Below are 57671 nucleotides of genomic sequence, written 5' to 3' on the forward strand. Positions count from 1 at the left end.
CTCGCCACGCTCGCTCTGACGCCCTGCACCTCTTTCGCTATTTGACAACTATACTATCTTACTGCGTCTTGTTTAACTTGTCAACACTTTTGTTAGCGCTTCTTTCGCACTTCCCTGCCGCTGACTTGCCCTTAAGACATCTTCTAATATACCAACTTTCTCCCCCTCCGTCAATCTCTTTCTCTCACTCTTTTTCTTTCCCTTACTCTTTCTCTCTATCCCCCTCTTCCGTTCGCTTTTTCTCTCGGTTTCCCTCATTACCGCTTACTCTCGTTCATGTATTTTGTCAATCTATTCATAGCATCTTGAAGTTTAGACATTGAAGCAGCATAACTCAAACGTACATATCCTTCACCACCTGGGCCAAATGAGGACCCTGGTACGACAGCTAATTGATTTTTTTGCGCTAAATCTCGTGCAAATTTAGTATCATCTTGTTCAAATTTTTCAGGGATTTTTGCAAAAATATAAAATGCTCCAGCCGGTTTTGGTATAGCGAATCCAAGTGATGTCATCGTATCAAAAACAAAATCGCGACGTTCTTTATATTGTTTCTTCATTATAAGGGTATCTTCACGTCCGGCTTCTGTATTTAATGCCTCTGTTGCAGCAGCCATGGATGAATTAGTTACAGTTGTTACTGTGAATTGGTGAATAAGCCCTAGTTTTTTAACAACTTCTGCTGGACCAGCTAAGAAACCAATACGATAACCTGTCATAGCATGTGATTTCGATACACCATTCAATAAAATAGTCTGTTCAGGCAAATATTTTGCCATTGATACATGTGTTGTTTCATAAGTTAGTTCTGAATATATCTCATCTGAAATGACAACAATACTAGTATCACGTAATATGTCAGCTAATGCCTTCACTTCTGTTTCACTGTATGTCACACCTGTAGGATTCGATGGAAAATTTAAAACAATCGCCTTAATACTGTCACCATGTTCACGGATAGCTTGTTTCAACATTTCCGGACTTAATACAAAATTGTTTGATGATGTATCAACAAAAACAGGTTCCCCACCACCTACTAGTGTTACTGGAATATACAGCGGGAAAATAGGTGATGGCAGCAAAACCTTATCACCCGAATTCAACAATGATGTCAAAACCGAGTAAATAGCTTCAGTTGCACCAACCGTCACGATAACTTCACTCTCAGCATCATACTGCAACCCATAGCGGTTATTTAAAAAGTTCGTCACGGCTTGTCGTAATGCCAATGTCCCATTCGACGCTGCATAGTGCGAGTCATTTCCCTGAATCGATTGAATTGCTGCTGCCTTAATATGGTCAGGCACATCAAAATCAGGTTCACCTAACGTCAATTTTAAAATATTAGGAATCTCACTCACTTCATTATCAAAAGCACGGATAGCACTTGGTTTAACAAGGTCTAACCTTTTATTAAATGAAGATAGCAGTGTTGTTTTAGCCTTTGGCATATTTTTTCTCCTATTATTTATGAGTGTAGCTACGAGGAACAATGTAATGAAAAACGAGAATCAATGTTACATTTTGTTGCTTTTTAACCAAAAAACACACACGACTGAATCGAATGTGCAGAATATCCAGACAACCACTCTTAATATTTAAATGATCTATGTTTAGCTACCAAAATTACAATTATATTATACGCTGATTATTGTTAAAATATTTAATCGTTTTATAATATTAATATTATGCTTTTATGTATTATATGTCAACGTTTTACCAATGTTTATAATAAAAAAATCATAAATTAGGTCGATTTTTTGCCTTTTATTTACCAAGAATAGCTAGGTCACTTTTTCTTTGGTAAACTACGGCCATTCATAATATCATTAACTAATAAATCAAGCTTGATTTTCGTTTTCGACCAATCGTCATTAACTAACTCATAAGCAACGCCATCCAACGGTTTTGGTAAAGTAATGTCTCTTAAAAATTCTGGTGAAGATACGCGCCGTTCAACAGCAGCTGAATCATCCCCACGAACTGTCACACGGTCAATTAAAGTATCAGAATGTGTCACGGTCACAAAAATAATTACCGCTTGATCACCCAGTTCACGTGCATATGTAATCGCACCTGCTGTATCTAAGACAATAGTAATATATGGATTCTTCCCCCATGCCCGTTCTAGTCCTTCATAGGATGAGCCATATTGTGCACCAGCATATTGTACACGTTCTAAATAGTGGTTTTGTTCAAATGAAACATCATCTTCAAAATAATATGCTATGCCATCCTTTTCACGGTCGCGTGGTGAACGAGTCGTATGTGTAATAACGCGCGGCATTTGATAATTTTCTTGTAAATAGCGAGCAATTGTCGTCTTCCCAACACCAGTGGCACCGGTAATAACAAACACTTTGTTATCTTTCATAATGTTTAGTTTCCTTATTATATCTATTGTAACGTATCTTTATATCTGAAGTTAGACATTTAGGGTATATATTGTTAAAATAATAGTTATGTTTAAATTAAAATAACATTGGAGAATATTCATGTCTGTATTTTCAAGAGCATTCAAAAAAGAAACTGTTAATAATTATTTGGCGGCAGATTCTCATATGAAACGGATACTCACGACACGTGATCTTATTGGTCTTGGTGTTGGTACCGTTATTGGTACTGGTATTTTTATTTTACCAGGACACGAGGCAGCTCAAAACGCTGGTCCCGCCGTTTCCGTCGCATTTTTATTAGCAGCTATATTTTCAGGACTGTCAGGCATGGCTTTTGCAGAATTTTCTTCAGCAATGCCAGTAGCTGGTTCTGCTTATTCCTACGGTAGTGTTGTTTATGGTGAAATTATTGGCTGGTTACTAGGATGGTCTCTAATTCTAGAATATTTCTTAGCCGTATCAGCTATTTCAACAGGATCTTCTGCTTATTTTGGTAATTTACTCACGGTATTTAACATCCATCTCCCACCTGCAATCATGTCTGGACCGATGGAAGGCGGTGTGATTAACCTCTTTGCAGTCTTAATCATCTTAATTGTAACAATGATCTTATCTCGTGGCCTTAACACGTCTCGAAATATTGAAAATGGTGCGGTTATACTAAAAGTGGCTATTCTCGGATTATTCATTATTGGTGGCTCATTTTTTATCAAGCACACGAATTATGTACCCTTTTATCCCAAAGAATTCCGAACAGGATTATTCGGATTACACGGAATCACAGCTGCTACTGCAAGTATCATCTTCGCTTTTCTTGGCTTTGACACAATTGCCGCTCACGCTGCTGAAGTTAAAAACCCTCAGAAAACCATGGTACGCGGTATTATAGGCACAGTACTTATTTCTGCCCTACTGTATGTTTTATTTTCTATCGTACTAACAGGGATGGTTCATTACACAAAACTAGGTGTTGATGACCCAGCAGCTTTTGCTTTACAAGCTATTGGTCAAACACAGTTCTCTGTCATCATTACAGTAGGTGCATTGATTGGTATGTTTACCGCTATATTGGCATTAGTTTACGCTTCATCTCGCCTAACATATTCTTTTGGTCGTGATGGCTTGTTACCACACAGCTTAGGCAAAATTTCTGCTGGATCGCATTTACCAGTCAACGCATTAATTTTAGCAGTTATTATAGAATGTGTTTTTGCCGGGCTCATTCCTCTAAACACGCTTGCTAGCCTAATTAATGCTGGTACGCTATTAGCTTTCATGTTCATTAATTTCGGTATCTTATTCCTGCGCAAACGAACAGATTTGTCGCATGACGGCTTCAAAGTGCCGGGCTACCCAGTTGTTCCTTTTATAGCTGGTATGCTAAGCCTTTTGTTAATTACCCAGCTACCTAAAGAAACATTGGAAATGTTTCTCATCTGGCTACTTCTCGGTATTATATGGTACTTTGCTTATGGTATTCGCCATTCGAAGTTATCATAAGTTAGGATTTTATTTTTCAAAGATAATTTTATATTAACCATGTCTGTTAATTGTGACCTTAGACAATCGTCGTGTTTGGATTGATCAACGCGCTTTTAACTAATTTACCCTTAATAATTATAATAAACAAAAAACGAATGAACATGATGTTCATTCGTTTTTTTGTTTATTATAATTGTCCTTTGACATCATCCAAACCACGTGACCTTGCTTATCTTGCCCAGAATTCACAAAATTTAACCGCTCTGGTATACGTCGACTAGGTGTATTTTTAAGATCATGACTAATCCAAATGCTATCCAAGTTTATTATATCAAAACCTATATGCAGCAATTCAGTGACCGCCTCTGCCATATAGCCATATCCTCTCATAGCTGGCGTTAAAACATAACCAATTTCAGTATCATTGTTATCCAAGTTTTGTCGGAAATCAACACCACCTATTAATTGGTTGGTATCGCGCAATGCGATACCATATTTCTTAGTATGTGCAATATCGTGCCAAAAATAACCACGAATAGCCTGTTCTTCAACATCAGCAATACTCGCCAATATTTCACCAGACAACCACTTAACAGTTTCCTTATCACCTAACCATTGATACATCGCTGGTGCATCTGCTAATTCAACGCTTCGTAATATTAAGCGTTTTGTCATAACAGTATGATAGTCATCAATTGTTCTCATTTTTTCTCCAATAATACTAAAAAAATCAGCCTAAGCTGATTTTAAAATAGTCTGTTTAATGCTGATCATTTAACACTATTGGTGCTTTGTGACGCATATATGAATCAACTAATTTTTGTTGAACACCCGATTCAACACTATCTAAAGCTGGCCCCAAAACATCTATGGCCTTAGCGAAATTGTAATCGCGCTCATAGAACATTCTTGCCTGCTCACTAGCTGCTGCAACACGTTCATTGGAAGCCCGGTAGCGATTTGCATATTGCAATAACTGTTCGGTAATTGATGCTTGATCAACAATATTTTCTGTTTTTTCTTTAAGTGTATCAATATCAGCTGACACGATATTAAGTTGGCGCTGTACTTCATCCATATCAACCAATGTAGCTTGCAATGATTTCGCTAAACGTTCCAGTTCATTAGAAACGGCAAAGAAATATTCGAGATATGTTGCTGGTAATCCTGGCAAATTCAAACGTTCAACAGCGTGCTTAATATTTTCAATCTCTTGTTGGTATTGACTGCCAAACTTTCGTGCTGACCGTTGTGCTTTCTCTAGACCAGAAATTTTCTCCCAAATGTCGACTTGCTGTACTTTAATTTCTGTAAAGTGTTGCAAAATAGTCTCTTGTTGCGCAAGTAATTCACTATATGACATTTCTGATGACTCTAATAAATCATCATTATGATTAACTTGTTCTTCAGCTGTATTAATTTGTTCAAGCAACGTACGTCGCGTCTCTAATTCTTTGTGATTAAATTGAAAACTTTGCCCTAATCGGTCTAATTCTATTGCTAAGGCATTATTTTGTTCACGTAATAATAATAATTCCGAAGACAATATCTCTGCGTTTTTCTTGACTTCTTTGCGCGCCGTAATCTCTGTTTCCATCGTATCGTATAATGTCTCAATACGGCGTTGTATGTAACCATTTTGTTCAGCAACTTCTTTTAACTTCAATTCGCTCAATAGACGCAAAACTGCCTGACGCTGAGTATCAATAGAATTGAGTTCATGCTCCACCGTATCATTGGGGAAGACATATCCTTGAGCAACCAAATCGGCATGCCCTTGGATTAATTCATTGAGTTGTTCGATATAAACAGTGTCCAGCTTTTCAAATAACTCAGGAATATCTCCCATCATGTTTTCCATTTGAGTTGTTTCCATGGCCAACTGTTCATAAATATCCGAGGCAGTAGCATGATCACCAGTTTCAGTTAAACGAGTGAATTCATCATAATCTGTTTCAAGTTGTTCTAAAAACTTATTTAAAGCTGGATTAGCTGGTCCAAACTTGAAGTTTTCCGCCAGAAGGCGTTTGCGCAAGCCATCATACTTCTTTTGTAATTCGTTAATGGCATCACGATGAGTTTCATTGATCTTTTTCAATTCACTCAAACCGCTACGCACTTCATTGATAGTAGACTCAATACCAGTCACCATTTCTTCCAAGCGTACCATTTCATTACGTGTTTTAACAAAATTAATACCACGAGCTTCAAATAATACAAGATTAGCTTGCTGATCGATTTTTAAAAACTTATTATTTTTTACATCATTATAATCGTTTTCCAAGCTTTGATAATTTTTCAAAGACTGGCCCGTCAATGATAGCTTACGGCCTTCAACGAGTTCATCATGTACTTTCAACGACTCAAGTTGTTCTTTTTTTGCTTTGATGTCATTCACTCTTTTAACAGTTGTACGTTGCATGAAAAAAATAGCCAAGTACGCAATAATGACGATCACTAAAATAATTGCTAATATAGTAAAATTCATGTGTTTTTATCCCAGTTTCATTGATACAACTATTCTATCACTCATAATCAAAAATTATTACTTTTTGATTTAGCTTTTGACAAATCTCAAAGCGTTTACACCTTTCTTAATAACTTGCTATCCATTGATATTTCTGGTATAGTGTAAAGAGTTGTAATTGAGTAGCAGTAAGTAAAGAAGCGCGTCAACAACGTCCCAAATCGTTAGTAAGACCATAGCTACTGGTTCTGAGAAACGTCAAGATAGACGCTGCACGCATCTGGTGCTTACCCTCAAATGTACGACAAACTACATTTTGGAGGACATATATATGTCACGTTATACAGGTCCAAAGTGGCGCATTTCACGTCGCTTGGGTGTTTCATTGTCTGGTACTGGTAAAGAATTGTCACGTCGTGCATACGCACCTGGTGACCACGGTGCCGGTCGCCGCGCTAAAATTTCTGAATATGGTATGCAATTGCGTGAAAAGCAAAAGTTGCGTTTCACATACGGTTTGACAGAACGTCAATTCCACTCTTTGTTCAACAAGGCTGGTAATATCCGTAAGGGTACTCATGGTACTAACTTCATGATCTTGTTGGAACAACGTTTGGATTCATTAGTTTACCGTCTTGGATTGGCTACAACACGTCAACAAGCGCGTCAATTAGTTAACCATGGTCATATTGTAGTTGATGGTCGTCGTGTTGACATCCCATCATACAGTGTTCAACCTGGTCAAGTGGTTTCAGTTCGCGAGAAGTCAAAGAACATTATCCCTATCCAATCAGCTATCGAATCAGTTGTGGCACGTCCACAATTCGTTTCATTTGATAATGATAAGTTGGAAGGTTCATTAGTTCGTTTGCCAGAACGTGAAGAATTAGATGCTGACATTAACGAAGCATTAATCGTCGAATACTACAACCGTTTGGGTTAATATCTTAATTCAAATTTGGTTGAAACGTCACCTTTTGGTGGCGTTTTTTGTATAAATTATCAATTCAACAATAATTACAGTATAATAGAGCTACTAACAACGTATCGGAGAAAATTATGAACCTCAATGAACGCTTGCAACAAGAACAACTTGGTAACGGTACCCCAAAAATCAATCCTGACGAACAGAGCCGCTATCTAGGCACATTTCGTGAGCGCGTAATTGTTGCTGTAAAAGTTTCACAGTTAGGAAATTCAGATATTCAATCAGCCTTTGCAGCATCACTCAAATCACATAGTATTGGCAAGGTACTAATTGATCAAAATTTGGCAGCAAATTACTTCACAACTTACGTTGGTTTAGCCACCCAAAGCAAACACCCTTTTACACTTTTATCTGATACCACGAAACATCACCATCAAGATGACCCCATTGCTGTTTTATTGGCCGCCAATACTGCTGTCAATGTGGATAATATTTATTTAGGATAAACTCTTATGCAACAACCATTGGCCTATCGTATGCGGCCCACTAAAATTGAAGAGATTGTTGGTCAACAACATCTTGTTGGTAACGGCAAGATTATTTGGCGTATGGTGGCAGCCAAGAGATTAAGCTCAATGATCTTATACGGCCCACCTGGCACTGGAAAAACTAGTATTGCTTCTGCCATTGCCGGCTCATCAAAATATGCTTTTCGTATGTTAAATGCTGCAACCGATACCCAAAAAGATTTACAAATTGTGTCTGAAGAAGCTAAAATGTCTGGCACAGTTATTTTGTTGTTGGATGAAATTCATCGTCTCAACAAAGTAAAACAAGATTTTTTACTACCACATTTGGAATCTGGGGCTATTATTTTAATCGGAGCAACTACTGAAAATCCCTATATTAATGTTACACCAGCTATTCGTTCACGTACGCAAATTTTCCAAGTTGAGCCGCTCACAGAAGCAGATATTAAGTCAGCAATAGAACGATCGCTGACTGATAAAAAAAACGGTCTCGGAAATTATTCAGTAATAATTGATGATAATGCGATGACACATCTATCGCGCGCAACTAATGGTGATTTACGTAGTGCGCTCAATGGTCTCGAAATTGCTGTCTTATCAACTCCAGTTTCTGATGACGGTATCATCCACCTGACATTACCAATTATTGAAGAAACAATTCAGCATAAAGCACTATCAGCTGATAAAGACGGTGATGCTCACTATGATGTGATTTCAGCCTTACAAAAATCAATACGTGGATCAGATGTTGACGCAGCGTTACATTATGCAGCCCGAATCATTGAATCTGGTGATTTAGCCATTTTAACTCGTCGCTTAAGTGTTATTGCTTATGAAGATATCGGATTAGCAAACCCAACAGCTGCTGAGCATGCCATAACAGCAATCCAAGTAGCACACACACTTGGTTTCCCAGAAGCTCGTATTCCGTTAGCCAATGCAATTATTGAACTCGCGCTCTCACCAAAATCAAATGCAGCATATACTGCCATTGATATGGCAATTAGCGATGTCCAGCATGGTAAAGTATCAGATATCCCTGATCATTTAAAGGATTCCCATTATAAAGGTGCAACTGAATTAGGTCATGGTGTATCATATATTTATCCGCACGACTTTGACAATGATTGGGTACCACAACAATACTTACCAGAGTCAATAAAAGACAGCCATTATTTCTTACCCAAGGGCAACTCACAAATTGAACAATCATTTAAAGAAATTTATCAGTCTTTAAAAAAACAACAGAAAAAAGGATTACAATAAACGTCCTTTTATCTATTATTACAACAAGGCGTTCATCTATGTCATTAGTCAAAAAGTCAAGACTGGTTATCAAATTTTTTTCACGTTATAATATATATGAATTCCTTAGATATACGCATTGCTACATCATCAGTTTTTTCCTTACAACCTTTAATTTCGGTTAGGAATTCTTGACTTAGAAGATTTGCCCTTTCATTCGGTAATCTGACAATCTTGATGAATTAACCACCTCGATAAATTCGAGGAAAATCTGCGTAGCGGTTAACGGTATCATGAGTGTTCCAGGCTTTGTCCTGTGCGTTCACACTAGTGAACGCTTTTTTTATTAAAACAATTTGTGAATAATATTAAATAGTGCTTTTAATTTGTGGATGTAAGCGTTATACTTAGAGTATAGATAAGCTTAAGGAGAATTCTTATGATAGCAAATTATAGTAAAATTTTAGTACCAATGGATGGTTCAAAAGAAGCCGAATCTGCGCTTGCTCGTGCTATTGAATTAGCTTCAGAAGCAGGTGAGAGCGGTGTTCTATCAATTTTGAACGTCATCGACACACGTGCTTTCCAAAATGTAGCTAGCTTTGATGATACCATGGTGGAAGCTGTCTCACAAGAAACACGTAGGAGTCTCGAGAAGTATAAGCAACAGGCTATCGACGCCGGTATTAAAAATGTCGATTACTTGATTGAATATGGCTCACCGAAAACTCTGATTGCCAAAGATGTCCCAAATGAAGTTGACGCCGACCTAATTGTTATTGGTGCAACAGGTTTGAATGCCGTTGAACGTTTAGTTATTGGTTCAGTTACTGAATTCGTGACTCGTACAGCAAAAGTTGATGTATTAGTAGTTCGTGAAGAAGCATAATTTTATAAAAGACTAAAAGAAATACATAATAAATATGTATTTCTTTTTTATTTGATCAAAAAAGCAACATATCAGTTATAAAACTTGGTATGTTGCTTTTTACTACTGCATTATTTTTAAAAATTTACTATATCTTTTTCTGACAGACGTGTTGCCATATCATCATGATTTGTAAGATACGCCGCTACATGAGCAATATGTATTTGACGATTAGTTTCTTGAATATTACCACGTTGCTTTTCAACATCAGATAGCAGCTCACTCAAATCCGATACCCAGAACAAATCAGCACGTTGACGTAATGCTTGAAGTGCTTCTGTTAAAATATCAGCGGCTTTATCAAGTTCATTTTGTGCGATCAAAAATTCAGCGTATGCTTTACGTCCCTGCAAAGCACCATGAAATTCCAATTCACTTGCTGTGAATAAATCCGGTTCTAAATCATAAGCTAGTTTAAATTTTTCTTTAGCTGTTTCAATATCACCATTTTCATAACAACAAACACCCATGCGATTATAAGCATAAAAAAGGTAAAAATCACCTAGTGATGGGGTATTTCTATCAACAGCCTTTTCCGCATAATATACACCATTAGCAAAATCATGTTGATTATGTGCATCAGATGCTTTTAAAATATAATATGCTTGCAACGTTGGTGAATTTTGACTTAAAGCTTTTTCGAATTCATGAAATTCTTCTATGGCATTGTGATCCCTCTGTAAAACAACTCTTGCCAGTAATTCTTTGGCTTTTTGTGTTAGAAAATCACCTGACACAAATTGAGATATATCGAGGTTCAGCCGATCTAAAATAGCTAATAAGACATCGGCATTTGGCACACGGTCCTGGTTCTCAACTAAAGAAATAGTTGCTTGCGTCGTAATACCTTCTGCTAACTCAACTTGTGATAAATGCATCTTCTTACGCGCATCACGGATAACTTGACCATCGAAGCTATCACTTTTATTCTTTTTTAACATTAATTAAATTTCCCTACTTTTTCTGTACCCAATGCAACAAATTGATAACTAAGTTGTGTATTTTTTTCAAATTCTTCAAATCCATATGTAATTAACAGATCAACTAACTGGGCATTACTGATATTTGAATAATCCCATAACCGCTTAAATAATGACATATTTGTAAATCCTGGCAATGTATTGGGCTCCCCCAAGTAAGGTACATTATTTTCATCTAACAGAAAATCCATTCGAGCCTCACCACGCAAATTCAACACCTTATAAGCATTAAGTGCCATTTCTTTGACTTCCTGCGTCACTTTAGCAGATAGCTTAGCAGGTATTTCGAATTGTACTTCTGAGTTATCTACAAATTTATTTTTATAATCATACCAACCCTCACCATCACCTTGATTAGGTACAGTATGCGCACCAATTTCTGATACTAGCGGTTCATCGTTACCAATGACACCGACTTCTAATTCCTGTGGTCCTTTAACTGCTTGTTCAATTAAAACCTTATAGTCATATTGGAATGAATCCAGCAATGCAGCCGAAAATTCCTCTGCATTCGTTGCACGAGAAATGCCAACAGAAGAACCCTGATTAGCAGCCTTAACAAAAACGATATCTCCAAATTCAGCAACAACCTGATCCCATGTCCAATTCTGAGCTGTTTGTGGATCAACTACAACATATTTAGTATTACGAATACCATTTAACGTTAATAATTCTTTGGTCAATGCTTTATCAAAACTTACTGCGTGACCACGCAATGGTGCGCCCACGTAAGGCTTGTTCAATAATTTAAATAATCCTTGTAATGTACCATCTTCACCCAAATTACCATGAACAACAGGAAAGAAAATATCAAAATCGCCCCCATTACGTAAAGCATTAATACGGGCTAAAGGATCCTTTTGATCAATAGACGCCATAAAAGTATCTACAATAGGCTGTTCATCTTCTAAGGATAAGACTCGTTTTGAACTTTCAGGATCTAAAAAGAAACCATTTTGTGCAATGGCAAAAACTGTCACATCATATTTTCCCGTAGCAATAATTGCATCATAAAAGTTTTGCGCAGAACGTTTAGAAACATCATGTTCTGACGAGTTTCCACCAAATAGTAAAGCAACATGTTTTTTAGTCATTATATTTTACTCCGAATTTTATTATATCAAGATGGGTCAATATTTAGCAAGATTGTCTATACTAAGTAATCTTTAGTTTGATCAACATACCTATATATTTCGCTAGGTACCTCTTCCTTACCACATAGGATAACGGCATTAAAAAACCGCGATCGATTATATAGTTGATGCCAGTGTGCTTCAGTTTGCTTCGGTTGCTGAGTAACGATATCTTTGCGCCAAATTTTTAATGTGACAAGAAGATAATCAGCATATAACTGATGTTGGTTAGCTAAATGAATAACTACTTCAACTAATCTGTCCGTTTCTCCCATGACCAACGGTTGCTTTAATTCACGATAACCAGCTAAAATGCTAGCTAATAAAAACAATTTATCCGCTCTCATCAACTGAGGCATTAAAAATAATTCAGCGATAGCATTACTAATGTGCGTAAACGCATGTGCCCATCCATTAGTGCCAATAAATCCGCGTGTATCTCTTTCTAATGCCGCATACAAGGCTACCTGTTCAATCACTTCATCAACTTCTTTTACACCCAAAAAAGGGGCTTTTGTACGTTGAACAAATAAAAGTAATGATAAAATCAGCATGCTAAATGCTCTTTGATAGACAGCATCATTTTCTGGTTCTAAAATATGAGCAAATAATTGTTCATCTGAAATCAGATATTTTGTCAGCCATCGCAATTGTTCTGCCGATACCATATCGTTTTGGATGACATAACTCAAGAAAAAGAAAGCGCCAGTATCACGATATTGGGGTAATGGATTAGCAAGTTGTGCCACTACTTGCTGTAATAGTTCAATTGAAATATTCTCTTCTGGTACACTATCTTCTAAATCATCACTATAGGCTTTTATCTTCTCTAAAACTGTTTCACCATCATCTGGTAAAGCAACTGTAGTAGCCGCTTGAGGCGCTGCGCGGCTCAGTATATCTGCCATCAGATCACCCAATGATTGAAATAAGTCACCCTGCCTTGTTTTTTGGTGTAATACATGAAATTCTTGGTGTAATCTATCTAATTGCGTCATCAAATTGAAAATCCTGTCGATTCAGTAAAGGTTGATTTCTTTTGTTGGTAACCAATTGACAGAATCAGACCAACACCAATCAAGTTACCTAACAAAGAAGAACCACCTTGTGAAATAAATGGTAATGGAATACCGGTTAATGGTAACAGCCCGATACTCATACCGATGTTTTCAAAAACATGAAAAAGTACCATCATCACAACTCCTGTAGCAATATACGCATAAAAAGCATTTTGGGCTTTAAATGTTGCACGAATCAACATGTAGATCAAGCCAAAGTACAACCCAATAAGCAACGTACCACCAATAAAGCCAAAGCTCTCACCAATAACTGAAAAAATCATATCTGATTCACGTACCGGTACATAAACCGTTAAATTACCAAAACCGTTACCTGTTAATTGACCAGATCCAATCGCTTTTAAACTCTGGTATGTTTGATAACCCGAAGCAGAGGTATCTTGATCAGGATGTAACCACGTTTGTATACGAGCAAATTGGTACAACTTAAATCCAAGTGCATCCAAAATCATCTTCCCAGCTGTTGATGTCACCAGTGCTAGCAATGTTGCACCAACGGCTGCAACTACAGCAATCATGGGGGCTAAAATACGCCATGTTACACCGGAAACTAATGCCACACCCCCAAAAATAGCAATAAACACTAAAAGCGTCCCGAGATCATTTTGTAAAGCGATTAATGCTGCTACCGGTAAAAACCATAGTGCCATTTTTCCCAATAATAACCAATCTTTAGCTGTATCATGTTGCTGGTATAAACGATTATGTTGTGCCACAACACGACTTATCATTAAGATAAAAGCCGGTTTCACAACTTCTGAGGGTTGAAAAGAAATTGGACCAAAGATAAACCATGATCGCGCACCAGTTAAATTAGCCATTTGCCGATTATAAAAAATCAGCACTGCAATCAACAGAAAAATCCCAAATCCATAAGCTACAGGTGCTAATCGCCATAGTTGCGATGCATCAAAACGCAATAAAAACGCAATAATCACAGCACCTATAATCCAAAATACGCCCTGAATTATGGTAGCACGTATCGCCGATTGCATCGTACCGTATTGCGCATGCAATGACGCCTGAAAAACCGAGCTCAAGCCAATGATCATAAATAGTAGAAGGGCTAAAATAATTCCCCAGTCCAATTCCGATCCTGATGTACGATTACTCATTTGCCTTGATGACGTGCGTTGCATGACATTCCCTCATTTATGTACAAACCCTTATCACAAATTATGATAAGGGCTTTTTGTGACTTATTTTACTGATATAAATTAAAGCTAGCCAAAACGGCTTGTAAAGCCTCATCTTGTGTTTTAGCTTGATTAATAATTGCTTGCTGACCAAAATAGCCAACAAAACCTCGATCAGCTTTTTGGATATACCCAACTTGCTTTTGATTAATTAAAACTTGTGTTTGATTATCTTCTTCAACAATCTCAACATCAAAGTTTTGGTTTTTCTTACGCATAATTAGAATCCTCTACGGTTTGTCTTCATGTGTTCAAGCAAAGCACCAGCACCTTTGGCAACATTATCCAATGGTGAATCTGACACAACTACGGGCACTTCCAAAGCATCCGACAAAAGTTGATCCATACCATGTAGCAAGGCACCACCACCAGTTAGCATAATACCACGATCAATAATATCAGCAGCTAATTCAGGAGGTAGTTTGGCTAATACTGAGTGTGTTGCACGGACAATTTGTTGCAAAGTGTCATGTAATGCTTCTTCCACTTCATTGGAATCAATTGTGATCGTCTTTGGCATGCCTTCAAAGTTATCACGTCCACGTACTTCCATAGTAATAGGTTCATCTACAGGTAGCGCTGATCCAATTTGAATTTTAATCGTTTCGGCCGTACGTTCCCCAACAATTAAGTTATGGCGGCGTTTCAAGTAACCCACAATATCAAAGTTCATTTTATCACCAGCAACACGGATAGACTCTGATACCACAATATCTCCTAATGATAGCACTGCAATATCTGAAGTACCACCACCCATATCAATAACCATTGAACCGATAGGCTTAAAAATATCTAATCCCGCACCAACAGCTGCAACTTTCGGCTCATATTCTAGATATACTTTTGCGCCACCAGCTTTTTCGGCAGCTTGGATAATAGCTTTACGCTCAATTTCAGTAATATTGGTAGGTGCACAAATCATAATATTAGGCTTTGACATAAAACCTTTAACATTTAATTTATCCACGAAATAAGTCAACATGGCTTCTGTGACATCAAAATCCGAAATAACGCCATCTTTCAATGGCCGAACGGCACGTATATTTCCAGGTGTTCTGCCCACCATACGGTAAGCTTCCGAACCAACTGACAAAACACGATCTGTTTTGTCATCCACTGCGACAACAGAAGGCTCATTTAAAACAATACCTTTACCTTCTACATAAATGAGAACATTGGCTGTTCCCAAGTCAATGCCAATATCTTTTGCCATGTATTTTCTCCAAATTTTTATTTCTATAAACGGGCACTAATGTGCCAACTTGTCTACATAATCTTCTCAATTATACCATATTTACCATAGGTTTTTCGGTTACTTTTTAAAGACCGCTGCTGGCATATCGATCACCCATCCAGCTGCTGAAATGAAGAAACTAGCCAATAAATAACCCATAATGATCGCCAAAATAACTTTTAAAAAACGGGCTTGGACTGGCGTAAATGGCATCAACCGAGCAAAATTGATTGGGCGAATTATCCAAAAGGCAAAATAAATAGCTAGTAGATTAAGGCTCAAAGTAAATATTGGACTCATTATTGTCCTCCTCGATTCAATAATATTGATTAACTAGCGTTCAGTTTAATAGTACTATTATATCAGTTAACAAATGTTTTTATATTAATATAAAAACATCACTCATAAAGTGATGTTTACACTAAATATTCAACGGTGTTGCTCCAAGTCAACATCCTCTAATTTAATCATCTTAGTTTTGTGTGTTATTTTATACCAAACAAATAAGACAATAAACAGCGGTACTGACAAATAAGTAATCGCAATTTTTTCAAGATTCAAATGTGTGAAACTAGCAGGATCTTGTCCAATGATCACCCCAATTGAGATAATCAAAGCAAATATTGGCCCAAATGGGAACCATTTTGCTTTATATTTCAAATCATTCAAGTCTTTACCTTGTGCCACATAAGCACGTCGGAAACGATAGTGAGATATTGCAATACCTACCCAAGCTATAAAGCCTGTCAAACCAGAAGCATTAACAAGCCAAGTATAAGCAACTGAACCACCTTTTGTATTAGAAATAAAAGCTAATAGTCCAATCAGTGTTGTCAAAATCAGAGCAAATACAGGCACACCACGAGTTGATAACCTGGAGAATATTTTTGGTGCATCGCCTTTACGTGCCATAGCGTACAGCATGCGTGTTGAAGCATAAGACCCTGAATTAGCTGAAGAAACAATTGATGTTAAAATGACAGCATTCATTAAACTTGCAGCAAAAGCAATTCCTGCATTTTTAAACACGATGGTAAAAGGTGAAACAGCAATATTTTCTGTTGATGAACTCAATAAACGTGAATCTTGATAATAAACTAAAGCAGAAATAACAAAAATTGCTAAAATATAAAATAGTAAAATACGCCAAAATACTTGGTTAATAGCCTTGGGCACTGACTTGTCAGGATCCTTAGCTTCACCAGCCGTAATACCAATTAATTCAGTGCCTTGAAATGAAAATCCCGCGACAACAAAAACTGATAAAATAGCCTGTGGCCCACCGACAAAGCCATGATTACCAACAGATAAGTTCTTCATCACATCAATATTTGAATGAATAACACCAAAAATTGTTGCAATACCGATAATCAAAAACGCGATAATCGTAATCACTTTGATCATAGATAACCAAAATTCAGTTTCGCCGAAAGCACCCACTGAAAATAAATTGATCAAAAAAATGAGTACCAACGCGATTGATGAAAAAATCCATCCAGGTGTATTTGGAAACCAAAATTTCGTTACTAACCCAACGGCAACAATATCAACAGCTAAAGTAATCGCCCAGTTAAACCAATAATTCCAACCCATGGCAAATCCTAAGGCTGGATCAACATATTTACCGGCATAGTCAGAAAATGACCCAGATGTTGGTGCGTATGTTGCCATTTCACCTAAACTCGTCATTAAAAAATACACCATCACACCAATTGCTAAGTAAGCAACGATTGCACCTAATGGCCCTGCTTGTGCCACAGTAGCACCTGATGCAACAAACAGTCCTGTTCCAATTGACCCACCTAAGGCAATCATTGAAACATGACGTGTCTTCAAATTACGTTTTATACCAGCATTTTCTTCAGTCATGAAACTCTCCTTGTCGAGGCAAATAAAAAAACCTCTGTCTATGGTTAGAAAAAGGTTTCGTTCAAAAAGTCAGTTTAAAATTAACTTTCCAAAGCGCACCACGTTTCCGTGACAGTCTAACAACTATTAATTGTTAGCCCAATTTCATTATGCCATAAATGAAATTTCGGCAACCGCTCCTTTTACATAAGTTCACTGTCTTTGGCAGACTAGCTTATGTGACTAATATTGGTTGCATCCTCTTTGATAACTAGGATATTATAGCACTTTTTAAAATAGTGTGTCAATAAAACCAAACATTTGACCAGCTACCTCATACCATGACAATTTAGTTCCTATGCCTTTGTCCAAAACTAAAGCATTATAATATAATATCTTTTAAAATATTTAACTTTATTTTTATACTAATCAGTTATACTAGTATATAGTTGCTTTTTATTTTAATAACTACTATTCATACTACATTAGGAGCTCTTTCCGCATGGATAATAATACACAGACGCCGACGCGTGCTGAAAAAAATCAAGTAAAAAAACATCGTGTTCGTAACACTATTTTAGTTTTGCTAGCTATTATCATCCTTACTGCTGGTGGTTTATCTTGGTGGGCTTTTAAAAACACTAAAGGTGCTATCGATGAATCTTATGCTGGAACTGGTGTAAATAAATCACGTAATGTATCTAATGTGGTTAAAAGCGGACGTCCAATCTCTATCTTACTATATGGGACAGATACTGGGGAATTGGGACGTACCTACAAGGGACGCACTGACTCAATGATGTTATTGCTAGTTAATCCTGAAACACAAAAAACAACAATGATATCCTTAGCACGAGATGCTATGGTTTCGATTGTTGGTTATGAAAATACTTTCCCTCAAAAGTTAAATGCTGCCTATGCCTATGGCTCAACTTCTACTTCAATTAAAACTGTTGAATCTTTTTTGAACATTCCAGTTGATTTCTACGCTTTGGTCAATATGTCCGGATTATCCAAGATGGTTGATCAAGTTGGTGGTATTTCAATTAAATCACCGATTGACTTTGTCTACAGTCAAGAAACTGCACATGCTTATGGCCCTAATTTATATCGTTTCCATAAAGGTGAGACAAAATATGAACACTCTGATGATAATGGCAAAACATGGTCAAAATCAAGAACAGTCATGGATGGCGATGCTGCTCTAGCTTTCTCTCGTATGCGCTATGACGACCCAAATGGTGATTACGGTCGCCAGCAACGACAACGCATTGTGCTGGAAGGTCTCATCAATAAATCTGCCAATGTATCAAGTTTACTCAACAATCAGTTTATGTCAACGATTTCAAAAAATGTACGCACTGATTTAACATTTGGTGATATGACAACGCTAGCAAGTAAATACATTAAAGCTAAAAATAATATTGTAACTGAACATATGCAAGGTGTTGGTACAAGTTATCCTGATTCTGAGGGTAATAACGTTGCATATGAAGTTATTCCTCAAAAAGAAAAGCAACGCGTCACTGATTTAGCGCGTAAAACGCTCGGATTAAAAAGTGAAAACACTGGCTTACCGTACGGCGGTGAAGTGCCAAGTGAACTATCAGCCATTGCGGCTTCTTTACGCCCTTCTGAAGATGACGGTAAAACAACCCCTGACGACCCAGCAACTGCTAATACGTTAGATGATTCAAATAATGAAAATACTACAGGACAATAAGTAAAAGCAGGCAATTCTCAATGAGAACTGCCTGCTTTTATTTTACTTTTATCTCATTTAACCAAAGTAATCAATGCCCATCGCATGACGAACATCTTTCATTGTCGCTTCGGCAACAGCATTAGCGCGCTCAGATCCGTCCTTTAACATACGCATCACCTCAGGAATATCTTGAGCAAATGTTTGACGTTTTTCTCTTATTGGGGCCAATTCTGTTTCCATAACCTCAATCAAATAGCGCTTTAACTTCATGTCACCCAAACCACCAGCCATATACTGCTCTTTTAACACTTGCACAGCTTGCTTATCAGGATCAAAAATATCTAAATAAGTAAAGACGACATTTCCTTCTACATGCCCTGGGTCAGCAATGTTGATATGTAATGGATCTGTGTACATTGATTTTACTTTTTTAGCTAACGTATCAGCGTCATCTGAAAGATAAATCCCATTATTTAGTGATTTTGACATTTTAGCATTACCATCAATACCTGGTAAGCGCCCTTGCCCTTTAGGCGGAAAGACACCTACAGGTTCAACTAGGACATCAGAATTATAAGCACTATTAAATGAACGTACTACCTCACGTGTCTGTTCAATCATCGGTTCTTGATCATCACCGACCGGTACCTTGGTTGCACGAAAAATCGTAATATCGGCGGCTTGTGATACAGGATAAGTTAAAAAACCAGCTGGAATGCCTTCACCAAAGCCTTTTTGAGCGATTTCAGATTTGACTGTTGGATTGCGTTGCAAACGAGCAACGGAAACTAAATTCATAAAATAATCTGTTAATTCTGGCAAACCTTTAATTTGTGACTGAACAAAGATAGTTGTTTTGCTAGGGTCAATCCCCACGGCTAAATAATCCAACGCCACTTCGGTTAACGATTGCCTGATTTTTTCTGGATTACGTGCATTGTCGGTAAACGCCTGTGTATCCGCAATCATGACAAAGGGATCGTAGTCTCCTGAATTTTGCATGGCTACACGGTTTTTTAACGAACCAATATAGTGACCAATATGTAATTTACCAGTTGGACGATCACCTGTTAAATAAATTTCTCTAGACATCTTAATTCCTTCTATTTCGAAATGTGCAAACGCACTATTCCTTCATTATACGGTAATTTTCATGAGTTGTACAAATTAAAAAATTAAATTTTGACTTGACTTAAATTAGAGTTAAGATTAGAATTATATCATCAATAATTAATAGGAGGATTCATATTATGAAATATGCAGTAGTTGGTGCGGGCGCTATGGGGTTGAGATATGGGATTTTACTTCAAGAAAATGCTGGTGTTGCAGTTGATTTTATTGAACCAACACAAGCTAGTCTCGATAAAATCCATGAGCAGGATGATCAAGTGTGGAAATCACGCGATCATCAAGACAAACATAAAATTAAAATTAATATTTTCTCACCTGAAGAATATAATGGTACGCCTGATGTTTGGATATTTTTTATGAAACAAATGCAGTTACAAGATGCACTTGATCGTCTAAAGCCAAAATTCAAACCTGGACAAACAGCATTAGGTGCGATGAACGGTATGGGACACATTGAAAAGTTACAAAATTATTTCGATGATGCCCATATTATTGGTGGTACAGCTATGATCGCTACCGTATTAAATGATTACGGGGATGTTGACTTTATGGGTGCTGAGAGTGCCGGCTCATCCGTTTATGCAAACTTAACTGAGCAGCCTTCAGAAACCATGGACTTGCTTCAAAAAGATTTTCAAGCAGCACATTTGAATCCATCTTACACTGAAAATTTCATGGGAACATTGCTTACTAAAGTCTTTTTTAACGCAGTTGAAAATTCAATTGCAACAATGTTCCAGTCACGTATGGGGCAGTTAATGGCCTATGATAACTTTTTAGAGGGTATCGCACGTCCCTTGATTAATGAAGCTTATGATGCCGCTGAAGCAGCTGGTATCAAACTGATTGAAACACGTAATGAAATGGTGGCCCAAGTGGACTATGTTTCTAACGTCGCTAATCCACTTCATTTCCCTTCAATGTATCAAGATTTTGTTAAAGGACGTCCCACAGAAGTGGATTATATCAATGGTTGGATTGCTGATTTGGCTGATAAGCACGGCACACAAGCACCTAATCACCGACTAGTGACACATTTCGTACATCTAGCAGAATCTATGCGTGAATTTACACCACCAGTTAATAAATTAGCACCTGATTATAAAGAGGCAGCTGCTACTCAAGCTTAATCCATGGTTCTTTTGCAAAACAGCAAACAATTGCATTAAAATATAATAAGATAGTACCCCTAGGGAATATGATAATATTTGATTACAAAATCAACATTATTACATTTCCTAGGGGCTTTTCGTCTCTAATACTAGATTTGAACTCAAAAAAGCCTCTAACGCCAGATTTTCCGGTCATTAAAAGCTTTGTTTAATTGACTATACAATTATCCACGCACAACAACATTCATAGCACTTGGGGTTTTCCAACCTAACGCGTAGTTATTATGGTTAACGTAATGCCAATTATTTGTACTAATATAATATTCTCTTTTTGAATTTGCATAGGGGTCAGAAATTAAAAATTGATTATTATTATAACCAACAATCGTCATCACATGAAATGCTCGCCCTAATTGCCAATAATAATCCCCCCACGTCACAATTGGATTACCATTTAACAACTCACTGATCACATCATTAACAGAGGCACCTGTTATATCAACAATATTATTATCATATTTTTTCATGCTTGACGCAAGTTTAGAAGCAAATACTGTTTCAGTTTTAGCGCTACCAACACCTTTTGGGTTACCATAAAATCCAGTGCTTGGTGTCTTATGATAACCATACCCAGTTGCATTATAGATTTTTGGCAAGCTATAGTATTTATTTTTGTTAGATAAAGCTATCTGTAAAGCGGTTGCTTCACACCCCTCTGGGTAACCTTCATTAAGTTGTGAATACCAATTATGTCTCAATGTCACATTGTCTACGTCACCAGCATGGTTAACATGATATGAATTCATATTATGATCATTAAAATAGCGATTACGATACTGCTTATAGTCACTACCATAATACTCTAACCCTGTTTTACTATATTTTCTAAACCCCTTGACAGCATCACCATTGGCACTTAAATAATAATAGGTATTCCCCGTTTTTGCATAGGTATTACGTACTTGTTTGTAGTCCTGTCCGTAATATTCTAAACCTTTATCATAATGGCGAACACCCTTGACAGCATCACCATTGGCACCTAAGTAATAATAGGTATTCCCTGTTTTTGCATAGGTGTTACGTACTTGTTTATAGTCCTGTCCGTAATATTCTAAACCTTTATCATAATGGCGAACACCCTTGACAGCATCACCATTGGCACTTAAGTAATAATAGGTATTCCCCGTTTTTGCATAGGTATTACGTACTTGTTTGTAGTCCTGTCCGTAATATTCTAAACCTTTATCATAATAGCGAGCACCCTTAATGGCATCACCATTGGCACCAAAGTAATAATATGTATTGTTTGTTTTAATATAATTATTACGTACCTGTTTCAAATCTTGACCATAATATTCCAAGCCATCACGATAGTGTCGTAATCCCGTGATTGCATGCCCATCAAACAAATCAAAAAACATATAAGTTTGGTTTTGTTTGAGATAGCCATAATGCATTTGACCGGTATTATTATCATAATAAACAGTTTTATGTGCCAATTGCGTTAATCCTTTGGATTGAACACCGTCTGTACCAAAATTATACCATCTATTATCAATATGCTTTTCGCCCGTCACCATATTCCCATTTTGGTAATATTTTGTTTGTCCGTTTTCGGTAATAAAACCATTTTTCGAATTAATTTCTGGTATTGTCGCTGCCTTTTTTTGTGGCTGAGTTGACGCTGGTATCTTATTCTCGGTACTTTTATATCCAGGTTGTATATCATGGTGCGTGCCAGTTACGTTGTTTGTGACACTTGAACTCGTTTGCCCTTGATACGCTTTTACCGGTGCTGTTTGCGTATCTGGTGTTGTTGCTTGAACATTACTAGATGATACTTGGTCGTCTGGTAGTTTCGTTGCACTTGACAGTGTGGCGTCATTATCTTTTGTGACAGTTGCTGGCGTTGACTGTTCCATCTTCGATTGATTAGCCGTTTCACTTGCAGAACGAGATGATGTATATGAACTATCGGACTGACTGGATATACTTTGACTAGACTGAACCTTTGTTTCGCCTTGTGTTGACTCTGTTAATGTATCAGCTAAAATATTTTGACTAGATACCCCCATAGCCATTGTCGCAAAGGCTGTTACCATGACCGTAAAAATAAATTTTCCGGACTTGTATAATTTATAATGTTGTTTTGAATTTTTCATGCTACTCCCACCCCTAAATTTAAGCATTATTTCTACTTTAGTTATTTTATCACTTTCGTTTATCAAAATAAATATCTACTTTTATTCCAATTTATCATGTAGAAAACATTACTCTAATAACTCTAACGTCGCTTGGTGCTGTTGACCATCAAAATATTTGTCCAATGCCTGTTGATATAAGCCTTTTATATCAGATGCCTTAATAAAAATCGTCAAACTGGCTTGAAATTTTATGGCGTCTACTTCACCGAGCAAAGCAACTGGATCATCATTTTGCCATGCTAAAGTAACCTTAATGATATTTTCTAAACGTTGACGTAGTCGCTCATTTTCTAAATATGCGCGCGCCTCCTGAATACCGTCCAAACCATAATATGTTGCGCGCTCACTACTACCTAAGCCACGTAACTGTGGCAAAACATACCACATCCAGTGCGTTTGCTTTTGTCCATTGTTCAATTCCTTGATAGCATCATTATAGCTATTAACCCCAACAATTCGACCATCTTGTGCATCAATAAACCGTTGCAGTTCGCTATTAATTGTTAACATCTGTGTTGTTCCTGTTGCTTTATATTGACGATACACACGATACACAGCTTGCCCAGAAAAAGTCAAATGTTCATGATCTATAGTTTTAAGACTCATCCATTTTTTGGCATCAATTTCTGTGGCATCTAACTCACCAGCTTCATCTTGCCAGTCTTGCAACAAAAAAACGTTATTGTACAACTTAGCAACATCCCCATTAGGATAATGTGCGATATAATGGCGACCAGAAATAGCACCAATCAATTGCAACTTTTCTGGATCAGCATGGACACCAGCCTCTTCCAAGGCTTCGCGTGCTGCATTTTCTTGCCATGACATTTCGGGTTCAATATAACCACCCGGAAAAGCCCAGCCATCAAAATCACGGTTATAAATCATCAATAACTCACCTTGATTATTTTCAATAATCACATCGCTTGTAGGCATCACCAATTCAAAATCATGGCCCACAATTTCACGAATTTTAGCAACATAAGAATCTTTATATGGCATTAGTTTATGACACTGATGTATCGTTCGGATTAAGCCCTAACACAGCTAACCACGCTGCAAGACATTCCAACAAGTATCAGCATATCCTCCAATATTTCATAGTATTTATATTTATTATACCGTAAATTTATTTAACACTGAATCAATGTCTTTAATCACTAACGACATTGTGCCATCTGGATGATTCATGAATTCAACTTTATTTTTATCTTGATAAACTGACATTGGGATTGAAATTTCAATACCTGAATCTAGTTTGAATTTTTGTACTCGAAATTTTTTTTCATATTTCTGTGTATTTTCAACAGGAATACTTTTATCGACCATCTTATCAGTCATTTTTTCTTTGTACTGTTGTTGTGCAGAAATATTATCAGAAAACACCTTTTCAGCAATCATATCTGTATTAATGCTGCCAGATTCTAGAGCATCATAAATAACTTCCTGTGTCATCGCCAAGACTTCATGTTCTGGTAGATCATCGTCTTGCTCAGCAACATTTTTGACAGTACGCTTGATTGTTTGAATATTTTCTTTAACCGATACTTCAGGTACAATTTCTAGAAATCGGTCTGAAAAATAAGTTGCACGGTGACCATCAATCAGGTACTTTTTCTCCAACAATTGATAATGCCATGTATCTAAGTTCACTAAAATAGCTTCTTCGACGCTTTGGGTAGCTGCTGGTAAAATGGCCTGATTAAGTACTAAATTATTCACCATTCTATCATCAATATATTCAACAGTGTGCGCATAACGTGGCGTGAAATTAAGTTTTAACAACCCAAATAGTCGGCCTTCATCTGTTGTTGCTTGAAAACTCAACAAGTCACCTGGTTGTACAGTCTCAATAGCTTCAATCGTGCCAAATAATTTCGTAGCTAAATCTGTGGTCATATGAGCAAAATCAGATTCTGCTAGCTTGTCTTTAACGTACCCTGGTGCCAAAGTGCCCGTCTTAACATCGCCGTTACTAACTTTAGCCGTCAGCTTTTCAATATATTCGACCACGCCAACATTATCTACTGCCATCTCGCCTTGTGAGGCTATTAAATTACCTGTGTTCATATCTAATATGTGTAAAATTGCGTGTTGTATTATCATTTATCCATTGTAGCTAAGATACTGTTGATTGTCATCATAAAATCAACTAAAAAAATAGACAATTACCTAAAATTGTCTATCATTTTATATTAAATTACTGACTAACGACTGCTGAAATGACAACTTTATCATCAACTAAATCTGCTTGTAAGTCTTTTTCACCAGGATTATCTAGATAAAAGTCGGTTACTTGATCACGAATTTGTTGCTCAATCACACGACGTAGTGGTCGTGCGCCTAATGCCTCATCGTAACCCGCCTCAATCAAATGATCTTTAACATCGTCAGATACCTTTAATGTTAACTCTTTCTTAGCCAATGTCTTATTCACATCATCTAACATCAAATCAATAATCTGCTTCAAGTCTTGCTTACTTAATGCTGAAAATTCAATCACACCATTAAAACGATTCAAGAATTCTGGACGGAAGTATGGTGCCAATCGATCCATTAGCTCACCTTCACTCTTATCTGAAAAACCGGCATTTGATGTGGCAATAATCACGGTATTCTTAAAGTTAACCACATTACCTTGCCCATCAGTTAAGCGACCATCATCCATAACTTGTAGTAACAAAGTCAATACTTGTGGATTTGCCTTTTCAATTTCATCTAGCAGCACAATTGAATAGGGATTACGACGAACCTTCTCTGTTAAAGTATTACTGTTATCATCATATCCAATATATCCAGCTGTTGTACCAATTAACTTAGATACAGCTGTGAGATCCGAATACTCTGACATATCTAAACGTACAATATTTTCTTTACTACCAAACATATCAAGCGCTAATTGTTTAGCTAATTCCGTTTTACCAACGCCGGTTGGCCCAACAAATAGGAAACTACCAATTGGCCGATTCCCTTCATCAAAGCCAGCACGATTACGACGAATAGCACGTGCTACCATATTGACGGCTTCATCTTGTCCAATAACTTTACCTGCTAATCGTTGACCTATTGTCTTCAAACGTTCAATATCCGAAGCGCCCATTTGAGCAACAGGAATACCAGTTAATCGTTCGACAGATTCAGCAACATCGTTAGACGTGGCAATAACCTTAGTGGCCTCATCTGCTCCCGATATTTGCTTCTCAAAATCTGCAATTTGGTGCTTATACTTCAACGCTGCTTCATAATCTTCGTCAGCAACGGCTTTTTCTTGCTTTACTTTCACATCAGTCATTTGCTTTTCCAAACTAACTTTATCCGTCACTGGATTCTTAGCTGACAAATGTGCAGCCGTCATATCAAGTAAATCGATTGCCTTATCAGGCAATGAGCGTTGCGGAATATATTGCACGGCATAATCAACGGCTGCCTTTAAAACATCTGCCGGTAATTCTACATGATGATGCTTCTCATATAGTTTTGAAATACCCTTCAAAATTTCAAGTGTATCTTTTGGTGAAGGTGCATTAACTGTTACTTCATTGAAACGACGTGCCAAAGCTGCATTCTTCATGATAGTGTTACGATACTCATCTTGCGTTGTGGCACCAATTAATGAAATCTCACCACGGCTCAATGCTGGCTTAATAATATCAGCTAAACCTTTGCCACCATCTTCACCACCGGTTGATCCAGCACCTAATATTTGATGAATTTCATCGAAGAACAGGATAACATTTCCTGCAGCTTTAACCTCTTTCATCAAATTTTGAATATTTTCTTCAAAAGCGCCACGGAATTGTGTGCCTGCTTCCAAACTAGAAATATCAATACTATAAATTTCCTTGTCTTTAATTGATGCGGGCACATCACCATTAACAATTGCTTGTGCTAAACCTTCAACAACTGCTGTCTTACCAACCCCGGCATCACCAACAAGTACTGGATTATTCTTAGTACGACGTCCTAATATTTCAGCAGTTTCTTGAATTTCTTTATTACGGCCAATGACTGGATCAAGTAACCCGTCACGTGCTTCTTTGGTCAAATTACGACCTAGCTTTGCCAGCATCCCTTCTTGCTTACTTTGTCCATGTTGCTGTACTGCTTCTTGTGGCTGCCCATTACCAACCGCTGGATTACCTTGTCCTTGTGGTAACTGTCCTGTTTGACGGTACTTCACGAATTCTTCCGGGGTTACTTCACGACCGTTAATTAAGTAACGACGTTTCTCCGAATTCATACCATTCATATTTCCCATCATATTATTAAAAATATTATTCATATCTGATCCAAATGGATCATTGAACAAATCATTATTGTTAGCCATAGTCTAAAATCTCCTTTTTATTAATGTACTTGTAGGAATACAAGCACTTATGCTATCATTCATCAAAATAAAGTTTCTCAAGGTCTCTGAGTACTTCCCACATTGCTTTATGTTGTGCCTTTGCTAAGGCATCAAGATCACGCATATTTAAACTTGTTGCATCTGATTGTGTTTTGTTAAACGATTTATGAATCGTCGTATACCCATACCCAGAATCCTTCGCCACGCGATAAATAGTTAACGAATTATCATCCAAATATGCCTTAATATCAAATCTCATTCCAAATCACTGTCCTTGTTAGTTTGACCTCGCACACGATTATGTGCGTAATCTTTCATAAAGTTGCTGCTTCTAATCATTAGCCACATCTCCTTTACCGAAAAAGGTTGCGAACTTAACTGTCCGCTATTCTTTCCCTTTCTCCATACTTAAATTATAACACATATGTGTTATAACACAATAGTGGAATAACTTTAATTTCAGTATGTTATTGAATCAAGTTTCCCATAGTTAGCACGTTTAACATGTTATGATGGTAAGGTAACTATAGAGAATTTGGCATTGCAATGCAGAAAGTTAAACATGACAGAAGAAAAAAAGCGACCTTATCAAAAAGGTCACAATAGCTCCCCTAAGAAACCTTATTATGGCAAAAAATTTGATCCCCGTAAATCAGGTGCACGACGACCAGATACGAACACTAATGGCGTCAGCGTTCGTATCGGTCAAAACTTCCCTTTAACTATCAAACGTCTTGGTATTAATGGTGAAGGTATTGGTTATTTCAAACGTAAAATTGTCTTTGTCCCTGGTGCTTTACCTGACGAAGTCGCTGTTGTTAAAGTAACTGAGGTCGAGCCAAAATATATTGCGGCTAAAGTACTGAAAATTCGTGAAAAATCACCAAATCGTGTTAAACCACTTGATGAATTTGCTGATGAAGTTGGTGGTTTTGAACTCGAGCACATGACTTATCCAGCACAATTGGCATTCAAAAAAGATGTCATCATGCAAGCATTAGAAAAATTTCAACCAAGAGGTTGGTCTGACTATGATTTACGCGACACGATTGGTATGGCAGATCCCTACCAATATCGTAATAAAGCGCAGTTCCCCGTTCGTAAAATTGGTGACAAAATTAGTGTTGGTATGTATAAGCGTAGTACACACGACCTAGTTGATCTGCCTGTAGTCCACACTCAAGACCAAACAACTATGATAGTGATGCGTACAATACGTGAACTACTCGATAAATTGTCCGTATCCATTTATAATGAAGATAAAAACCGTGGTACTGTCAAAACAATCGTTGTGCGTGTATCGCATACCACTGGTGAGGCACAAGTTACTTTTGTCACGAATACAGACGCATTCCCAGGTGATACAGCACTCATTGAAGCCATGAACAAAGCACTACCTCAAGTAACCGGTATTTTCCAAAACTTTAATCCTGGGCGTACTAGCCTAGTTTGGGGTGAAGAAACTATTAAGCTCTGGGGGCAAGATTATATTGAGGAAACAGTACTTGGCAAGACCTTCCAACTCTCACCTCGTGCCTTCATGCAATTAAACTATACGCAGATGTCTGTGGTATATAAAGAAGCCCTTGAGGCCCTTGATTTAACACATGCTGACAAATTAGTCGATGCGTACGCCGGTGTTGGTACCATTGGATTAAGTTTAGCGGACAAGGTTGATGAAGTCCGTGGTATGGAAATTATCCCAGAAGCAGTTGATGATGCAAATATTAATGCAAAAATTAATCACGTTAACAATGCAAAATATGAAGTAGGCACAGCTGAAGAACTTTTCCCAAAGTGGCAATCCGAAGGTTGGGTCGCTGATGCACTTGTCGTTGATCCACCACGAACTGGGTTAGATACTGCCCTACGTCGCGAGATTTTACGTACACAACCCGAAAAATTTGTTTATATTTCGTGTAATGCTTCAACACTTGCACGTGATCTAGTTGATTTAACTAAAGCGTATAAAGTCGATTATATTCAAAGCATTGATATGTTCCCACAAACTGCCCGTTGGGAAGGCGTTGTGAAATTAACACGCCGCGCATAATAAAAAAAGGCAGCAATCGCTTGATACGATTGCTGCCTTTTTTATTTGCTTTCATCAAGTTTTTTTATTTTTTTAAGTACAAGAATATTCCACAGCCAGAATATCACGAGTAAAACAATGATAATGCCAACAACGATATACCGTCCACTTTGTGTATCCATCAAGAAATGGCCTATTTTTGGTAAACGTGTCATAATACCTAATACACCAGCACCACATAAGTATATGACAAACGGCAAACTGAAAGTCTTATCTTTTTGACGTATAAATAAAAATGCACCAATTATTAAGCCAAGTATAATCACAACAATACCAGACCAACCATCAAGTTGAAAACGAACTGGCGTTTTTACAAGACTTCCAATTAAAATCACAGGTGCTATACCAATACTTACGGCTATGAAAGTAGCCAAAAATTTCAAAATTTTGTTTTGTATCATGATATTCACATTATAAATTGTTCGACCAATGTATTTAAATAAAATTAATACGATACTAAATAGATACAAGCCAGATAACCCTAGGGCACCAATATCAACAGGTTTGCCAGCCGCCATCAAAGCTGGCAAAAAGCTGACACCCATATAACCCATCACAACATATAAACCTGTCTTAATGACTTCCCAGGGACTGCGTGGCATTTCAGCCAGTAATTCATCAGCAATCACCTTTGGATTTTTTCCAAAATACGTTTCTGCTGCGATGCCATCATTTTGTGCTTCTAAAATATCTTGTAATATCATTAATAAATGTGTTTCTATTTTATTTTCATCTCGCGCAAAGCCCTCTATTCTAAGATATAATAATAAATTTTCATAAAATATTTTATTCTCTCCGTTCAAATTTTTTCGTAATTCATTATTCATTTCAATCATTTCTTTTGTTTTCATCTATTGTTCCCTCATCTATTAGTTGATTCACTGCACTCTCTAAAAATTGCCACTCTTTAATAAATTGCTGCTTAGCTACGATGCCATCTGACGTAATAAAATAATACTTTCGATCTGGTCCTTCTGCAGATGGTTGCATCTTACCCTCAACTAAACCACGTTTTTCCATCATAGTCAGTAACGGATAAATTGTTCCTTTAGGAATATCGTCTAAACCATATTGATTAATCTGTTTGCTAATACCATAACCATAATCTGGTTTTTTAACCAAAATCATGAGCATCACACCTTGTAAAATGCCCTTGAGCATCTGACTCGAAATATTTGGTTTCATATCTTACCCTTCCACTAGTCTATTTAACATACTAGTATTGTAAATGATCCCCACTAGTTTGTAAAGCCGATTAGTGAAAAATGTATGCAACAAAAAAGCAGTGATATATTAATATCACTGCTTTTTTATGATGCCGACTAGCGGATTCGAACCGTTGACCCCCTCATTACTAGTGAGATGCTCTACCAACTGAGCTAAGTCGGCAACGGCAAGTACTCAAGTATGCTCGTGTCATACTAGATACCCCAGAGAATGTCAACACTCTCTTATACGGGTGACAGGAATCGAACCTGCACGCCTTGCGGCACTGGAACCTAAATCCAGCGCGTCTGCCAATTCCGCCACACCCGCAATTTAGTTGTTTTAACAACTCTATTAGTGTACTGTATATTTGCCCGCACGTCAATACCTAATTTAACGGTCACGTATCAATGGATTAGCGAAATAAAATATGTCATATTAAAATGAGTCAAAACCCATAGGTTTCAACTCATCCGTTTGTTGTTTTTCAAGTATTTTTTTTGGTCAATGAAAATAGTTCAATACTAAATTCAAGAATTGTACGTAAAACAGCATAAACCGGTACAATCAATATCATGCCAATAATACCCCATAAATTCCCAGCTACCATTAATAAAATCATAATAGTTAGGGGATGAATGGCTAACGATTTACCAATCACATTAGGATAAACTAAGTTACCATCTAATTGTTGTACAATAGTCATCACAATCAGAACAAAAACAACTTGTTTCCATGATTGTGTACTTGCCACAAATAATGACGGAATCACACCAATCCATGGACCAATGTAGGGGACAATGTTTGTAACACCAGCAATAACAGCCAATAACCAAGCATATGGTTGCCCAATAATTAAATAGCCAATAGCCATCGCGAGACCTACAAACAACATTTCAATAGCTTGTCCAGAAATATATTTTTCAATCGTACTGTCCATTTTTGCTGCTAGTTCATTGATATGCTCTGACTGACGTTGTGGAAACATTTTTTTGATAGCAGGTAGAAGTCGATCACTATCACTTAACATATAAAAGAGAACGACCGGAATTGTGACCAAGTTAATGGTAAATGTTGTGACCATCGAGATAACATTACCCAATGTTCCCGCTGTAACAGTTAGGAATGATGATGCATATTGACCTACAGTATTTTTTACTTGATCAGCATCAATTGATAAATTCAAATTCTCAAACCACTGACTATTCAACGTTTTTGTCACAAAACGCTGCACATCTTGAGCAAAAGATGGGAATGCATTAATAAAATTCGACATTTCACGTAATAATGTTGGTATCAGTAAAACCAAGGCCCCGGCAATAACAATTAAGAATAACAAAAATGTCAGAATAACTGCCAATTGGTGTGGTAGCTTTTTACCGAAAATTTTTATCTTTTCAATACGCGATAATATTGGTTTTAACACATAGTATAAAAAACCAGCAACAATTAATGGCATAAACACCGTAGAAATAAATACTGACAGTGGATGCATCAAAAAATCAAATCGTGACACAATAAAAATCAATAAAGCAACTGCTAAAGATTCAATTGTCCAAAAAAACAAGTTCTTATATTTTGCATTTAGAAACATTAGTCGCATTCCTCCAAAGCTTTGAGTAATTTGTGTTGTAAAGTTGGCAAGGATAATTGTTGCCATTCGTTTTGAGTCAAATATTTTTGGTTCTCTAGTGGTGTTATTTGATGTTTCACTAACCATATCTCCCAACGGCGATGGGTAAAGACATGTACAACCGGTTTAATGTTGAGTTGTTCGCCCTTAATGTCCTCAATACTGTTAATTTGCGTTAACGGGAATGTCCAAAAATCAGCTAATAACCCCGTTTCAGGCCGTTTTTCAAATAAAAGTTGATTATCTTTTCGAGAGACTGTCGCTACAAATAATTGTTTAACAGGCTTTGGCTTCTTAGTTTTAACAGGATATAATAGCTCGACACCATCGCGGTAAGCTGCATTAAAAGCTTTAACTGGTGAATGCTCACTATCTGGATTTTTAGCAGTCATGTAACTTGAGCCCAGATCCATAATTGCTTGATTAAAATCACCAGGTCTTTGCGGATCGACAATGGGTAAAATAGCATCATAAAAAATTTTACGGGTTTTAGCTTGTGCAATGTCATCATCAATTTTCAATAAGCGACTAAAAACACGAAAAGCATTACCATCAACAGCTGGCACCACTTCATTAAAACTAATTGAAGCAATTGCAGCAGCTGTATACGGCCCAACACCTGCTAACTCCTGCAAATCATCAGAACTCTCAGGCCAATTGCCATATAAGTCATCAGCTACAAATTTTGCTGCTTTTTGTAAATTACGCGCGCGTGAATAATACCCCAATCCTTCCCACAATTTTAAAACTTGTGTCTCAGGTGCATGAGCTAAATCCTGTACCGTAGGAAAAGCAATCATAAATCGTTCATAATAAGGTAGAACAGTATCTACTTGTGTCTGCTGCAACATAATCTCTGAAACCAGCACACGATAAGGTTCATGATTCAGGCGCCAAGGTAAGTTGGCACGTCCATTTTCATCATACCAAGTTAATAACTGACGGCGAAACTCTTCAATTGTATTTTCAGACCATAATTCCATATCTATATTGTACCTTAACTCTTGGCTTTTTTAGCATACTTATCAGTATTAATATTGATTTTTTAATAATAATGACGTATAATAATATCTTGTATGTAAAACATTTAAAAAGGAGTACCCATCATGGCATTAAAGAAGCCTCTTAATTCATTTGCCCGTGCCCGCAAGGTCGGACACAACTCAGCCAAGAAACAACGTCAAACTGCTATTGCAAAGTTGCAACAATGGGCAAAGGGTAAGTCAGAAGAATTACCTTCAACAAAGTAATTAAGCGTAAAACCAGTATTTTTACTGGTTTTTTGTTTGCTTTTTTATACTAAAATATGGCAAAATGTTATTAAAGCACTAAATCGACTTAATATTATATTTAAGTACAATCCTTATCTAAAGAAAGGAAGTATCTAACTTGAATATATCTCAAAAACAAAAATCTATTTTGATTATTTTAGTCATTGGTACGTTTCTAGGTTTTTTAAACCAAACACTAATGAATGTGGCCTTGCCTAATATCATGAGCGAATTCCATATTGGTACTGATCTTGGTCAATGGATGACAAATGGGTATATGTTAGTGAATGGTGTCATGGTGCCACTCACTGCTTTCTTGATCCAACGACTGACTACACGTCGTTTGTATCTCACTGCCGTTGCCTTGTTTGCCGCAGGTACCTTAATTGCCGGATTTGCACCCAACTTCCCCATACTGATTACTGGTCGTATGATTCAAGCCTTAGGAGCTGGCGTTTTTGGTCCACTAATGAACGTGGTCGTCATGAATTTATTTGAACCAGACAAACGTGGTGGTGCGATGGGTAGTATTGGACTGGCACTCAACTTTGCGCCGGCACTAGGTCCGACATTATCTGGACTTATTGTTACTAACCTATCATGGCGTTATCTTTTCCTCCTAGTTGCACCATTAATTATTGCTAATTTCATTCTGGCCTATTTTTTGTTACAAAATATCGGTGAACAAAAAATACTCAAATTCGACTTTCTAGGTGTTGTGCTCTCCAGTATTGGACTCGGCTCACTATTGTATGGCTTTTCTAGTGCAGGTGCAAGTGACTGGTCAGAGTTTACGGTATGGGGATTTGTCCTTATTGGCTTAGTGGTCACTGGATTATTTATTTGGCGACAATTAACTGTTAAGACACCATTACTGAATATGGCTGTCCTAAAATATCGTGATTTTATTATTGCAACTTTAATTAACGTTGTCTTGATGATTGCAATGTATGGCGGTGCCATGATGCTACCTCTTTACATGCAAAGAGTTCGTGAAACCTCTGCTTTTGTCTCTGGATTAGTCCTATTTCCCGGTGCCTTAGTCACGGCTTTCTTATCACCTTGGAGTGGACGATTATATGATCGTTATGGCGCTAAATACTTAGCCTTAATTGGTATTATCACGACAAGTATCGGCACCTTTATCTTGGCCTCTATGTCTCTCACTTCCCCACTTTGGTTAGCTGTAGTGGGACAATTTATTCGGCAACTTGGTTTGGTATTAGTTTTGATGCCGATTCAAACCGAAGCTTTTAACGCCTTGCCATTAAGTTTAATGCCTGACGGATCAGCAATGTTTACAACTATTCGTCAAATTTCAGCTTCATTTGGAACAGCTGCCCTTGTCACAATTATGACCAAATCCTCAATGGGTTATGCTGACACACACTTTAGTATGATTGCTACACGTATTCAATTACACGGTATCCGTGTCACATTTATCACAGCAGCACTTCTCATGTTATTCGCTGCGGCATTGACCTATTTTTTAAAAACTAAAAACCAGAAAGAATAGTTTTCTAGTCAATAAAAGCCATACAATAAATTGTATGGCTTTTTTAATTTACAAAAAATTATGCTATCAAATATTTTCAGCAGCCCAATGATTGATTGGTCCAAATTTATGACCAACAGCAATTTCATGGGCAATCGCTGCCGTTGTAACATCATGCGCAATATGTATGGCAGTAGCCACATCTGTTCCTTTAGCGAGTTCAGCGGCAATTGTAGCACTCAGTGTATCACCAGTACCGTTGATATGCGTCGTCTCAAAATATTGATGGCGTAGCCAAAAATCAGTGCCATCAGCTAACAGCACATAATCAGCAACCTCTGACTGCGCTGCCAGATGGTGCCAACCTTTCACAATGACATTTTTAGCCCCTAATGTTTGGATAGCTTGCGCTGCAAGCCGTTGCTCCTCTTCCGTCTCAATTGTGATACCAGTTAATAACTGCGCTTCAAAGAAGTTAGGTGTCGCTACTTCTGCTAAAGGTAATAACTTGGTTTTCAGTGCTTGAAAGGCACGATCCTCTAATAATTGCGCCCCGTGTTTTGTCGTGATTACAGGGTCGACCACTAGTGGACCAAAATCATATGTTTGGTAAGCATCTGCTACTGTATGAATCAAATCAGCATCTGACAACATGCCGGTTTTACTTGCTCGTATATGAAAATCGCTGGCTAAAACATCAAATTGCTTTGAAATAAAAGATAAAGGTAGTGTTTCAACAGCATGGATTCCATATGAATTACCAGCCACAGCTGCCACAAGAACACTCATACCATAGGTTTTCCGAATAAAAAAAGTATGTAAATCAGCTTGCATACCAGCAGAACCATCTGAATCTGAGCCCGCAATTGTTAAGACTTGTGGAAATTCATTGACCATTATTATTCCCTCACCTAAATTTCATTATTTTATATGATTATACGCTGCTCACTATTGCTTGTCCAATAATGAGCATGCTATTTGTGATACGGGGAACCTTGTTGAATCATATACGCACGATAGATTTGTTCGACTAATACTAATCGCATGAGCTGATGCGGTAATGTTAACAAACCAAAACTCATTTTAAAATTTGCTCGCTGTTTGATAGCTTCATCTAAACCTAATGAACCACCAATAATGAAAGTAATATTGGAATAGCCTGACAGCGTGATCTCTGACATTTTCTGAGCAAAATCTTCAGAGGGTAACTGCTTGCCTTCAATCGCCAAAACAATCACATAATCCCGCGAACCAATTTTTTCCTGAATACGTTGCCCTTCTTTTCTTAAAATTTGTTTGTTTTGCGCTGCACTCGCCTTGTCTGGTGTTTTTTCATCCGCTAATTCAATTATCTCTGTTTTAGCAAACCTGGATAACCGCTTACTGTATTCCGCAATACCATCTTTGAGATATTTTTCTTTTAACTTCCCAACTGTAATTAATTTAATTTGCATGTTATCCTCTAAATTTATGTTTTCTTAATCTTTTTATGCTTTTCGCAAACATTTGAGCCGTTTATCTTTTTAAAAGTTATGCACACGAACAGGTATCATAAAAAAGTTCCACAATGCTATTATATCAATGTTTATAGCGTTCGCATAATATTTTTTCCACAGATTTCGAACAAATTTTAATGATTTGTGGATAACTTTATTAACCGTATCTTGTCGCTAATGAGACAAATATTGTCTTTAAAATGTGTACTTATCCACAGTTTTCCACTTTTTTATCCACAGCTGTGGATAAGCACAAATGTTCCCTTGATAATTAGAAACATAATTAGAACAAATGTTAACTTTTCCGTACAAACAACTTCACTCAGCCTATGGATACTACATTTTATGGTTAGGAACCGTACATTCAATTAATAACACAAAAAACAACTCAAAAATCACTGTAATTTACCGTTTTTTACTTAAATCTGCTTGATTTAAGTATTTCTTAAAGAAAATATGATGTTATCAACAAAAAGAACTCACTTTTCAACATTTTATCGACTAATTCTTTATTTTATCAACATTTTACAATACGTTTTCAACATTTTCAGAAAACGCGCATTTTTACATTTTTGTCAACTAATAATAAAGAAAAAGCTAACGTCAAAACGTTAGCTTCCTAATTTCTGTGTTAATTTAATATTGACTGTGTGCTTGGTTGCTTGGTGATAGTAGGTTACGCTGATTGTGTCTCCTAATTTATGCTTGTAGAGCTCCTCACGCAAGTCTGCTTGACCAGCCACTGTTTTACCTTCAATAGCAGTAATCACGTCGTACTTCTTCAAACCAGCTTTAGCTGCCGGCCCATTATCCGTCGTGCCCATGACCACGACACCACCTGTTACAGTTTCTGGAATTTTCAGTAAAGTTTTTTGGTCATCAACCGTTATTTCGGAAAGTTCGACTAAGCTAATACCAATAGCCGGCCTTGTGATTTTACCATTCTTCACCAGTTCATTGACAATGTTAACCACCTGATCTGAAGGTATTGCAAATCCCATCCCTTCAACGCTCGTACCAGATGAGGAGGAGGATAACTTCATTGAGTTAATCCCAATGACTTGACCTGCAAAATTAATCAGTGGTCCACCTGAGTTACCAGGATTAATGGCAGCATCTGTTTGAATAACTGTTGATCCACCATAACTTTGCCCGTTTTCAGAGCTCGCCTCAACTAAACGTTTTTTGGCAGAAATGATACCTTGAGTCACTGAAGAGGCGTACTGTGAACCCAGGGGAGAACCGATAGCTAACACCTTTTGACCAACTTGGATTTTATTTGAATCACCAAATGATGCCGTTGCCGTCACATTTTTGGCATCCATTTTTAAAACAGCTAAATCAGTCATGATATCTTTGCCGACTAATGATGCTTCAACCTTTTTACCATCATGCATCATCACTTGAATCTTAGAGGCACCGCTAATCACGTGATTATTGGTCACGATATAGGCTGAATCGCCGGCTTTCTTGTAAATCACACCAGAACCTTCAGATGACTCTTCATAGCGTCTCTGACCAGTTTGTGAAAAATTTAATACTGAAACAACTGCATCAGAGATTTTATCATAAGCCGTTGTGGCTGTAGCGTTTTTGGGGATAGTACTAGTTTCACTAGCCTTTGTGTTAACCTTTTGTGTCGATGTTTGCAAATTTTCAACACCGCGTTGCCCATATAATAATGCGCCACCACCGATAACACCGGCGATGATACCAGTTAATACGATTTTTGTTAATGAATATTGTTTCATATCAATCACCCGTTACTTGATTTTTTACTAATAGTACACTTCGCAAATTAATTTTAAATTAAATTACTCGGACATATTCTCACCAGTAAATGCATTGATCTTCAAAATGTATTTTTCATGACCACTATATGCTTCAAAAGCCCATACTGGTAAATAAATATCAAAACCGTTGACATGTATTGTTGTATCATAAGATAATTGGCCATCAGACAATCGATCACCACTACCAATTTCATTATACCTGTATAACGCAATAATTGCTTCTTCTTCAGTTATTGTTGCACGATCATCACGTAATTTTTCGATATTGATCAACTTGCGTTGCGTAAAGCCAGTGACTTTATCAACATTGTTATACTGGAAAGTCATTATGCCATAGTCAGCAATGACTGGTAAACCAAAAACACGTTGTGAATAAACCCTGTCTGTATTATTTTTATCTAATGTCAAAATATTATTGTAGCGATAACCTGCTGGTGCTGCAATTGATTGGCTATCAGACTCATTATCCCTAGATGTTTCATTTCTTTCAAGTGATTTCGCTGTTTTAAACTTAACAATGACACCATTTTTATCTTTTGGCTCACTAACAGTAGCATTTTTCCCTAATGATACCTTATCAAGTATCTGTTTGTCCCCACGCTGAGCGGCAACATAACTACTGTAACGTACTTTAGTACTAAATTGCGGTAACCGAATTTTTTGGTTTTTCATTTCATCAATAATGTTAACATTAGCATCCGTTACCTGATCATTAACAACCCGACCAGCTCGCCACCAATTGAATAGAAAAATATCTAGCAACAAAAATAAAATCAGCATTAATAGTTTAATACGTTTAAATTGCATGATGTTCTCCTTTACTCGTGACAAACACGTCTAATTATCGTGATGTTTTAAAAATGCTGACACACTTTGCCAACCACTGGATGTTTCAATCATCCAAGTGGGTTCCATATTCACCGCTGCCTGACTATCTTTATTAATCAGCCACTCATATCCAGGTGTAATAAAATAATAATCTGATTTTTTTACACCTGCATCATCTAACTGTTTCAAGATACTAGTGGTAGATGGTAATGTCACATCTTCTTGTTTATTAGGCACTGGTACCCCCAACTCGTTTAATGAGTAGGTACTGGTCAAATCCCCATTGTCAGCTATTTTTATACGAATAGCGCCACTCTCTGATTGAAAATAAACTGGAAATCCTTCAACATAGGTACGATAGGTCACCTGCTGACCGTTGTCCCGGCTTTCATAAAATCGCGTATCTGCTAAATTGAGCTGCAATAAATTAATTTGAGAAAGTCCAGCATTCAGACGACCCAAATAAGTTTTAGGTAACTGATTTTTAGCATTGTGGTCTTCAAAAGTGACAGTCTCCAAGGTGCTATTGTAAACTATTTTTTGGCTGTTCAACTTATTAGTATACATCGTACGATCATCTGCTTTACTAATACTCAATTGATTTATTGTTCCCAAAAGTGCTGAAACATAAGCTGAAGGGTCGCGATGATTCAATAGATACGAATATACAGGTAATTTCACGTCATTTGGGTAATTCATCATTACTTGACCTTGATACGCTTTAAAATTAACCGCAACTGTTGTAGGCAGTTCTTCTGCTTTTTTCCAAGCTAAGTCATTGTTTAACTTTTTTACTTTAACCGTAACTATCCTGTTTGTTTTAGTATTAACAAAATAACCAATATTTGATCGATTAAAATCCAGAACAAAATAATTAAAATTGAAGTTTTTCCCACTTGAAACATTTTGTTGATAGCGTGTATTAAAGTAAGAAATTGGCACGACATCTGGATAACGTAAAATTTGTGATTTTTTAATTGAAAGTAACGATTGAATTTTGGCTACTGATACTTTTTCTGATTTTGCGTCATTTAATTCAGCACCTTCAATATAAGTGCGTATTTTTTTAATTTGTGTACTGATTTTATGAGTAACTAGCTGCTGCGAACCATCTTTATGCGTGACAATTAATTGTGTGGGTTGAATAAGCTCTAATAATTGTTGTTCTGATTGTTGTGATGTTGCAGAGTCTGGTGCTTCATTTTGACCAAAAGAACTAAATACAAAACCTGTCAACACTATTGAAATGACAATCGCTAGAATCATGGATATGTCCAAAATCGTACCTTTTAAAAACTTAGGTTTATTCCACATCCCAATCATCTCCCTCAATATTAGCGTCATCGACATAAGCCAGTGAAATATAAAATGTTGAGCCTTGATTTTCAACCGAATCAACCCAGATACGGCCATTAAACTTTTCTACGACTTCTTTAGATATTGCCAAACCTAACCCTGTCCCACCTTGGGCACGAGAACGTGACTTATCCACACGGAAAAAACGATTAAAGATATTATCTAAATCTTTACGCGGGATGCCTAACCCTTGATCTGAAATACTTAAAATAGCACGGGTCTTTGTCTTAATCAAACGAGCAGTTATTGTGCCACCATCTGGTGAATACTTCACTGCATTATTCATAATATTATCAAGTACCTGTGTGAATTTATCCGGATCGACTTCAACCCAAACATCTTCATTGGTGAACTCTCTTTTAATATTATAGGTTTTATTAGGTGTTTCAGTATTTTTGGCATCACTTTCAATAATCATATCAAAGCGATTTAAAACAAAGTTAAATAGACTATTTAAGTTAATAACTTCCTGTTTGACTTCCATCGTACCTTGATCCAAACGAGATAATTCTAACAAATCATTAATCATACGAATCATACGCTGCGTTTCATCTTGTACAACGCCCAAGAAGTTCTGCGCCATTTCTGGATCTTCAATTGCGCCTTCTGCCAATGCATCAACATATGAACGTACTGATGTTAGCGGCGTACGTAATTCATGAGAAACATTGGAAACAAACATACGACGTTCGGAATCTATACGCTGCTGTTCAGTAATATTATGTAAAACAACAACCAATCCAGAGATAAATCCTGACTGCCTTTTAATTAATGATATATAAGCTTGTACCAATAATTCTGTCCCATCATTGGACAAATCAACACGAAAATCATCTAAATTTTCTAACATATCGCGCAATGTACGTTTACCTTGTAGACGCAATAAATCAATAACATTCTGTCCTAGCGCAGCTTCACGTTCAATGCCAACAAAATCAGCCGCTGCCTGATTAATAATCGTCACTTCACCACGGCGATTAGCTGCTAAAACACCGTCTGCCATGTGTGTTAACACCGAATCCAAGCGGTTACGTTCAGCATTAACTGTTTCGGTTGATTCTTCAATTCGTGTGGATAATTCGTTCACTGATTTTGCCAAATGACCCAATTCATCAGGTGAATAAATATGATTAACCATTGAATAATCACCACTGGCAATTTTAGTCGTTTGTTCATTAATCTGTTCAATCGGTCGTGTCAATGTTCGTGCCAAGAATAGGGCAAGCGCAATACTAGCTACTAACGCTATCAAACCAGCTATGATAAATAAACGCATTACATTACTGATATTACGATAAACCGGCAATAGACTAGCCTTAACAACAATGATACCAGTCACTTCTCTTACCCGACCAGATGATACACCCAGTTGAGTGGTCATTAACTCCTTGCGTTCACCACTTTCATTAATCGTCCGTGTTTTTAAAAATGATTGGTTCCCTGATAAAGCTTTTTGAGCGTTTAAATCGGTCGTTTTTTGCCCAATTGTCTGCTGACCAGACACTGACAATGTCCCACGAATAGTGCCAGTACGATCAATGACTTGTACCTCTTGCAAATTAGTATTATTTAAACCTGATAAGACATCTTGAATTTGATGATTAGCTTCATCAGTTTGTTTATTTCTTAATGCGGTTGTTATTTGATCCGTAGCATACTTGGGTAAGGTAATTTGCTGTTGAAAAGTTGCCAAATTACGTTGTTCAATTTGACGTACAAAAAACGCACCCAAAAGCTCGAGTGCGATAATCATCAGCAACACGAAAACAAGCGTGATGCGAAAACGAATAGATTGGAAAAATTTAGTTAGGCTGCGCATAATTGCTGACGTTAAACGTCTGTCCCCTTGTTATTTAGATGAGAAGCACGTGCTGTTGTTGCAAGGAATAAGTACAAATCAAAAAAATTAGCACTAAGCGCCCCCAATGTTATACGCATTATTGCCACGCACTATTCTGCATCAGGACGTAAATAGTAACCAACGCCACGACGTGTCGCTAGCCAATTTGGATGACTTGGATTATCTTCAATTTTTTCACGTAAACGGCGGACTGTCACATCTACCGTACGGACATCACCAAAATAATCATAACCCCAAACTTGTTGCAACAAATGCTCTCGTGTCATGACTTGACCGATATGTTGTGCCAAATAGTAAAGTAGTTCAAACTCGCGATGTGTTAATTCAATATCTTGACCGGATTTAGAAACCATGTAAGCTTGTGGATGGATAACCAAATCACCCAACTCAATATCCTCAGTGCTGACAACACTCTCATCGCCATGCTGAGCTACAGCTTTACGGCTCCGCAAATTAGCCTTAACTCGTGCCACTAATTCACGATTTGAAAATGGTTTAGTCACATAATCGTCTGCACCCATCTCCAATCCCAAAACTTTATCGATTTCAGAATCTTTAGCAGTAACCATAATGACAGGAATTTCGGACTTTGAACGAATTTGTCGCAAAACTTCGACACCATCAATTTCTGGTAACATCTGATCTAACAAAACTAAATCAGGATTTTCTTCGCTAAACATATCTAACGCTTCCCGACCATCTGCGGCTGTAATAACATCATAGCCTTCTTTTGTAAGATTGAATTTAATGATATCTGAGATTGGCTTCTCATCATCCACAACCAAAACTTTACTCATGGACGTTCTCCTATCGTGTTTCTAGTATTTTATCTACCTTCAAGTATATCATTTTTCAACCATTCTGTAATATATTGCACAAAAAAAGCCAACTATTGCTGACTTTAAGGTCTATTTTCCTATTTTTTATGAGGCATTTACTGCAACGACGACGAATTAATCGTGTAATCGACGGTGAAAACGTGTTTTAAATAATGATGAAATAGCTTCATTATTACTAATACGACGAATTGCTTCACCAATTAATTCACTAACTGACACGATCTCTAATTTATCAAATTTTTTGTTTTCTGGTAGGTTAATTGAGTCAGTTAAAATCACTTTTTTGAAAACTGAGTTTTGAAGACGTTCAACAGCCGGTCCAGAAAAGACAGCATGAGAGGCTACGACATACACTTCTTTTGCCCCATGTTCCATAATTAACTGCGCACCTTGCGTAATTGTACCAGCTGTATCAATCATATCATCAATCATGATGGCAGTTTTACCAGCAACATCCCCAACAATACTACCAATTTCAGCCACATTTGGCTTTGGTCGGCGCTTGTCTATAACAGCCACTGGTGACTCTAATTCCAACATATTATTCAAATTACGTGCGCGTGTCATACCACCATGATCTGGAGAAACAACAACAGCATTTTTCTTGTCAGCAATCCCAGTTTCAATTAAGTAATCAGCAAGCAATGGTGCACCCTGTAAGTGATCCATAGGAATATCGAAAAATCCTTGGATTTGTGCCGCATGTAAGTCGAGTGCCAATACCCGTGTAGCACCTGCTCGTTCCAACATATTTGCTACAAGTTTAGCAGTAATTGGTTCACGTGAACGTGCTTTACGATCTTGACGTGCATAACCATAATATGGCAAAACAACGTTAATTTGGTTAGCTGATGCCCGGCGCAAAGCGTCAATCATAATCAGTAACTCCATCAAATTATCATTAACAGGCGCAGAAGTTGATTGGATAACAAAGACGTTATCACCACGAATACTTTCTTCAATGTTAATTTGCACTTCACCATCAGCAAAGCGCTTGACAGAAATTTCGCTTAACGGTACACCAACTGATGCAGCAATTTTTTCTGCAAGTGGTTCGTTTGAGCTTAGAGAAAAAAGTTTCAATTTAGGTTCCGGCATGTTTAGCTCCAAATATTTTCTATTGCGGTTCGTAATCAATACTTATTTTAACAAAAAAAAATGATAAAAGCCACAAAAGACTGTGACATCATACGAAAAATAAGGGCAGCAACACCATTATGTTACTACCCTTAAATATCATTTTTAGATCAAGTAACTGATTGAGTCTAATTAAACTTTTTCAGCTCATTAGCGTCTTTAATGCCAGCAATGCATCATCATAATCTGGTTCCTCAGATACTTCAGGAATAATTTGAGCATACTTCACAGTGCCTTGTGCATCAACGATATACACAGCACGTGTATCAAAACCTTGCACTGGCAAGTAGAGGTTAGTCGCATAACCAAATGATTCTTGCTCATCTGACAGTACACGCATGTTCTTCACACCTTCAGCTGCACACCAATCTCGTTGTTCCTCAACAGAATTTGTTGACACTGTTATAAACTGAACATCGCCAAATTGGTCGACTGTTTGATTAAAATGACGTGTTTGCAACGAGCATGTATCTGTATTCAAGTCAGGAACAACAGAAATCAAAGTGATACGTCCAACTAAATCAGCTGTTTTAACCTTATCACCATTCTCATCTTCTAACTTAAAGTGTGGTAATTGTTCCCCCACCGCTAAAGGTTCCCCTACTAATTCTGCCACTTCACCAGTTATTAAAACATTCATTTCACAACCTCCATATTATTTTTATCATTATACAACATTATATTCACATTTTGATCAGTCAATCTCAATATATGACTAGAGTACATATTTTTTCAGAGCGTGTGCAACCCCTGAATCATTGTTTGTTACCGTTTCAAACTCAGCAATTGCCTTAATACTTGGAATAGCATTTCCCATTGCAACACTTACACCAGCTACTTCAAGCATTGATCGGTCATTTTCTTGATCCCCGATTGCCATTGTCTCACTAGGGTCAACAGATAATAATTCAGCCAAAGCTAGTAAAGCATTTCCCTTAGAAGCGCGCTGATCAATAAACTCCAAGTTATTGGCTGTGGAACGAATCACGTTAACAGTTTCTGATATTTTCGCCGGTATAATAGCTTGTACGGCATCTAGTTCATCACTCTCGGCATTAGCAATAGCTTTAATAAACTTCACGCGCTCAAGCTGGGACTCTGTATCGACGATGAACAGTGGCAATTTGACAAGGCTGTTTTCATGACTGGCCCAGGTATGAATCTTATGATGCGTCGTATAGGCCGCATCCTTAGTTTCAACCTGAACATAAATCTGTTGTTCCGTCATGAAAGCATTAATATCACGAAATCTGTCCAATGACAACGGTTGGTTAAATAAGGTTTTATTCCCATTAGTTGTTTGTAATAATCCACCATTATAAGTAATAACATACTGATCATCACCCAATAGATTGAGTTCAGCTAATATATCCCGAACACCTGGTAAAGGTCGACCAGTTGTAATGACTATTTTAACACCTTTGGCCGTAGCTTGTTGGATAGCCAACTTAACCTCTGGTGTAATCTTATGTTGATCATTGAGTAGTGTCCCATCAATATCAATAGAAACAATTTTTATTTTTGACATCATTTTATTTTTAATTAAGCGTCCAAATACTAGTATTCAGTAAACGTACAGCTTTAATAATTCTCCTTCATTGCTTCGTTACCTAGACATTAAAATTCAAAAATCGTTAATTCTAACATAACGCCTTATTAGTATTATAACAAAGAAAGCGATTACAGCACACAAAATATATCATTTGAACCATATATTAGACTTTCAACGCTTTCAGCAGATGTCATCATACATCTAATTTTCATAATTTTATTATTTAACTTTATAATTTTGTTATATTTATTGTATAAAAAAGTAAATTGGAATAGAATAATTGTAAGGAGGAAATTATTCATGTCAAAGCAAGTTGTTAGCACAACGCAAGCCCCTAAAGCATTGGGTCCATACTCTCAAGCCATTCAGGTTGATAATACACTCTATATCTCAGGTCAAATTGGTGTCGACCCTCAAACCAATGAGTTTGTTGGTGAAACAACTACGCAACAAGCACACCAAATCTTTGAAAATATTGACGAAATTTTACACGAAGCTGAATTTTCAAGAGCCGATATTGTTAAAGCTGGTTTGTTCTTCGATGATCTTTCTGACTTTACTGTAGTAAATGATATTTATGAAAAATACTTTGAGACAACTTCAATTGAAGCTTTTCCCGCTCGCTCAGCTGTCCAAGTAGCAGCTTTACCTAAAAAAGCTAAATTAGAAATCGAAATTGTTGCTATGAAACCCACAACAAAATAATTAGAAACTGACCATTAAACCCCTAAAATTGGATAACACCGATTTTAGGGGTTTATTTAAACGCTAGCTAACCAATAAAACAATTGCTAGCCTAAACTAACATGTTAAAAAGCACTGAATTTTCTTGCAAATTGACATATTTAGGAAAGAAAGCTGACAAACGCTGTGTCAACGATGTCACTGAAGTGCCTTCTCCCAATAAAATACCAACCATCACTGATCCTGTCTCCGAATTAATCTTCTTTGTATACTCAAATCGTGTAATATCATCATTTGGACCGAGTACATCATTAACAAACTGCCGTAAAGCACCTGGACGTTGTGGAAATTCCACCAGATAAAACTGCTGCTGCCCTTTATACATCAAAGATTTTTGTTCCATTTCTTGCATACGGCTAATGTCGTTATTCCCCCCAGATACAACCAAAACAACTGTCTGATCAACAATATCTTTTGCAATAATATCTAGGCTAGCAATTGGCATTGCTCCTGCTGGTTCGGCTACAATCGCTTCATATGTATACATATCCATGACGGTCTGTGCTACTTTTCCTTCTGGTACAGCTAATAATCGATCGACATAGCGATGCGCTTGTCGATAAGTCAACTGTCCGACTTTGGCAACAGCTGCACCATCAACAAAGTGATCAACATTTGAGACAGTCACTGGCTGCTGTGCTTTGAAAGCCGCTGCCATAGACTGAGCTGTTTCAGGCTCAACACCCACCACAGTTGTTTGAGGTGAAATATACTTAGTATAAGTTGATACACCACTAATTAATCCACCGCCGCCAACTGAGGTGATTAAATAATCAACATCAATTGCTTGATCTTTTGCATCATTAAAAATTTCCACTGCAATACTGCCTTGACCAGCCATTGTAGCATAATCATCAAATGGTGCCACTAAAAACATCTGATTTTTTTGCGTGTAATCTAATGCCGCTTGCTGCGCTTCGTCAAAAGTATCACCAACCAAAATAGTCGTAATGTTTTTGCCACCAAACCGTCGAACAGCAGACACTTTTTGATTCGGTGTTGTGACTGGCATAAAAATAGTAGCTTGAATATCAAGCGCTCGGCATGTGGCAGCGACCCCCTGTGCATGATTACCAGCAGAAGCGGCCACAACCCCATTCTTTAGTTTTTCTTTATCAGCCTTAATTATATTGTAATAAGCACCACGAATTTTAAATGAACGGACCCGTTGTTGATCTTCACGCTTCAAATAAATATGTGCATGATATTTTTTTGACAAATATTCATCGTATTCCAGTGCTGTATGTCGAACAACTTTTGAGAGTGTTTGATACGCTTCGATGACATCTTTGGCAGTTAAAAAATCAGAATAAGTCATATGATTCCTCCAATTTTAAGATTATGTACAGTGGCTCGAAGCCACTTTTTTTATTTATTATTATTTCGTTGTTGAATATTGGTCAACGTCAGTTGCTGTTGAATACTTATCTGCAGTAGAAATCCAAGGCATCATGGCACGCACTTTTTTACCAGTTTGTTCGTATAAGCTTGCCTTATATTCAGTACGCTTACTTTCCAGATCTTTCAAACCAGAATTATACTCTGCCAACCATTGCTTTGCATACGTGCCATCTTGAATATCTTTCAAAACATCACGCATACCTTGCTTTGATTCTTCAGTGATGATACGTGGTCCATTTAACATTTCACCATACTCACATGTATTTGAGCAATCATGACGCATCTTTTCAAAGCCACCTTCAAAGATTAGGTCAACAATCATTTTCATTTCGTGAGATGTCTCAAAATAAGCTAATTCTGGTGAGTAACCGGCCTCAACCAATGTATTAAATCCAGCTTCGATCAATTGTGTCAACCCACCACATAAAATAGCTTGTTCACCAAATAAATCTTCTGTTGTTTCTTCTTCAAAAGTTGTCTCCAACATACCACCACGGCCACCACCAACACCGTTAGCATAAGCCATTGCTAATGCGCGTGTATCACCTGATGGGTCTTGGTGAACACCAAACAAATCTGGTACACCACCACCTTCAACGAACTCACGTCGTTCAATGTTTCCTGGACCTTTAGGAGCAACAATAAAGACATTCAAATCTTCACTAGGCTCAATCAAGCCATAGTTGATATTAAATCCATGCGAAAAACCAAAGTAACTGCCTGGCTTAATGTAATCACGGATTTCTTCTTCCCATACTTGCTTTTGCAATTCATCTGGGGTCAAAAACATAATAACATCAGCTTTTTCAACAGCTTCTGACGTTGTATAAACGTCAAATCCGTCACTTTTAGCAGCATCCCAAGAACGTCCTGCACGTAATCCCATGATGACTTGGTACCCTGAGTCACGTAAGTTATTTGCTTGTGCATGACCCTGCGCACCATAGCCAATAACGGCAATCGTCTTGTTTTCCAATAATGTTGCGTCTACATCTGCTTCGTGATACATCTTTGTTGTCATAATTAAATTCTCCATTTTTTATATTATTTATTATTTTATTTAACGTAACCAACTGATAAAATATCTAGTTGTTTTTTTAGATTGCGCCTCACATTGGCGACTTGATTGTTGTCTTCAGATTCAAAAGTAAATGATACTGTCGCTATTTCGTCATCATCTGATATGACAGTAAACGATTTAATATTAACATTTAGCCGTGTTAGAACACTGGCAAATCGAACGAGAAATCCTGTATGGTTATACACACGTGTAAATAATGTATGAGTTGTCATTTGTTTTCCCCCCACGTTATCATGTCTCGATATGGTGCGCCAGCATTAATCATCGGCAAAACTTGCGCATCTTCTGGAATGATGACTTCAATTAAAATTGATTTTTCCGATGCAAACGCACGTTGTAAATCATCAGTTAGGCTATCTGGTTGATCAAGCAACATATAATTAATGCCATAAGCGCTTGCCAGTTTCCCAAAATTTGGTTGTGTATCAAACACTGTCTGTGATAGACGTTGATTAAAAAATAGTGTCTGCCATTGTCTAACCATGCCTAGTGAATGATTATTCAACATAACAATCTTAATATTAAGATTGTTATCATTTAAAATAGCCAGCTCTTCTGATGTCATTTGAAACCCACCATCACCAACAAACAACACAACTTCTCGATCTGGCTTGGCTATTTTAGCACCGATGGCGGCTGGTATACCATACCCCATGGTGCCTAATCCACCAGATGTTGATAACTGATGATTATCTTGAAAGGGGTAATGCTGTGCCACCCACATTTGGTGTTGACCAACATCGGTCACAATAAGCGCTTTTCCTTTTGTCAATTGGCCTATATTCTCAATAACTGTCTGTGGCATAATCGCTTGGTCAGTTTCTGGATAATCAAAGATTGGTTGGTTTGGTTGTTGTTGGTTTTTCGATTGCCAATCTTTAGTTATCGCCATTTTTTTAAATTCTGAAAATTTTAGGATGGCCGACAAGGCTTCATAAGCATCGGCATGAATTTGATAAGTTGTTTCTAAAACGCGCCCTATCTCTGTTATATCAATATCAATATGTGCAATCGTTGCGTGACGACTAAAATCTTTAGCATTTGTGACAACACGATCATCAAAACGTGATCCAATATTGAGGATGAAATCTGCTTGATCTAATGCCGTATTGGCTAGCACAGAACCGTGCATACCGGCCATACCAAGGAAAAATGGATTATCAGATGTCATAGCACCTAGACCTAGTAAAGTGGATACAACTGGTATATGATATTGATTCACTAACTGGCGTAATAATCCTTGTGCATTAGCCTTCAAGACACCAGCACCTGCGATAATTACCGGCTGCTTAGCACGAGATAATCCTTCAACAAGTTCTTGTATTTTTGTTAAATTCAAAGCAGGTTCTGTTAAATTAATCTTTCGAGCTGACTGACTTGGTAACGTTCCCGACACACCACTTTCTAGAGTGATATCCTTTGGTAGATCAATCAAAACTGGTCCTGGCCGTCCAGAAGTGGCTACTTGATAAGCTTCTGCTACAATAGACGGCAGTTCATCAACATGATGCACTTGATAACTCATTTTTGTAATTGAACTGGTTATCGATAGCATATCAAGTTCTTGAAATGCATTAGTACCAATACCATGCGTTCCCACTTGACCTGATATAACAATCAATGGCACAGAATCACTATAAGCATCTGCAATGCCTGTCACCGTATTCGTGGCGCCGGGTCCAGATGTGACTAACACAACACCAGGCTTTCCAGTGGCTTTAGCGTATCCTTCGGCTGCATGTGCGGCCGCTTGTTCGTGACGAACCAGGATATGCTCGATACCATTTAAATTATCATATAGTGCGTCATACATTGGAATAACTGCACCACCAGGATAACCAAAGAGGACCTGTACACCTGCTTTCTCTAGAGAATCTAGTAGTATTTGCGCACCCGTTTGGCTGACGCGCGATTGAACATCTTGCATAATTTACTCCTTTCTTAAATGATTGTTTGCATGGTTTTTTACAATTTTTCTCATTATCACTAAATCAAAATGAGGTTTTGATGAGCTATGCAATAAATGTATTGTGACAAATGACACGAATTCTGTCAAACGCAACGCGCAAATATTTGATTTTTATAGCCAATTTATTTGATTGGAAACCGTATGAATACGGTATTTACCGTCTTGATATATAACATTGGAATATTCTCATTTACCACGTCTGATTATTATTTTAAAATAAAATACTATTGAAAAAATTATCAAACAACGCTATGATTTAATTATTTCAAACTAAAGGAGTGCATTAAATGGCAATAGAACCCGTTTTAAAACTAGAAAACGTCTCATTTGAACGTGAGCATAAAATATTAGATAACATTAACTGGCAAATTAATTCTGGAGAAAATTGGGTTTTAATGGGATTAAACGGTGCTGGAAAGACTACCTTGTTATCTTTAATTTACGGTAACTTTTGGGCAACCTCTGGGCGTATACAAGTATTGGGTCAAACATTTGGATATACTAATGTTTTTGAATTAAAAAAACGAATCGGTTTCGTTTCAACAGCGATGCAAAAACAATTACCTGAAAATCATTTAGCTGAATATATTGTTCTAAGTGGTAAATTTGGCACGATTAATATTCATAATGAATTTACAGATAGTGACCTCAGAGAATCCAAACAACTACTGCAACAGCTCGGTGGTGAATCTATTATCAATAAACCTTACCGATTACTTTCCCAAGGGCAACGTCAACTTGTGTTAATTGCTCGTGCATTGATTGGACAACCAGAGTTACTTATTTTAGACGAACCATGTAATGGACTAGATGTTTTTGCACGTGAACAATTACTACAGCAAATCAATCAGTTAACTCAATTACCCCATCATCCAGCATTACTTTTTGTATCTCATTACACTGAAGAAATTCTGCCAGATTTTCAGCATATTTTATTATTAAAATCAGGGAAAATATTTGCCCAAGGTAAGCGTGATAGCATTTTATCAGAAAAAATTTTATCCAGCTTTTATCCACAACCTGTTAAATTGGTACCTACAGTTGGCAATCGTTTTGCTGTATATCCTCGTTAATAATTAAATATTTGACATTAAATTGTTTTTATGTTTTAATATTATTTAATTAATGATTGGAGTTTTACTATGACTAATAAAAACAATACAATCTCAGCCGTGCACCTCAACCTCGTCGTCATTATTTTGCTGTGATGATGGGCTATTTTCTCTGCTCATTGTCACTTTGACATATGAGCAGCTACTGATGGTATAAAAAACCGCTTAGCTGATACGAGCTAAGCGGTTTTTTACACCATCGTAGTATGTCATAGATTAATATACCATTCTATTTTCCGTTATACCGCTTTCACTAAAATAGTAAATCATATGCCTGTTTATATAAAACTGCCTCATCGATGCCATTACTACTGGCTATTGTCAAAACTTCTTCTAATGTTGCCCAGCGTATACGCTCTACTTCGGATTGTTGTATTGTCAAATCGTCTAATTTAATATTGACGTGTACGGCATACCAATCCTCAATCCAATCAAAATAATAGCGTGTTGTCAGCATGCCCAGTTGCGCTATATCTACCACTAAATTTAATTCTTCACGGAGCTCACGCACAATTGCATGTTGGCTAGTTTCATTTTGTAACACTGATCCGCCACTTTCAGCAGTCCATTGTCCAGGACGACTCAATTTTTTAAATGACCTCTGTTGTATTAATATCTGCTTTTCATCATTAAAAATTATTGCATTAGCTACCAGATGATAATCACCATTTGCTAATCGTTGCCCACGAAGATGATTACGACCTGTACGTTGCTTATTAATATCATAAATATCCCACAACTCGCCAATATTATCAGCCTGTAAATCTTTCACTTACCTTGCTCTCCTCTTAATTAAAATAACACATAGCTCAACTAGTGAGTATTATGAACATTCTTCTAATCTCTTTACAATTTATTATATCTTTTTTGTGTACACAAAAAACGAACCAGATACTAATCCGGTTCGTTTTTCATATTACCTGCTCATGTCAATAAACAAGCAACAATACTGATAACAATTACTTCAAAGCTGACCAATTCCAGTCAGTAAATTCTTCGATATCGCGACCTTCGCTACGAGTAACTTCGAAGTGCTTTGCCAATGTATCATCCATCTTAGCAATGAATGTATCAGCAGCAGCTTGATCAATCTTGCCATTTGCAGACAAGATTTCAGCAGCTTCTTTAGCTTGGTGGAAGCGATCCAAGTGTGAGTATACACGCATATCATAAGTCGTTGTAATGTCACCATCTTCACGGTAACCATGAACGTATACGTCACCTTCAAACTTACGTTCGAAGAAGAATGACTCAACTAAGTTTTCATAAGCATGGAAGCCAAAGATTACTGGTGTATTAGGTTGGAAGAACTTATCGAATTCTTCCTTTGATAATTCACGTTCATCATTCATGTTAGGTTCTGACTTCTTTTGCAAACGAAGCAATTCAACAACGTTAACATAACGGAACTTAACTTCAGGGAATGCTTGGTTAATCAACCACAAACCAGCCAAAGTTTCGATAGTTGGTTCTGTACCAGCAGATGCAAATGTAATATCAACATCACCAGAAGGTGCAGTAGAAGCCCAATCAATGACCTTCAAACCTTCATTAGCCAATACATCAGCTTCATCAGCAGTAAACCATTGTTGACGTGGTTGCTTAGAAGCAATCAACAAGTTAACCTTATGACGCTCTGAGAAAGCACGTGCTTGAACAGCTAACAATGAATTACCATCAGCTGGTAAGTATTCACGAATGAAGTTAGCTTTCTTCTCAGCCAAGTGAGTCAATAGACCTGGATCTTGGTGAGTATATCCATTATGATCTTGTTGGAACGCTGTTGATGTTGCAATCAAGTTCAATGATGGATAATCATTACGCCATGCTTGTTCTGATGCATGACGCAACCACTTGAAGTGTTGTGTGATCATTGTATCAACAACACGCAAGAATGATTCGTATGAAGCAAAGATTCCCACACGACCAGTCAATGTGTAACCTTCTAGCCAACCTTCAGCTTGATGTTCTGATAGTTGCGAATCAATGATACGACCTTCAGGTCCAACATACTCATCGTGCGGTTCCTTAACTTCTTCCATCCATTGACGGTTGGTTGTGTTAAAGAGACTCCACAAACGGTTTGACATTGTTTCATCAGGACCAAAGACACGGAATGATGTTGGGTTCAACTTAGCAACTTCTTCCAAATAGTTTGAAAGTGTTGTCATATCCATGTTTTGTGTTTGCTTTGGCAACTCTGTACCACGATTATCATCATTGATATCGTTAGTATATTGACGCCAATCAGGCAAAGTCAAATCTTCAGCCTTTTCGCCACGACGACGTCCACCATTCGCAATAGGGTTAGCAGACATACGCTTGTCACCCTTAGGTGTAATAGCTTTTAATTCATCCTTCAATGAACCATCAGCATTGAACAATTCTTCTGGCTTGTATGAATTCATCCATTCTTCGAATTGTGGCAATGTTTCAAGCTTAGCTTGTTCCAAAGGCAATGGCACTTGGTGCGCACGGAATGAATTTTCGATTGGGTTACCCTTTGCATCAAAGCGTGGACCACCCCATCCCTTTGGCAAGCGAGCAATAATTACTGGCCATGCAGGGATTGTACCGTCTTGATACTTACCGTTTTCACGTGCATCTTTTTGGATATTTTGAATATCTTCAATAGCTTGATCCAACACCTTAGCTGCCAATTCATGATATGCAGTATAATCATGAATATCATCATTTTCGATAAAGCGAGGTGAATATCCCAAACCTTCATAGAACTTTGTAATTTCTTCATCCGACATACGTGAGAATAATGTTGGGTTAGAAATCTTAAATCCGTTCAAATCCAAGATAGGCAAAACAGCACCATCATTCTTAGGGTTCAAGAACTTTGTTGAATGCCATGATGTCATTGATGGACCTGTTTCAGCTTCACCATCACCAACAACAGCAAATGCGATTTGGTCAGGATTGTCCAAAACAGCACCGAATGCGTGTGATAATGAATAACCTAATTCACCACCTTCATGCAATGAACCAGGTGTTTGAGCAGTCATATGCGATCCGATTCCACCAGGGAATGAGAAACGCTTGAATAAGCGGCTCATACCTTCCAAATCTTGTGTGATTTCTGGGTAATCTTCAGTATATTCGCCATCCAAGTAAGCATTAGTAACCATAACTTGGCCACCGTGTCCTGGACCACCGATATAGAACATGTTCAAGTCATACTTGTTGATCAAGCGGTTAGCGTGAGCATACAAGAATGTTTGACCTGAGATTGTTCCCCAGTGACCGATAGGCTTAACTTTAACGTCTTCGGCTTGGATTGGTGTGTTAGTAACTGAGAACAATGGGTTGCTCTTCAAGAAGATCATCCCTGCTGACAAATAGTTGGTTGCACGCCACCACTTATCAACGAGTTCTAAGTACTCTTTTGAATCAAAATCTGCCATGAGATTAAGTACTCCTTATTTTTTGAGAGAATCGTAAACCACGAATCTTTCTCCGTTATTTACTCTTCCAGTATAACTGATTATTCGCATTAGTTCAAGGAGAATGCCTTGAATTGGTTGATGTTATTTTTATTTTTGGTTGGTAGATTGTACTTATTGGTGCGACCCAATTTATACAATCTTCTTGCCTACAGACAAATAAAAGACGGCACGATTTGCCGTCTTTTAAAACAATATATTATCTATTCTGAATCAATACTTACAAAAGCATTGTACCTCAGATATTTATAATGCAAACGCATCGTTGAAAATTCAAGCGGTGTCCCATCATCCATAAAAAAGATACCTTCCATGATACCCACAGGTTCTTTTTCAGACAATTCAAGTAACTTTTGATCTTCTTGGTTCGAAGGTTCTGCCATAATCGTCATAAATGACTTAGTCACTGTCCGATGTTTCGTGTTCTCAACATACTCGTAAACAGATCCCGACACAATACTTCTACTCAAACCTGGTAACACATTTATTGGGACATACCCTCGTTCAATCATAAACGGTACACCCTCTAAGCGACGTAAACGTTTAATTTCATAAACAAAATCACCCTCATTTAAAAATAATGCTTGCTGTTGTTCAAGTGTTGCTGGTACCACTTGAAAATCTAATAATTCAATACTGGGTGCCTGTCCATCTACACGAAAGGAATCCGAAACACCCAGATTTGATCCTTCATGCTTAAAAATAGCATGATTTTTTAAATAAAGCGGATTAACAAATGTTCCGCTACCTCTTTTTTTAAAAATAACACCCTGTTGTACTAATACATTCAAGGCTCGTTTAATAGAGGAGCGTGATACTTGATACTGCTCAGCTAATGACCGCTCATCTGGTAATTTTAAATCTGAAAATTCACCATTATAAATTTTTTGTTTAAGGTCGGCTTGGACCGTAACATAAATCGCCTCTGACATCATATCAACTAGTATATCATAAATTGGTTGGACCGCGTCACTTTTTGGTGGTTCCAATTTGTGGTAAAATAATATCATCATGGCAAAGAAAAAAATTAAAAAAACACTTCCCGAACAAATTATGGACAAGCATCATATTAATTATGAATCGTTTGAACTCAACATTTTAGATAAATCAGAAGCTGAACGTGATATCATTCTGAATAAATATCGCGTTCAACATGAAGATATCTATAAAACATTAGCTGCTTCTGGTGATAAAACTGGTCCAGTCGTGGCTGTTTTGCCTATCACAAAGCATCTGTCACTCAAAAAATTAGCTGCCGCTTCTGGTAACAAAAAGGTGACCATGTTATCTCTCAAAGATTTACAAAGAACAACGGGTTATGTTCACGGCGCTAATAACCCCGTTGGTATTTGGCAAAACAAACATTTCCCTATTTATATTGATATATCCGCACAACATGCTGACTAT

The 57671-nt window shown here is 37.3% G+C and carries 52 protein-coding genes, 2 tRNA genes and 1 riboswitch (1 of these 55 running past the window's edge); of the genes, 13 read left to right on the forward strand and 41 right to left on the reverse strand.

From position 1 onward, the window contains the following. Positions 1-257: 257 nt before the first annotated feature. Both HNQ98_RS07045 and HNQ98_RS07050 read right to left on the reverse strand, forming a co-directional pair. A complete protein-coding gene (locus tag HNQ98_RS07045; RefSeq protein WP_135197823.1) occupies positions 258-1451 on the reverse strand; it encodes an aminotransferase class I/II-fold pyridoxal phosphate-dependent enzyme in 1194 nt (397 codons plus the stop codon). A gap of 338 nt (positions 1452-1789) precedes the next feature. Then, on the reverse strand, positions 1790-2374 hold the full coding sequence (locus HNQ98_RS07050) for a nucleoside/nucleotide kinase family protein (RefSeq protein WP_135197824.1): 585 nt from the start codon (positions 2372-2374) through the stop codon (positions 1790-1792). Positions 2375-2495: 121 nt separating this feature from the next. Between HNQ98_RS07050 and HNQ98_RS07055 the strand changes: the two genes are divergently transcribed. Next, on the forward strand, positions 2496-3896 hold the full coding sequence (locus HNQ98_RS07055; protein ID WP_184285032.1) for an APC family permease: 1401 nt from the start codon (positions 2496-2498) through the stop codon (positions 3894-3896). Between the two features lie 150 nt (positions 3897-4046). Here HNQ98_RS07055 and HNQ98_RS07060 read toward each other — a convergent pair whose 3' ends face one another. Together HNQ98_RS07060 and ezrA are read right to left on the reverse strand one after the other, a co-directional pair. After that, a complete protein-coding gene (locus HNQ98_RS07060; protein WP_135197825.1) occupies positions 4047-4583 on the reverse strand; it encodes a GNAT family N-acetyltransferase in 537 nt (178 codons plus the stop codon). Positions 4584-4638: 55 nt separating this feature from the next. After that, positions 4639-6366: a septation ring formation regulator EzrA gene (ezrA, locus tag HNQ98_RS07065; protein WP_135198205.1), complete on the reverse strand. Its 1728-nt coding sequence runs from the start codon at positions 6364-6366 to the stop codon at positions 4639-4641. A gap of 310 nt (positions 6367-6676) precedes the next feature. Between ezrA and rpsD the strand changes: the two genes are divergently transcribed. From rpsD to HNQ98_RS07085, 4 genes are all read left to right on the forward strand, one after another. Continuing rightward, positions 6677-7288: a 30S ribosomal protein S4 gene (gene rpsD / locus HNQ98_RS07070; RefSeq protein WP_135197827.1), complete on the forward strand. Its 612-nt coding sequence runs from the start codon at positions 6677-6679 to the stop codon at positions 7286-7288. Positions 7289-7404: 116 nt separating this feature from the next. Further along, positions 7405-7779, forward strand: coding sequence for a YueI family protein (locus HNQ98_RS07075; RefSeq protein WP_135197828.1), 375 nt, complete (start codon positions 7405-7407; stop codon positions 7777-7779). 6 nt (positions 7780-7785) lie between these two features. Next, positions 7786-9069, forward strand: coding sequence for a replication-associated recombination protein A (locus HNQ98_RS07080; protein ID WP_135197829.1), 1284 nt, complete (start codon positions 7786-7788; stop codon positions 9067-9069). 418 nt (positions 9070-9487) lie between these two features. Next, positions 9488-9937, forward strand: coding sequence for a universal stress protein (locus HNQ98_RS07085; RefSeq protein WP_014974907.1), 450 nt, complete (start codon positions 9488-9490; stop codon positions 9935-9937). Between the two features lie 116 nt (positions 9938-10053). Here HNQ98_RS07085 and HNQ98_RS07090 read toward each other — a convergent pair whose 3' ends face one another. The 8 genes from HNQ98_RS07090 to HNQ98_RS07125 all read right to left on the reverse strand — a co-directional run bounded on the left by HNQ98_RS07090 (position 10054) and on the right by HNQ98_RS07125 (position 17467). After that, positions 10054-10917, reverse strand: coding sequence for a helix-turn-helix domain-containing protein (locus HNQ98_RS07090; protein ID WP_135197830.1), 864 nt, complete (start codon positions 10915-10917; stop codon positions 10054-10056). After that, the gene (locus HNQ98_RS07095) at positions 10917-12050 is read right to left on the reverse strand and encodes a D-alanine--D-alanine ligase family protein (protein ID WP_135197831.1); all 1134 of its coding nucleotides are present in this window, start codon (positions 12048-12050) and stop codon (positions 10917-10919) included. Before HNQ98_RS07095 ends, HNQ98_RS07090 begins: the two co-directional genes overlap by 1 nt. A gap of 56 nt (positions 12051-12106) precedes the next feature. After that, complete coding sequence (locus tag HNQ98_RS07100; protein WP_135197832.1) at positions 12107-13087, reverse strand: DUF2785 domain-containing protein; 981 nt, start codon at positions 13085-13087, stop codon at positions 12107-12109. Then, positions 13087-14307, reverse strand: coding sequence for an FtsW/RodA/SpoVE family cell cycle protein (locus HNQ98_RS07105; protein ID WP_135197833.1), 1221 nt, complete (start codon positions 14305-14307; stop codon positions 13087-13089). Before HNQ98_RS07105 ends, HNQ98_RS07100 begins: the two co-directional genes overlap by 1 nt. Before the next feature lie 65 nt (positions 14308-14372). Then, on the reverse strand, positions 14373-14582 hold the full coding sequence (locus tag HNQ98_RS07110) for a DUF2969 family protein (protein WP_014974912.1): 210 nt from the start codon (positions 14580-14582) through the stop codon (positions 14373-14375). A 2-nt stretch (positions 14583-14584) separates the two neighbouring features. Further along, positions 14585-15577, reverse strand: coding sequence for a rod shape-determining protein (locus HNQ98_RS07115; RefSeq protein WP_019040225.1), 993 nt, complete (start codon positions 15575-15577; stop codon positions 14585-14587). Between the two features lie 99 nt (positions 15578-15676). Continuing rightward, positions 15677-15898, reverse strand: a complete 222-nt coding sequence (locus HNQ98_RS07120; protein WP_014974914.1) for a DUF1146 family protein — start codon at positions 15896-15898, stop codon at positions 15677-15679. Between the two features lie 129 nt (positions 15899-16027). Beyond that, complete coding sequence (locus HNQ98_RS07125; RefSeq protein ID WP_135197834.1) at positions 16028-17467, reverse strand: amino acid permease; 1440 nt, start codon at positions 17465-17467, stop codon at positions 16028-16030. 83 nt (positions 17468-17550) lie between these two features. Beyond that, positions 17551-17719: riboswitch (Lysine riboswitch) on the reverse strand. Positions 17720-17948: 229 nt separating this feature from the next. Between HNQ98_RS07125 and HNQ98_RS07130 the strand changes: the two genes are divergently transcribed. After that, entirely contained in the window at positions 17949-19169 is a 1221-nt protein-coding gene (locus HNQ98_RS07130) for an LCP family protein (RefSeq protein ID WP_135197835.1), read from the forward strand. 57 nt (positions 19170-19226) lie between these two features. Here HNQ98_RS07130 and trpS read toward each other — a convergent pair whose 3' ends face one another. Further along, positions 19227-20243 carry a tryptophan--tRNA ligase gene (gene trpS, locus HNQ98_RS07135; RefSeq protein WP_184285033.1) on the reverse strand — a complete coding sequence of 339 codons (1017 nt, stop codon included), beginning with the start codon at positions 20241-20243 and terminating at the stop codon, positions 19227-19229. A gap of 158 nt (positions 20244-20401) precedes the next feature. Here trpS and HNQ98_RS07140 point away from each other — a divergent pair, with 158 nt between their 5' ends. Then, the gene (locus HNQ98_RS07140; RefSeq protein WP_135198206.1) at positions 20402-21412 is read left to right on the forward strand and encodes a ketopantoate reductase family protein; all 1011 of its coding nucleotides are present in this window, start codon (positions 20402-20404) and stop codon (positions 21410-21412) included. A gap of 206 nt (positions 21413-21618) precedes the next feature. Here the strand turns inward: HNQ98_RS07140 and HNQ98_RS07145 are convergent, their stop codons facing one another. From HNQ98_RS07145 to HNQ98_RS07165, 5 genes are all read right to left on the reverse strand, one after another. Then, on the reverse strand, positions 21619-23556 hold the full coding sequence (locus HNQ98_RS07145; protein ID WP_172600987.1) for a KxYKxGKxW signal peptide domain-containing protein: 1938 nt from the start codon (positions 23554-23556) through the stop codon (positions 21619-21621). A 108-nt stretch (positions 23557-23664) separates the two neighbouring features. Further along, the gene (locus HNQ98_RS07150; protein WP_019040526.1) at positions 23665-24600 is read right to left on the reverse strand and encodes a DUF1810 family protein; all 936 of its coding nucleotides are present in this window, start codon (positions 24598-24600) and stop codon (positions 23665-23667) included. A 114-nt stretch (positions 24601-24714) separates the two neighbouring features. Then, complete coding sequence (locus HNQ98_RS07155) at positions 24715-25704, reverse strand: nucleoid-associated protein (protein WP_135197838.1); 990 nt, start codon at positions 25702-25704, stop codon at positions 24715-24717. A gap of 94 nt (positions 25705-25798) precedes the next feature. Further along, positions 25799-27925, reverse strand: a complete 2127-nt coding sequence (locus HNQ98_RS07160) for an AAA family ATPase (protein ID WP_019039884.1) — start codon at positions 27923-27925, stop codon at positions 25799-25801. Between the two features lie 55 nt (positions 27926-27980). Next, positions 27981-28205 carry a hypothetical protein gene (locus HNQ98_RS07165; RefSeq protein ID WP_014974923.1) on the reverse strand — a complete coding sequence of 75 codons (225 nt, stop codon included), beginning with the start codon at positions 28203-28205 and terminating at the stop codon, positions 27981-27983. A gap of 303 nt (positions 28206-28508) precedes the next feature. Between HNQ98_RS07165 and rlmD the strand changes: the two genes are divergently transcribed. Further along, positions 28509-29999 carry a 23S rRNA (uracil(1939)-C(5))-methyltransferase RlmD gene (rlmD, locus tag HNQ98_RS07170; protein ID WP_135197839.1) on the forward strand — a complete coding sequence of 497 codons (1491 nt, stop codon included), beginning with the start codon at positions 28509-28511 and terminating at the stop codon, positions 29997-29999. A 41-nt stretch (positions 30000-30040) separates the two neighbouring features. Here the strand turns inward: rlmD and HNQ98_RS07175 are convergent, their stop codons facing one another. The 6 genes from HNQ98_RS07175 to mutY form a co-directional block, all read right to left on the reverse strand. After that, entirely contained in the window at positions 30041-30889 is an 849-nt protein-coding gene (locus HNQ98_RS07175) for a DUF1129 domain-containing protein (protein ID WP_135197840.1), read from the reverse strand. Then, positions 30867-31223 (reverse strand): PadR family transcriptional regulator, encoded by a 357-nt coding sequence (locus tag HNQ98_RS07180; protein WP_135197841.1) that lies wholly within the window; start codon positions 31221-31223, stop codon positions 30867-30869. The genes HNQ98_RS07175 and HNQ98_RS07180 overlap by 23 nt, the downstream gene beginning before the upstream one ends. A 131-nt stretch (positions 31224-31354) precedes the next feature. Continuing rightward, positions 31355-31427: transfer RNA gene (locus tag HNQ98_RS07185), tRNA-Thr, on the reverse strand. Between the two features lie 65 nt (positions 31428-31492). After that, positions 31493-31574 (reverse strand) — tRNA-Leu (locus tag HNQ98_RS07190). A gap of 157 nt (positions 31575-31731) precedes the next feature. Then, on the reverse strand, positions 31732-32838 hold the full coding sequence (locus HNQ98_RS07195) for an AI-2E family transporter (protein WP_135197842.1): 1107 nt from the start codon (positions 32836-32838) through the stop codon (positions 31732-31734). Then, positions 32838-33860, reverse strand: coding sequence for an A/G-specific adenine glycosylase (gene mutY / locus HNQ98_RS07200; protein ID WP_135197843.1), 1023 nt, complete (start codon positions 33858-33860; stop codon positions 32838-32840). Before mutY ends, HNQ98_RS07195 begins: the two co-directional genes overlap by 1 nt. A gap of 123 nt (positions 33861-33983) precedes the next feature. Here mutY and HNQ98_RS07205 point away from each other — a divergent pair, with 123 nt between their 5' ends. Further along, positions 33984-34127 (forward strand): hypothetical protein, encoded by a 144-nt coding sequence (locus HNQ98_RS07205; RefSeq protein ID WP_014974929.1) that lies wholly within the window; start codon positions 33984-33986, stop codon positions 34125-34127. 139 nt (positions 34128-34266) lie between these two features. Then, positions 34267-35664, forward strand: a complete 1398-nt coding sequence (locus HNQ98_RS07210) for a DHA2 family efflux MFS transporter permease subunit (protein WP_014974930.1) — start codon at positions 34267-34269, stop codon at positions 35662-35664. Positions 35665-35730: 66 nt separating this feature from the next. On the opposite strand, the gene thiD is transcribed toward HNQ98_RS07210, so the two are convergent. The 10 genes from thiD to HNQ98_RS07260 form a co-directional block, all read right to left on the reverse strand. Then, positions 35731-36540 (reverse strand): bifunctional hydroxymethylpyrimidine kinase/phosphomethylpyrimidine kinase, encoded by an 810-nt coding sequence (thiD, locus tag HNQ98_RS07215; protein ID WP_135197844.1) that lies wholly within the window; start codon positions 36538-36540, stop codon positions 35731-35733. A 77-nt stretch (positions 36541-36617) separates the two neighbouring features. Then, positions 36618-37097: a 23S rRNA (pseudouridine(1915)-N(3))-methyltransferase RlmH gene (gene rlmH / locus HNQ98_RS07220; RefSeq protein WP_135197845.1), complete on the reverse strand. Its 480-nt coding sequence runs from the start codon at positions 37095-37097 to the stop codon at positions 36618-36620. Positions 37098-37750: 653 nt separating this feature from the next. Next, on the reverse strand, positions 37751-38890 hold the full coding sequence (locus HNQ98_RS07225) for a S1C family serine protease (RefSeq protein WP_135197846.1): 1140 nt from the start codon (positions 38888-38890) through the stop codon (positions 37751-37753). 63 nt (positions 38891-38953) lie between these two features. Continuing rightward, positions 38954-39739, reverse strand: a complete 786-nt coding sequence (yycI, locus tag HNQ98_RS07230; protein ID WP_184285034.1) for a two-component system regulatory protein YycI — start codon at positions 39737-39739, stop codon at positions 38954-38956. A 30-nt stretch (positions 39740-39769) separates the two neighbouring features. Further along, positions 39770-41074 (reverse strand): two-component system activity regulator YycH, encoded by a 1305-nt coding sequence (gene yycH, locus HNQ98_RS07235; protein ID WP_135197848.1) that lies wholly within the window; start codon positions 41072-41074, stop codon positions 39770-39772. Continuing rightward, positions 41064-42935 carry a cell wall metabolism sensor histidine kinase WalK gene (gene walK, locus HNQ98_RS07240; protein WP_014974936.1) on the reverse strand — a complete coding sequence of 624 codons (1872 nt, stop codon included), beginning with the start codon at positions 42933-42935 and terminating at the stop codon, positions 41064-41066. Before walK ends, yycH begins: the two co-directional genes overlap by 11 nt. A 131-nt stretch (positions 42936-43066) precedes the next feature. After that, positions 43067-43774, reverse strand: coding sequence for a response regulator YycF (gene yycF, locus HNQ98_RS07245; protein WP_014974937.1), 708 nt, complete (start codon positions 43772-43774; stop codon positions 43067-43069). A 156-nt stretch (positions 43775-43930) separates the two neighbouring features. Beyond that, the gene (locus HNQ98_RS07250) at positions 43931-44914 is read right to left on the reverse strand and encodes a ribose-phosphate diphosphokinase (protein ID WP_135197849.1); all 984 of its coding nucleotides are present in this window, start codon (positions 44912-44914) and stop codon (positions 43931-43933) included. A 181-nt stretch (positions 44915-45095) separates the two neighbouring features. Beyond that, positions 45096-45593, reverse strand: a complete 498-nt coding sequence (locus tag HNQ98_RS07255; RefSeq protein ID WP_135197850.1) for a thiol peroxidase — start codon at positions 45591-45593, stop codon at positions 45096-45098. Between the two features lie 75 nt (positions 45594-45668). Beyond that, on the reverse strand, positions 45669-46481 hold the full coding sequence (locus tag HNQ98_RS07260; RefSeq protein ID WP_135197851.1) for a Cof-type HAD-IIB family hydrolase: 813 nt from the start codon (positions 46479-46481) through the stop codon (positions 45669-45671). Positions 46482-46805: 324 nt separating this feature from the next. Here HNQ98_RS07260 and HNQ98_RS07265 point away from each other — a divergent pair, with 324 nt between their 5' ends. Then, positions 46806-47210, forward strand: coding sequence for a RidA family protein (locus tag HNQ98_RS07265; protein ID WP_135197852.1), 405 nt, complete (start codon positions 46806-46808; stop codon positions 47208-47210). A gap of 91 nt (positions 47211-47301) precedes the next feature. Here the strand turns inward: HNQ98_RS07265 and ilvA are convergent, their stop codons facing one another. The 4 genes from ilvA to ilvB are packed head-to-tail and all read right to left on the reverse strand — an operon-like array spanning position 47302 to position 51658. Next, on the reverse strand, positions 47302-48567 hold the full coding sequence (gene ilvA, locus HNQ98_RS07270; RefSeq protein WP_014974942.1) for a threonine ammonia-lyase IlvA: 1266 nt from the start codon (positions 48565-48567) through the stop codon (positions 47302-47304). A gap of 60 nt (positions 48568-48627) precedes the next feature. Then, positions 48628-49671 carry a ketol-acid reductoisomerase gene (gene ilvC, locus HNQ98_RS07275; protein WP_014974943.1) on the reverse strand — a complete coding sequence of 348 codons (1044 nt, stop codon included), beginning with the start codon at positions 49669-49671 and terminating at the stop codon, positions 48628-48630. Between the two features lie 35 nt (positions 49672-49706). Next, complete coding sequence (locus HNQ98_RS07280; RefSeq protein WP_014974944.1) at positions 49707-49943, reverse strand: ACT domain-containing protein; 237 nt, start codon at positions 49941-49943, stop codon at positions 49707-49709. After that, positions 49940-51658, reverse strand: coding sequence for a biosynthetic-type acetolactate synthase large subunit (gene ilvB / locus HNQ98_RS07285; RefSeq protein WP_135197854.1), 1719 nt, complete (start codon positions 51656-51658; stop codon positions 49940-49942). The genes HNQ98_RS07280 and ilvB overlap by 4 nt, the downstream gene beginning before the upstream one ends. Positions 51659-51987: 329 nt before the next feature. On the opposite strand from ilvB, the gene HNQ98_RS07290 reads away from it, so the two are divergent. Beyond that, entirely contained in the window at positions 51988-52773 is a 786-nt protein-coding gene (locus tag HNQ98_RS07290) for an ABC transporter ATP-binding protein (RefSeq protein WP_135197855.1), read from the forward strand. Positions 52774-53065: 292 nt separating this feature from the next. On the opposite strand, the gene HNQ98_RS07295 is transcribed toward HNQ98_RS07290, so the two are convergent. The 3 genes from HNQ98_RS07295 to HNQ98_RS07305 form a co-directional block, all read right to left on the reverse strand. Then, complete coding sequence (locus HNQ98_RS07295; RefSeq protein ID WP_135197856.1) at positions 53066-53584, reverse strand: NUDIX hydrolase; 519 nt, start codon at positions 53582-53584, stop codon at positions 53066-53068. A gap of 187 nt (positions 53585-53771) precedes the next feature. Continuing rightward, positions 53772-56225: a phosphoketolase family protein gene (locus tag HNQ98_RS07300; RefSeq protein WP_014974948.1), complete on the reverse strand. Its 2454-nt coding sequence runs from the start codon at positions 56223-56225 to the stop codon at positions 53772-53774. A 242-nt stretch (positions 56226-56467) separates the two neighbouring features. Next, complete coding sequence (locus HNQ98_RS07305) at positions 56468-57196, reverse strand: GntR family transcriptional regulator (RefSeq protein WP_014974949.1); 729 nt, start codon at positions 57194-57196, stop codon at positions 56468-56470. A 79-nt stretch (positions 57197-57275) separates the two neighbouring features. Between HNQ98_RS07305 and HNQ98_RS07310 the strand changes: the two genes are divergently transcribed. Further along, positions 57276-57671, forward strand: the 5' portion of a protein-coding gene (locus tag HNQ98_RS07310; RefSeq protein WP_135197857.1) for an aminoacyl-tRNA deacylase. 105 nt of this gene lie beyond the right edge of the window; only the first 396 of its 501 coding nucleotides appear in the window; its start codon is at positions 57276-57278; its stop codon lies beyond the right edge, outside the window.

Source organism: Leuconostoc carnosum, from assembly GCF_014207505.1.
Lineage (GTDB): Bacteria > Bacillota > Bacilli > Lactobacillales > Lactobacillaceae > Leuconostoc > Leuconostoc carnosum.

Excerpts from the sequence above, each read along its gene's own strand:
- HNQ98_RS07045 (WP_135197823.1), bottom strand. The coding sequence starts at position 1,451 with ATGCCAAAGGCTAAAACAACACTGCTATCTTCATTTAATAAAAGGTTA.
- HNQ98_RS07050 (WP_135197824.1), bottom strand. The coding sequence starts at position 2,374 with ATGAAAGATAACAAAGTGTTTGTTATTACCGGTGCCACTGGTGTTGGG.
- HNQ98_RS07055 (WP_184285032.1), top strand. The coding sequence starts at position 2,496 with ATGTCTGTATTTTCAAGAGCATTCAAAAAAGAAACTGTTAATAATTAT.
- HNQ98_RS07060 (WP_135197825.1), bottom strand. The coding sequence starts at position 4,583 with ATGAGAACAATTGATGACTATCATACTGTTATGACAAAACGCTTAATA.
- ezrA (WP_135198205.1), bottom strand. The coding sequence starts at position 6,366 with ATGAATTTTACTATATTAGCAATTATTTTAGTGATCGTCATTATTGCG.
- rpsD (WP_135197827.1), top strand. The coding sequence starts at position 6,677 with ATGTCACGTTATACAGGTCCAAAGTGGCGCATTTCACGTCGCTTGGGT.
- HNQ98_RS07075 (WP_135197828.1), top strand. The coding sequence starts at position 7,405 with ATGAACCTCAATGAACGCTTGCAACAAGAACAACTTGGTAACGGTACC.
- HNQ98_RS07080 (WP_135197829.1), top strand. The coding sequence starts at position 7,786 with ATGCAACAACCATTGGCCTATCGTATGCGGCCCACTAAAATTGAAGAG.
- HNQ98_RS07085 (WP_014974907.1), top strand. The coding sequence starts at position 9,488 with ATGATAGCAAATTATAGTAAAATTTTAGTACCAATGGATGGTTCAAAA.
- HNQ98_RS07090 (WP_135197830.1), bottom strand. The coding sequence starts at position 10,917 with ATGTTAAAAAAGAATAAAAGTGATAGCTTCGATGGTCAAGTTATCCGT.
- HNQ98_RS07095 (WP_135197831.1), bottom strand. The coding sequence starts at position 12,050 with ATGACTAAAAAACATGTTGCTTTACTATTTGGTGGAAACTCGTCAGAA.
- HNQ98_RS07100 (WP_135197832.1), bottom strand. The coding sequence starts at position 13,087 with ATGACGCAATTAGATAGATTACACCAAGAATTTCATGTATTACACCAA.
- HNQ98_RS07105 (WP_135197833.1), bottom strand. The coding sequence starts at position 14,307 with ATGCAACGCACGTCATCAAGGCAAATGAGTAATCGTACATCAGGATCG.
- HNQ98_RS07110 (WP_014974912.1), bottom strand. The coding sequence starts at position 14,582 with ATGCGTAAGAAAAACCAAAACTTTGATGTTGAGATTGTTGAAGAAGAT.
- HNQ98_RS07115 (WP_019040225.1), bottom strand. The coding sequence starts at position 15,577 with ATGGCAAAAGATATTGGCATTGACTTGGGAACAGCCAATGTTCTCATT.
- HNQ98_RS07120 (WP_014974914.1), bottom strand. The coding sequence starts at position 15,898 with ATGAGTCCAATATTTACTTTGAGCCTTAATCTACTAGCTATTTATTTT.
- HNQ98_RS07125 (WP_135197834.1), bottom strand. The coding sequence starts at position 17,467 with ATGACTGAAGAAAATGCTGGTATAAAACGTAATTTGAAGACACGTCAT.
- HNQ98_RS07130 (WP_135197835.1), top strand. The coding sequence starts at position 17,949 with ATGGATAATAATACACAGACGCCGACGCGTGCTGAAAAAAATCAAGTA.
- trpS (WP_184285033.1), bottom strand. The coding sequence starts at position 20,243 with ATGTCTAGAGAAATTTATTTAACAGGTGATCGTCCAACTGGTAAATTA.
- HNQ98_RS07140 (WP_135198206.1), top strand. The coding sequence starts at position 20,402 with ATGAAATATGCAGTAGTTGGTGCGGGCGCTATGGGGTTGAGATATGGG.
- HNQ98_RS07145 (WP_172600987.1), bottom strand. The coding sequence starts at position 23,556 with ATGAAAAATTCAAAACAACATTATAAATTATACAAGTCCGGAAAATTT.
- HNQ98_RS07150 (WP_019040526.1), bottom strand. The coding sequence starts at position 24,600 with ATGCCATATAAAGATTCTTATGTTGCTAAAATTCGTGAAATTGTGGGC.
- HNQ98_RS07155 (WP_135197838.1), bottom strand. The coding sequence starts at position 25,704 with ATGATAATACAACACGCAATTTTACACATATTAGATATGAACACAGGT.
- HNQ98_RS07160 (WP_019039884.1), bottom strand. The coding sequence starts at position 27,925 with ATGGCTAACAATAATGATTTGTTCAATGATCCATTTGGATCAGATATG.
- HNQ98_RS07165 (WP_014974923.1), bottom strand. The coding sequence starts at position 28,205 with ATGAGATTTGATATTAAGGCATATTTGGATGATAATTCGTTAACTATT.
- rlmD (WP_135197839.1), top strand. The coding sequence starts at position 28,509 with ATGACAGAAGAAAAAAAGCGACCTTATCAAAAAGGTCACAATAGCTCC.
- HNQ98_RS07175 (WP_135197840.1), bottom strand. The coding sequence starts at position 30,889 with ATGAAAACAAAAGAAATGATTGAAATGAATAATGAATTACGAAAAAAT.
- HNQ98_RS07180 (WP_135197841.1), bottom strand. The coding sequence starts at position 31,223 with ATGAAACCAAATATTTCGAGTCAGATGCTCAAGGGCATTTTACAAGGT.
- HNQ98_RS07195 (WP_135197842.1), bottom strand. The coding sequence starts at position 32,838 with ATGTTTCTAAATGCAAAATATAAGAACTTGTTTTTTTGGACAATTGAA.
- mutY (WP_135197843.1), bottom strand. The coding sequence starts at position 33,860 with ATGGAATTATGGTCTGAAAATACAATTGAAGAGTTTCGCCGTCAGTTA.
- HNQ98_RS07205 (WP_014974929.1), top strand. The coding sequence starts at position 33,984 with ATGGCATTAAAGAAGCCTCTTAATTCATTTGCCCGTGCCCGCAAGGTC.
- thiD (WP_135197844.1), bottom strand. The coding sequence starts at position 36,540 with ATGGTCAATGAATTTCCACAAGTCTTAACAATTGCGGGCTCAGATTCA.
- rlmH (WP_135197845.1), bottom strand. The coding sequence starts at position 37,097 with ATGCAAATTAAATTAATTACAGTTGGGAAGTTAAAAGAAAAATATCTC.
- HNQ98_RS07225 (WP_135197846.1), bottom strand. The coding sequence starts at position 38,890 with ATGAAACAATATTCATTAACAAAAATCGTATTAACTGGTATCATCGCC.
- yycI (WP_184285034.1), bottom strand. The coding sequence starts at position 39,739 with ATGCAATTTAAACGTATTAAACTATTAATGCTGATTTTATTTTTGTTG.
- yycH (WP_135197848.1), bottom strand. The coding sequence starts at position 41,074 with ATGTGGAATAAACCTAAGTTTTTAAAAGGTACGATTTTGGACATATCC.
- walK (WP_014974936.1), bottom strand. The coding sequence starts at position 42,935 with ATGCGCAGCCTAACTAAATTTTTCCAATCTATTCGTTTTCGCATCACG.
- yycF (WP_014974937.1), bottom strand. The coding sequence starts at position 43,774 with ATGAGTAAAGTTTTGGTTGTGGATGATGAGAAGCCAATCTCAGATATC.
- HNQ98_RS07250 (WP_135197849.1), bottom strand. The coding sequence starts at position 44,914 with ATGCCGGAACCTAAATTGAAACTTTTTTCTCTAAGCTCAAACGAACCA.
- HNQ98_RS07255 (WP_135197850.1), bottom strand. The coding sequence starts at position 45,593 with ATGAATGTTTTAATAACTGGTGAAGTGGCAGAATTAGTAGGGGAACCT.
- HNQ98_RS07260 (WP_135197851.1), bottom strand. The coding sequence starts at position 46,481 with ATGTCAAAAATAAAAATTGTTTCTATTGATATTGATGGGACACTACTC.
- HNQ98_RS07265 (WP_135197852.1), top strand. The coding sequence starts at position 46,806 with ATGTCAAAGCAAGTTGTTAGCACAACGCAAGCCCCTAAAGCATTGGGT.
- ilvA (WP_014974942.1), bottom strand. The coding sequence starts at position 48,567 with ATGACTTATTCTGATTTTTTAACTGCCAAAGATGTCATCGAAGCGTAT.
- ilvC (WP_014974943.1), bottom strand. The coding sequence starts at position 49,671 with ATGACAACAAAGATGTATCACGAAGCAGATGTAGACGCAACATTATTG.
- HNQ98_RS07280 (WP_014974944.1), bottom strand. The coding sequence starts at position 49,943 with ATGACAACTCATACATTATTTACACGTGTGTATAACCATACAGGATTT.
- ilvB (WP_135197854.1), bottom strand. The coding sequence starts at position 51,658 with ATGCAAGATGTTCAATCGCGCGTCAGCCAAACGGGTGCGCAAATACTA.
- HNQ98_RS07290 (WP_135197855.1), top strand. The coding sequence starts at position 51,988 with ATGGCAATAGAACCCGTTTTAAAACTAGAAAACGTCTCATTTGAACGT.
- HNQ98_RS07300 (WP_014974948.1), bottom strand. The coding sequence starts at position 56,225 with ATGGCAGATTTTGATTCAAAAGAGTACTTAGAACTCGTTGATAAGTGG.
- HNQ98_RS07305 (WP_014974949.1), bottom strand. The coding sequence starts at position 57,196 with ATGTCAGAGGCGATTTATGTTACGGTCCAAGCCGACCTTAAACAAAAA.